General features: G+C 71.8%; 42 protein-coding genes. 22 read left to right on the top strand and 20 right to left on the bottom strand.

All coding sequences use genetic code 11. The features are described 5' to 3' along the window. Positions 1-139: 139 nt before the first annotated feature. Positions 140-994: an aldo/keto reductase gene (locus tag ACYVK3_RS21355; RefSeq protein WP_460499370.1), complete on the top strand. Its 855-nt coding sequence runs from the start codon at positions 140-142 to the stop codon at positions 992-994. 3 nt (positions 995-997) lie between these two features. On the opposite strand, the gene ACYVK3_RS21350 is transcribed toward ACYVK3_RS21355, so the two are convergent. Continuing rightward, complete coding sequence (locus tag ACYVK3_RS21350; protein ID WP_460499369.1) at positions 998-1,327, bottom strand: hypothetical protein; 330 nt, start codon at positions 1,325-1,327, stop codon at positions 998-1,000. 58 nt (positions 1,328-1,385) lie between these two features. Continuing rightward, positions 1,386-2,087, bottom strand: coding sequence for an aspartate/glutamate racemase family protein (locus ACYVK3_RS21345; protein ID WP_460499368.1), 702 nt, complete (start codon positions 2,085-2,087; stop codon positions 1,386-1,388). A 194-nt stretch (positions 2,088-2,281) separates the two neighbouring features. Between ACYVK3_RS21345 and ACYVK3_RS21340 the strand changes: the two genes are divergently transcribed. The 3 genes from ACYVK3_RS21340 to ACYVK3_RS21330 are packed head-to-tail and all read left to right on the top strand — an operon-like array spanning position 2,282 to position 6,290. Continuing rightward, on the top strand, positions 2,282-4,273 hold the full coding sequence (locus ACYVK3_RS21340; RefSeq protein WP_460499367.1) for a serine hydrolase domain-containing protein: 1,992 nt from the start codon (positions 2,282-2,284) through the stop codon (positions 4,271-4,273). A gap of 47 nt (positions 4,274-4,320) precedes the next feature. Next, the gene (locus tag ACYVK3_RS21335) at positions 4,321-5,637 is read left to right on the top strand and encodes a sensor histidine kinase (protein WP_460499366.1); all 1,317 of its coding nucleotides are present in this window, start codon (positions 4,321-4,323) and stop codon (positions 5,635-5,637) included. Further along, on the top strand, positions 5,634-6,290 hold the full coding sequence (locus tag ACYVK3_RS21330; RefSeq protein WP_460499365.1) for a transcriptional regulator: 657 nt from the start codon (positions 5,634-5,636) through the stop codon (positions 6,288-6,290). Before ACYVK3_RS21335 ends, ACYVK3_RS21330 begins: the two co-directional genes overlap by 4 nt. A gap of 15 nt (positions 6,291-6,305) precedes the next feature. On the opposite strand, the gene ACYVK3_RS21325 is transcribed toward ACYVK3_RS21330, so the two are convergent. Together ACYVK3_RS21325 and ACYVK3_RS21320 are read right to left on the bottom strand one after the other, a co-directional pair. After that, positions 6,306-6,998, bottom strand: a complete 693-nt coding sequence (locus tag ACYVK3_RS21325) for a DNA alkylation repair protein (RefSeq protein WP_460499364.1) — start codon at positions 6,996-6,998, stop codon at positions 6,306-6,308. A 36-nt stretch (positions 6,999-7,034) separates the two neighbouring features. Further along, the gene (locus ACYVK3_RS21320; RefSeq protein ID WP_460499363.1) at positions 7,035-7,976 is read right to left on the bottom strand and encodes a LysR family transcriptional regulator; all 942 of its coding nucleotides are present in this window, start codon (positions 7,974-7,976) and stop codon (positions 7,035-7,037) included. Positions 7,977-8,092: 116 nt separating this feature from the next. On the opposite strand from ACYVK3_RS21320, the gene ACYVK3_RS21315 reads away from it, so the two are divergent. Then, positions 8,093-9,502 (top strand): MFS transporter, encoded by a 1,410-nt coding sequence (locus ACYVK3_RS21315; protein WP_460499362.1) that lies wholly within the window; start codon positions 8,093-8,095, stop codon positions 9,500-9,502. Positions 9,503-9,527: 25 nt separating this feature from the next. Here ACYVK3_RS21315 and ACYVK3_RS21310 read toward each other — a convergent pair whose 3' ends face one another. The 3 genes from ACYVK3_RS21310 to ACYVK3_RS21300 are packed head-to-tail and all read right to left on the bottom strand — an operon-like array spanning position 9,528 to position 12,418. Further along, positions 9,528-9,971 carry an SRPBCC family protein gene (locus ACYVK3_RS21310; RefSeq protein ID WP_460499373.1) on the bottom strand — a complete coding sequence of 148 codons (444 nt, stop codon included), beginning with the start codon at positions 9,969-9,971 and terminating at the stop codon, positions 9,528-9,530. 51 nt (positions 9,972-10,022) lie between these two features. After that, the gene (locus tag ACYVK3_RS21305) at positions 10,023-11,630 is read right to left on the bottom strand and encodes a phytoene desaturase family protein (RefSeq protein WP_460499372.1); all 1,608 of its coding nucleotides are present in this window, start codon (positions 11,628-11,630) and stop codon (positions 10,023-10,025) included. Between the two features lie 14 nt (positions 11,631-11,644). Continuing rightward, the gene (locus ACYVK3_RS21300; RefSeq protein ID WP_460499361.1) at positions 11,645-12,418 is read right to left on the bottom strand and encodes a class I SAM-dependent methyltransferase; all 774 of its coding nucleotides are present in this window, start codon (positions 12,416-12,418) and stop codon (positions 11,645-11,647) included. Between the two features lie 26 nt (positions 12,419-12,444). On the opposite strand from ACYVK3_RS21300, the gene ACYVK3_RS21295 reads away from it, so the two are divergent. The 8 genes from ACYVK3_RS21295 (at position 12,445) to ACYVK3_RS21260 (ending at position 20,895) form a co-directional block, all read left to right on the top strand. After that, complete coding sequence (locus ACYVK3_RS21295) at positions 12,445-13,281, top strand: UbiA family prenyltransferase (RefSeq protein WP_460499360.1); 837 nt, start codon at positions 12,445-12,447, stop codon at positions 13,279-13,281. Between the two features lie 111 nt (positions 13,282-13,392). Beyond that, entirely contained in the window at positions 13,393-14,598 is a 1,206-nt protein-coding gene (locus ACYVK3_RS21290; protein ID WP_460499359.1) for an acyl-CoA dehydrogenase family protein, read from the top strand. Beyond that, positions 14,595-15,665 (top strand): type III polyketide synthase, encoded by a 1,071-nt coding sequence (locus tag ACYVK3_RS21285; protein ID WP_460499358.1) that lies wholly within the window; start codon positions 14,595-14,597, stop codon positions 15,663-15,665. Before ACYVK3_RS21290 ends, ACYVK3_RS21285 begins: the two co-directional genes overlap by 4 nt. Positions 15,666-15,679: 14 nt before the next feature. Further along, complete coding sequence (locus ACYVK3_RS21280) at positions 15,680-18,145, top strand: molybdopterin oxidoreductase family protein (protein WP_460499357.1); 2,466 nt, start codon at positions 15,680-15,682, stop codon at positions 18,143-18,145. After that, positions 18,142-18,627 carry a hypothetical protein gene (locus tag ACYVK3_RS21275; protein ID WP_460499356.1) on the top strand — a complete coding sequence of 162 codons (486 nt, stop codon included), beginning with the start codon at positions 18,142-18,144 and terminating at the stop codon, positions 18,625-18,627. Before ACYVK3_RS21280 ends, ACYVK3_RS21275 begins: the two co-directional genes overlap by 4 nt. Positions 18,628-18,756: 129 nt before the next feature. Next, positions 18,757-19,452: a YqeB family protein gene (locus tag ACYVK3_RS21270; RefSeq protein ID WP_460499355.1), complete on the top strand. Its 696-nt coding sequence runs from the start codon at positions 18,757-18,759 to the stop codon at positions 19,450-19,452. 94 nt (positions 19,453-19,546) lie between these two features. Beyond that, on the top strand, positions 19,547-20,056 hold the full coding sequence (locus tag ACYVK3_RS21265) for a SigE family RNA polymerase sigma factor (protein WP_460499354.1): 510 nt from the start codon (positions 19,547-19,549) through the stop codon (positions 20,054-20,056). Then, a complete protein-coding gene (locus ACYVK3_RS21260) occupies positions 20,053-20,895 on the top strand; it encodes a hypothetical protein (RefSeq protein WP_460499353.1) in 843 nt (280 codons plus the stop codon). The genes ACYVK3_RS21265 and ACYVK3_RS21260 overlap by 4 nt, the downstream gene beginning before the upstream one ends. Here ACYVK3_RS21260 and ACYVK3_RS21255 read toward each other — a convergent pair. Both ACYVK3_RS21255 and ACYVK3_RS21250 read right to left on the bottom strand, forming a co-directional pair. Further along, entirely contained in the window at positions 20,878-21,885 is a 1,008-nt protein-coding gene (locus ACYVK3_RS21255; RefSeq protein WP_460499352.1) for a cytochrome d ubiquinol oxidase subunit II, read from the bottom strand. The two genes, ACYVK3_RS21260 and ACYVK3_RS21255, sit on opposite strands and share 18 nt — an antisense overlap. Further along, the gene (locus ACYVK3_RS21250; RefSeq protein ID WP_460499351.1) at positions 21,882-23,303 is read right to left on the bottom strand and encodes a cytochrome ubiquinol oxidase subunit I; all 1,422 of its coding nucleotides are present in this window, start codon (positions 23,301-23,303) and stop codon (positions 21,882-21,884) included. The genes ACYVK3_RS21255 and ACYVK3_RS21250 overlap by 4 nt, the downstream gene beginning before the upstream one ends. 152 nt (positions 23,304-23,455) lie before the next feature. Here ACYVK3_RS21250 and ACYVK3_RS21245 point away from each other — a divergent pair, with 152 nt between their 5' ends. The 3 genes from ACYVK3_RS21245 to ACYVK3_RS21235 are packed head-to-tail and all read left to right on the top strand — an operon-like array spanning position 23,456 to position 25,159. Next, entirely contained in the window at positions 23,456-24,112 is a 657-nt protein-coding gene (locus ACYVK3_RS21245) for an SRPBCC family protein (RefSeq protein WP_460499350.1), read from the top strand. Further along, positions 24,112-24,492, top strand: coding sequence for an ArsR/SmtB family transcription factor (locus ACYVK3_RS21240; protein WP_460499349.1), 381 nt, complete (start codon positions 24,112-24,114; stop codon positions 24,490-24,492). The genes ACYVK3_RS21245 and ACYVK3_RS21240 overlap by 1 nt, the downstream gene beginning before the upstream one ends. Positions 24,493-24,502: 10 nt before the next feature. After that, on the top strand, positions 24,503-25,159 hold the full coding sequence (locus ACYVK3_RS21235; RefSeq protein ID WP_460499348.1) for a nucleoside/nucleotide kinase family protein: 657 nt from the start codon (positions 24,503-24,505) through the stop codon (positions 25,157-25,159). A 182-nt stretch (positions 25,160-25,341) separates the two neighbouring features. On the opposite strand, the gene ACYVK3_RS21230 is transcribed toward ACYVK3_RS21235, so the two are convergent. After that, positions 25,342-26,073 carry a class I SAM-dependent methyltransferase gene (locus ACYVK3_RS21230; protein WP_460499347.1) on the bottom strand — a complete coding sequence of 244 codons (732 nt, stop codon included), beginning with the start codon at positions 26,071-26,073 and terminating at the stop codon, positions 25,342-25,344. Beyond that, positions 26,070-26,774 (bottom strand): DUF998 domain-containing protein, encoded by a 705-nt coding sequence (locus ACYVK3_RS21225; RefSeq protein WP_460499346.1) that lies wholly within the window; start codon positions 26,772-26,774, stop codon positions 26,070-26,072. The genes ACYVK3_RS21230 and ACYVK3_RS21225 overlap by 4 nt, the downstream gene beginning before the upstream one ends. A 143-nt stretch (positions 26,775-26,917) precedes the next feature. On the opposite strand from ACYVK3_RS21225, the gene ACYVK3_RS21220 reads away from it, so the two are divergent. The 3 genes from ACYVK3_RS21220 (at position 26,918) to ACYVK3_RS21210 (ending at position 29,838) form a co-directional block, all read left to right on the top strand. Continuing rightward, on the top strand, positions 26,918-28,231 hold the full coding sequence (locus tag ACYVK3_RS21220) for a sensor histidine kinase (protein WP_460499345.1): 1,314 nt from the start codon (positions 26,918-26,920) through the stop codon (positions 28,229-28,231). Further along, the gene (locus tag ACYVK3_RS21215; RefSeq protein WP_460499344.1) at positions 28,228-28,899 is read left to right on the top strand and encodes a transcriptional regulator; all 672 of its coding nucleotides are present in this window, start codon (positions 28,228-28,230) and stop codon (positions 28,897-28,899) included. The genes ACYVK3_RS21220 and ACYVK3_RS21215 overlap by 4 nt, the downstream gene beginning before the upstream one ends. A gap of 114 nt (positions 28,900-29,013) precedes the next feature. Further along, complete coding sequence (locus ACYVK3_RS21210) at positions 29,014-29,838, top strand: Rossmann-fold NAD(P)-binding domain-containing protein (protein ID WP_460499343.1); 825 nt, start codon at positions 29,014-29,016, stop codon at positions 29,836-29,838. On the opposite strand, the gene ACYVK3_RS21205 is transcribed toward ACYVK3_RS21210, so the two are convergent. Continuing rightward, positions 29,835-30,002, bottom strand: a complete 168-nt coding sequence (locus tag ACYVK3_RS21205) for a hypothetical protein (protein ID WP_460499342.1) — start codon at positions 30,000-30,002, stop codon at positions 29,835-29,837. The two genes, ACYVK3_RS21210 and ACYVK3_RS21205, sit on opposite strands and share 4 nt — an antisense overlap. Before the next feature lie 214 nt (positions 30,003-30,216). Here ACYVK3_RS21205 and ACYVK3_RS21200 point away from each other — a divergent pair, with 214 nt between their 5' ends. Then, positions 30,217-31,401 (top strand): S1 family peptidase, encoded by a 1,185-nt coding sequence (locus ACYVK3_RS21200; protein WP_460499341.1) that lies wholly within the window; start codon positions 30,217-30,219, stop codon positions 31,399-31,401. Positions 31,402-31,486: 85 nt separating this feature from the next. On the opposite strand, the gene ACYVK3_RS21195 is transcribed toward ACYVK3_RS21200, so the two are convergent. From ACYVK3_RS21195 to ACYVK3_RS21170, 6 genes are all read right to left on the bottom strand, one after another. Continuing rightward, positions 31,487-32,242 (bottom strand): HoxN/HupN/NixA family nickel/cobalt transporter, encoded by a 756-nt coding sequence (locus ACYVK3_RS21195; RefSeq protein WP_460499340.1) that lies wholly within the window; start codon positions 32,240-32,242, stop codon positions 31,487-31,489. Further along, the gene (locus tag ACYVK3_RS21190; protein WP_460499339.1) at positions 32,239-32,931 is read right to left on the bottom strand and encodes a hypothetical protein; all 693 of its coding nucleotides are present in this window, start codon (positions 32,929-32,931) and stop codon (positions 32,239-32,241) included. Before ACYVK3_RS21190 ends, ACYVK3_RS21195 begins: the two co-directional genes overlap by 4 nt. After that, on the bottom strand, positions 32,922-36,347 hold the full coding sequence (locus tag ACYVK3_RS21185) for a lamin tail domain-containing metallophosphoesterase family protein (protein ID WP_460499338.1): 3,426 nt from the start codon (positions 36,345-36,347) through the stop codon (positions 32,922-32,924). Before ACYVK3_RS21185 ends, ACYVK3_RS21190 begins: the two co-directional genes overlap by 10 nt. Positions 36,348-36,469: 122 nt before the next feature. Continuing rightward, positions 36,470-37,585, bottom strand: a complete 1,116-nt coding sequence (locus ACYVK3_RS21180) for a winged helix DNA-binding domain-containing protein (RefSeq protein WP_460499337.1) — start codon at positions 37,583-37,585, stop codon at positions 36,470-36,472. Between the two features lie 34 nt (positions 37,586-37,619). After that, positions 37,620-39,170: a gamma-glutamyltransferase family protein gene (locus tag ACYVK3_RS21175; protein WP_460499336.1), complete on the bottom strand. Its 1,551-nt coding sequence runs from the start codon at positions 39,168-39,170 to the stop codon at positions 37,620-37,622. 36 nt (positions 39,171-39,206) lie between these two features. Further along, complete coding sequence (locus ACYVK3_RS21170) at positions 39,207-39,794, bottom strand: tetratricopeptide repeat protein (protein WP_460499371.1); 588 nt, start codon at positions 39,792-39,794, stop codon at positions 39,207-39,209. 371 nt (positions 39,795-40,165) lie between these two features. Here ACYVK3_RS21170 and ACYVK3_RS21165 point away from each other — a divergent pair, with 371 nt between their 5' ends. After that, positions 40,166-41,221, top strand: a complete 1,056-nt coding sequence (locus ACYVK3_RS21165) for a hypothetical protein (RefSeq protein ID WP_460499335.1) — start codon at positions 40,166-40,168, stop codon at positions 41,219-41,221. A 182-nt stretch (positions 41,222-41,403) separates the two neighbouring features. Here the strand turns inward: ACYVK3_RS21165 and ACYVK3_RS21160 are convergent, their stop codons facing one another. Both ACYVK3_RS21160 and ACYVK3_RS21155 read right to left on the bottom strand, forming a co-directional pair. Further along, on the bottom strand, positions 41,404-41,685 hold the full coding sequence (locus ACYVK3_RS21160; protein ID WP_460499334.1) for a DUF1905 domain-containing protein: 282 nt from the start codon (positions 41,683-41,685) through the stop codon (positions 41,404-41,406). A gap of 24 nt (positions 41,686-41,709) precedes the next feature. Further along, a complete protein-coding gene (locus tag ACYVK3_RS21155; RefSeq protein ID WP_460499333.1) occupies positions 41,710-42,087 on the bottom strand; it encodes a DUF1761 family protein in 378 nt (125 codons plus the stop codon). Between the two features lie 79 nt (positions 42,088-42,166). On the opposite strand from ACYVK3_RS21155, the gene ACYVK3_RS21150 reads away from it, so the two are divergent. After that, positions 42,167-42,793 (top strand): TetR/AcrR family transcriptional regulator, encoded by a 627-nt coding sequence (locus ACYVK3_RS21150; RefSeq protein WP_460499332.1) that lies wholly within the window; start codon positions 42,167-42,169, stop codon positions 42,791-42,793. Positions 42,794-42,882: the final 89 nt, after the last annotated feature.

The following is a 42,882-nucleotide window of genomic DNA, read 5'->3' as shown; positions in this document are numbered from 1 at the left end:
GCCTCGACCGCGTTCAGGCAGGGCACTACAACCAGCACCAATGGTTAAAAGACAAGCTTAGGATGGCACAGGCAAGCTCTTTCGCCGCGGCGCTCCGCCGAGCGACGCGGGGTTCCATCGAATCTCAAGGAGGACGCCCATGCAGCAGCGCACCATCGGCGATCGCAGCGTCTCGGCGGTCGGCCTCGGCGGCATGCCGATGTCCATCGAAGGCCGGCCCGACACGGACCGCTCGATCGCGACGATCCACGCGGCGCTCGACGCCGGCGTGACCCTGATCGACACCGCCGACGCCTACCACCGCGACGCCGGCGAGGTCGGACACAACGAGGAGCTCATCGCCCGGGCGCTGCGCGGGCGCGGCGCCGACGAGGTGCTCGTCGCGACCAAGGGCGGCCACCTGCGCCCCGGCGACGGCAGCTGGACCCGCGACGGCCGCCCCGAGTACCTCAAGGAGGCCGCGAAGGCCTCGGCGAATCGGCTCGGCGTCGAAGCGATCGGCCTGTACCAGTTCCACCGCCCCGACCCGAACGTGCCGTACGCCGACTCGATCGGCGCGATCAAGGAACTGCTCGACGAGGGCGTGATCCTCATGGCCGGCGTCTCCAACGCCGACGTCGCGCAGATCGACGAGGCGAACGAGATCCTCGGCGGCCGGCTCGTATCGGTGCAGAACCAGTTCTCGCCGCGGTTCCGCTCCAGCCGAGACGAACTCGAGCACTGCGCGAAACTCGGGATCGCGTTCCTGCCGTGGAGCCCGCTCGGCGGCATCGCGAACGCGCCCGAGCTGGCCGAGCGGCACGCCGTCTTCCAGGAGGTCGCCGACGAGGCCGGCGTCAGCGTCTACCAGGTGACCCTCGCGTGGGAGCTCGCGCTCGCGCCGGTGGTCATCCCGATTCCCGGCGCCTCTCGGCCCGAGAGCATACGCGACTCGGCCGGCGCCGCCGAGGTCGAACTGACCGCCGAGCAGCTCGCCCGGCTGTCCGCGGCCTGACCCCTAGGCCGATTCCCGGCAGCGGCGCGCGACCTCGCCGAAGGCCTCCCTGCGCTGGTGGCCGCCGCCGTCGGTCACGGCCACGCCCCCGAAGCCGGCCTTGTCGAGGTCGAGGCTCGGGTCGTGGTGCTCGCGGCGCGGCGCCTCGGCCGCCCCGGCGACCGCGTCCAGTCGATCCAGCAGCTCGCGCCGGGGCCGGTCGGCGGCGTCGGGTCGTAGGTGGACGTCCAGGCCGGTGGCGAGCGCGGTGCGGGCGGCCTCGATCGGGCGCTCCGTGCCACCGCCGATGAGCATCGCCGTATCGCAGTGCAGGTGCCGCGCGATGGTCTCCATGTCACGGCCGACCCCGTCGGCGCCGGCTCGCCGAGCAGGTGGGAGATGCCGCGGACGCTCAGCAAGCGCCCGGGTCCAAGGCCAGGTCCACCAGGCGATCGGCGTGGAGCCGAGTGGAGTCGAAGACCGGGACCGGGCTGTCGGCGGCGTTCACGAGCAGCGTGATCTCGGTGCAGCCGAAGATGATCCCCTCGCAGCCGCCCTCGGCCAGGCCCGCCATGACTCGCCGGTACGTCTCGCGGGACGGCTCGCGGACGACGCCGTGCACCAGCTCGCCGTAGATGACCTCGTGCACCGCCGCGCGGTCCCCGACGGCCGGGACGCGCACCTCGATGCCGTGCGCGGCCATCCGGTCGGCGTAGAAGCCCATCTCCATGGTGAACCGGGTAGCCAGCAGTCCGACCGTCCGCAGGCCCGCCGCCGCGATCCTTGAGGCCGTGGCGTCGATCAGGTGCACGAACGGGACGGTGATCGCGTCCTCGATCGCGTCGGCCACCAGATGCATCGTATTGGTGCACAAGCCGATCAGCTCCGCGCCGCCGCGCTCGAGCCCGGCGGCGGCCGAGGCCAGTCGCTTCCCGGCGGCCTCCCAGTCCCCCGCCCGCTGCATCGCCTCGATCTCGGCGAAATCGACCGTGGCCATGAGGCTCACCGCATTGTGCTGTCCGCCGAGCCGGGCCTTCACCTCGGTGTTGATGAGGCGGTAGTACTCGGCGGAGGACTCCCAGGACATCCCGCCGATCAAGCCGATCGTCTGCATCTTCCAATCCTGCTACAGCGGCCGGCGGCGGCGCGTTGGCCCTCCCGGAGCGGCACCGCCTCCCCCAAAGGTCGCAAGCGGATTTCCGACTCGCGCCAGTCGCGGCGGGGCCGCTCCCCGGACGAGGATTGAACCGTTCGAACAGCAGGGCCCACGCACATCCACCGAAGACCGAGCAAGGCATTGGAGCGAACATGCCCGCCAACGACACCGCCGCCACGCGGCGACGGCCCAGCGGCCCCGCGACGAGGATCGCCGCCGCGCTCGCCGCGGCCGCCCTCGCCGCGACGACCGCCGCATGCGGACAGGGCGACCTTCCCGACACCGAAGCCGCGAACACCTCGTCCGCCACGGCCGAGGAACTGACCGAGACCAACGTCGACGCCTGGCTCGACGACATGCTGCCCGCCGAGCTCGAACAGCGGGGCATCGCCGGGGCCACGGTCGCCGTCGTCCACGACGGCGCCATCGTCACCGCCCGCGGCTACGGCCACGCCGACACCGGCGAAGGCGTCGCGGTCGACCCCGAGCAGACGCTGTTCCGCCCCGGCTCGGTGTCCAAACTGTTCACCGCCACCGCGGTGATGCAACTGGTCGAGCAAGGCGTGCTGGAGCTGGACACCGACATCGAGCAGTACATCGACTTCACACTGCCCAGGGAGTTCGACGCCGACATCACCCTGCGCCACCTCCTGACCCACACCGCCGGTTTCGAGGAGCGCCTCCACGGGATGATCGGCACCGGCGACGAACCCGTCGACCTGCGCGAGGCCATGACGACCGACCCGCCCGAGCAGGTGTACGAGCCCGGGACGACGCCCGCGTACTCCAACTTCGGCAACGGGCTCGCCGGATACATCGTCGAACGCGCCGGCGGCATGCCGTTCGAGGACTACATTCAGCGCAACGTGCTCGAGCCGATCGGCATGACCTCCTCGACGTTCCACCAACCGCTGCCCGACGACCTCGCCGAGCGGATGTCGAGCGCCTACGATCTCGCTTCGGGACCCGCGCGGCCCTTCGAGATGATCAGCCCCCCGCCGGCCGGCTCGCTCAGCGCCACCGCCACCGACATGGCGCAGTTCATGCTCGCGCACCTCGGCGATCTACCCGAGCAGTACTCCCTGCTCAGCGAGGAGACGCTCGAGCTCATGCACGCCCCGGCGCTCACCGAGGACACCCTCGGCGACCTCGCCGACGCCCCGCGCATGACGCTCGGCTTCTTCGACGAGAGCCGCAACGGGCACCGCGTCATCGGCCACGGCGGCGACACCAACTACTTCCACTCGCACCTCCAGATCTACCCCGACGACGGGGCCGGCATCTTCGTCTCGCTCAACAGCAACGGCCACGACGCCCGCGGCACCCTCGAACTGCGCTCCGCGCTGACGGACGCCTTCGCCGACCGCTACTTCCCGGCCGACGGCGATGCGCCCGAGCCCGTCGACGAGGAGACCATGCGAGCGAACGCCGAGGCGGTGGCCGGCACGTACACCAGCTCGCGCGGCTTCCACAGCACCTTCCTGTCCACCGTCGAGCTCCTGCAGCCGGTCGAGGTCAGCGCCCTCGACGACGGCCGCCTGCTGTTCGAACCGGACCCGGGCACCGGCTCACCGGCCGTCTACGAGCAGATCGGCGACACGCTCTGGCAGGAGGTCGGCGGCCAGCGCACGGTGGCCACGCGCGTCCAAGACGGCGAGGTCACCGGCATCGTCCACGACGGCGCGTTCACGCTGCTGCCGGTCGACACCGACCGGCGGATCGGCCTGCCGGTCCTCATCGCCTCCGCGGCGGTGCTCGTCATCGGTCTGCTCGCCTGGCCGATCGCGGCGATCGTCCGCCGCGTCCGGCGCCGTCCCGCCCCTGAGCGCGACGGGCGCCTCCCGCGGATCCTGGTCCGCGTCGCGGCCCTCGGCGCGGTGCTCGCCCTCGCCGGATGGGTGTTCACGGTCCTGACGATCATGTCGCTCCAGGACGTCCCCGCCGCGGCCATCCGGACCGTGCAGGTGCTCCAGCTCATCGGCGTGGCCGGCATCGTCCCGGCGGCGTTCGTGGTGGTCCGCGACTTCCGGCGCAAGGCCGGCTGGCGGGCCTGGGTCCCGAGCGTGCTGATGCTGCTGGCGCTGTCGGGCATCATGAACTTCGCCGTCGAGTTCCAACTGCTGTCGCCGAACATCTCGTACTGACCGGTGCGGCCGTCGCCCGAACCTGAGACTGAGTGAGGATGATCCACATGACCGAACGTCTCAGCGACCGCGCGGCGGCCCCACCGAGTCTCGGGGCGAGGCTCGACCGGCTCGTGGGCCGCCTCGGCGTCACCGGGCGGTTCGGGCGCGACGCCGTCCTGGCGGTGGCGGTGTCGCTGGCCACGCTCGCGCTGTTCGCGGTCATGGGCCGCGCGATCCTCGCCGAGCCCTTTCCGGAGGTGACGGCCGGGCAGGTCCAGGCGGTCGCCGTGATCGCCGGCGCCCAGTCACTCCTGCTGTGTCTGCGGCGCGTCCGGCCCTGGCTGTGCCTGGCGCTGGTCGTGGCCTCGCAGACACCCATCATCGCCATCACACCCGAGATCAACGCCCGCGCCTTCGCGCCGCTGATCGCGGCCTACACGGTCGGGACGCTCACCACCGGCCGCCTCGCCGCCGCCGCGGCGGCCGGCGCGGTCGTCGTCGAAGTGGGCGCCGCCGCCGCCGTGATGTGGGCGCAGGACGGCTCGCCGGGGATGGTCGCGAACCATCTGGGTTCGAGCGCGGCGGTGTACGTCGCAGCGGTGTTCGTGGGGCTGCATGTGGCGGCGAGGCGCCGGTACGTGGCGGCGGAGCGCGAGCGGGCCGCGCAGGCGATCGCCTCGCAGCGGGACCGTGCCAGGGCGGCGGTCGCCGCCGAGCGCACCCGCATCGCCCGCGAACTCCACGACGTCGCGGCGCACCACCTGTCGGGCATGGTCATCCAGGCGGCGGCGGTGGAGCGGCTCATCGACCGGGACAGCGAATCGGCGAAGTCCGGGGCCGCGTGGATCCGATCGCAGGGCAAGGCGACCTTGGCGAATCTGCGGCAGGTCGTGGGCCTGCTGCGCGAGCACGACGGCCCCGGCGAGGACGGCAATGCCCCGGTCCCGGGGCTCGCCGCGATCGAGGCGCTCGTGGAGGACGCGCGGCGCCTGGGTGCCGAGGTGGGCCTCGAGCGGGAGGGCACGCCGTTCCGGCTGCCGCCGATCGCCGACATCTCGCTGTACCGGATCGCCCAGCAGTCGTTGACGAACGCGCGTCAGCACGCGCCCGGGGCGCCGGTGAAGGTCCGGCTCGCTTACGGCGAGCGGGACGTCGAGCTCGAGATCGTCAACGGTCCGTCCGTTCAGGACGATACGGTGGGCGTCGGGAGCGGCGGGGCCGGGCTGGTCGGCATGCGCGAGCGCGCCGAGCTCATCGGGGCCGAGCTCGCGCTCGGCCCGACCGACGACGGCGGCTGGCGGGCGGCGCTGCGGCTGCCCGTGCGCGGCGCCGACCGGGACAGGCCAGGCGACAGCGACTTCGAGACGGGGGTTCGGGCATGATCAAGGTGCTGCTGGTGGACGACCAGGCGGTGGTCCGTGCCGGGTTCCGGGTGCTGTTGGAGGAGGCCGGGGACATCGAGGTCGTCGGCGAGGCGTCGAACGGGCCGGCGGCGGTGGCCCAGGCGGCGCGGCTGCGGCCGGACGTGGTGTGCATGGACGTGCGCATGCCCGGCGGCGACGGGCTCGAGGCGACGCGAAAGATCACGGCCGAGGGCGCCGACGCGCCTCCGGCGGTCCTGGTGATCACCACGTTCGATCTCGACGACTACGTGTTCGGGGCGCTCGAGGCGGGCGCGAGCGGGTTCATCCTCAAGGACGCCGAGCCGGCCGACCTCATCGACGCGATCAGGAAGCTCGCCGACGGGGAAGGCCTGGTCGACCAGTCGGTCACGCGGCGGGTGATCGCCGAGTTCGCGCGCCGCCGGCGCCGGGCCGAGCCCGAGCCCGGCGCGGCCGAGACGCTGACCGCGCGGGAGAGCGAGATCGTGCTGCTGCTGGCCCGGGGGATGTCGAACGCCGAGATCGCGCGCGAGTTGTACGTGGAGACGAGCACCGTCAAGTCGCATCTCGGGCGGGCGATGGCGAAGATCGGTGCGCGGGACCGGGTGCAGACGGTGGTGTGGGCCTACCGCAACGGGCTCGTCGCGGACTGAGCGGCCGCGGGCGGCTCAGTCCCGCCGCCGCAGTTCGTCTCGCAGCTGCGGCGGCAGCCGCTCGGTGGCGTACCGCAGCGTGACCGCCGGGACGGTCTCGGCGTGTTCGCGCAGGAAGGCGACGAGCCGGCCCCGGTCGACCCGGCCGATCTCGCGGAGCGCGGTGCCGACCGAGGTGTGGATCATCTTGTCGGGGTCGTCGAGGAGGATCTCGGCGAGGCGCAGGGCGTCGTCGAGGTCGCTGTGGCGGATGAACCAGAAGGCCGCCGTGATGGCGGTGCGCCGCTTCCAGACGTCGCTTGAGCGGGCGAGCTCGTAGAGCGGATCGCGCGGCTTGTCGAGCAGGTACCAGCCGACCACGCGCGGGGCGGCGCGGTCGACGAAGTCCCAGCTGTCGATGCGGCCGTGCCGGCTCATGTAGAGCTCGTAGAGCCCGCGGCGCTCCTCGTCGGTGACGCGCTTGCCGCGGGCCTTGAAGTCGAGGATGCTGACCGCGCCCATCCGCGCCTCGTAGTACGGCTCGTCGAACAGCTTCGCGACCTCGTCCAGCGGCATGTCGGTGAACCGCTTCGCGGTGTCGAAGGTGTGCTTCATCCGCACGCCGATGACGTCGGCGCCGCCCCGGTAGTGCCTGCTGATCTTCGCCCGCTCGTCGTCGGACTGGAAGGGCCGGAGCGTCGTGAGGAACGACCGTGCGGTCAGGTCCATGGTCGTTGCTCCCTTCGTCTCGGTTCGACGCGAGCGTCAGACGCGCGCGAAGTCAAGGCCGGCCATCGGCGATCCGTCCGGCGCCGCCTCCCGTCCCCGCGCCTCGGCGGCGACGTGCTCGGCGAAGGCCCGCACGGCGACGGTGTCCTCTCCGGACCGCCAAGCGAGACCATATCGGACGGGCGGGGCGTCGGCCACCGGAACATAGACGACGCCGGGCCTGGGCTGGTAGGCGGCGGTGTGCGCCCCGGTCAGCAGCACGCCCTTGCCGCCGGCGACGAGCATGAGGGCCTCCACCAGGCTCGCGACGAGCGGGCCCGTGCCGATCGCCCGACCGGCGGGCGTGCGCCCTGGCGCCTGGATCTCGCGGCGGTAGTCGGGGATGTCGCCCTCGATCTCGAGCATGTCCGTGCCCGCCAGGTCTTCCAAGGTGAGGCGGGGCCGGGCCGCGAGCGGGTGGTCGTCGGCGATGGCGAGCACGCGCGGCTCGCTCAGGAGCGTGGGGCCCTTGCCGAGGTCGTCCTCGCGCACCGGCAGCTCCATGAACTGCACGTCGTAGTGGCGCTCGCGCAGCCGGGTGAACGGGTGGCCGAACGCCATCTCGCAGATCTCGACGGTCAGCTCGGGATGCTCGGCCCGCAGCTTCTCGACCGCGCGCATGGCGATCTCGCCGGTCAGCGCCGCCGAGAAGCCGACGCTGAGCGTCCCGCCGATGCCGCGGGCGGCGGCCGCGGCGCGGGCGAGCGCGTCCGCGATGGCCCGGTGGTGCGGCTCGACGTCCTCGCGGAGGCGCCGGCCCAGCTCGGTGAGGGCGACACTGCGACTGGTGCGCTCGAACAGCGGGGCGCCGAGGCGCCGCTCCAGTCGCTGGACGAGCTGACTGACCCGGGCCCGCGACAGCCGCATCCGCTCGGCCGTGCGGCCGAAGTGCAGCTCTTCGGCCAGGATCAGGAAGCACTCCAGTTCGTCGCGTTCCATCGCTCTCCTCCCCATCGGTAAGTCTGACTGAATGAACGTTGCGTCCTTCGCCGTTGTTCCCCGTCCGAGGCCGATCGATGATTGCCGGGCCAGGGAAACCACCGCCAAGGAGTGCCATGAAAACCCGTGAATGGGGTGTGCTGCTCGTCCTCTCAGGAGCGATCTTCCTGGAGGGCATCGACGTGGCCATGCTCAACATCGCCCTGCCCTCGATCCGCTCGGACCTGGGCCTGTCCACCGGCCTGCTTCAGTGGGTCGTCAGTGCCTACGTGCTCGGCTACGGCGGCTTCATGCTGCTGGGCGGCAGGGCCGCCGACCTGCTGGGGCGGCGCCGGGTGTTCGTGGCCGCGCTCGTGGTGTTCGTGCTCTTCTCCGGGCTCGGCGGATTCGCCCAGGACGGGGCGACGCTCATCGCCGCCCGCTTCGTGACCGGGCTCGCCGCCGCGTTCATGACGCCCGCGGGACTGTCGATCATCACCACCACCTTCGACGAGGGGCCGGGGCGCGACCGCGCCCTGATGATCTACGGCGGCATCGGCGCCGGCGGCTACACGCTCGGCCTGGCCATCGGCGGGCTGCTCACCGCCGTCGACTGGCGCTGGGTGTTCTTCATGCCGGTCGGCCTCGCGCTGGTCCTGCTCATCGCCGCGCTCGCGGTCGTCCCGCGCTCGGCGCGCCCCGCACGGGACGGACGGCGCTTCGACCTGCTCGGCAGCGTCACCGTGACGGCCGCGGTCGTCCTGCTCGTCTTCGCGGTCGAACGCGCCGCCCACGTCGGCGCCGGCTGGACGGGGCTCGCACTCGCGGCGAGCCTGGCGCTCATCGGCGCGTTCGTCGCCGTCGAACGCCGCGCCGCCGCGCCGATCGTGCGCCTCGGGATCCTCCGCTCCGGCCCGCTCGTGCGCGCCAACCTCATCGGGGTCCTGTTCATGGCCGGGTTCTTCGGCTTCCAGTTCCTCGTGGTGCTCTATCTCCAAGAGCTGCGCGGCTGGTCGACGGTCGAGACCAGTCTGGCGATGCTCGTGATGGGCCTGGACGCGCTCATCGCGCCGACGCTCACGCCGAGGCTGGCACGGCGCTTCGGCAACGTCCCGGTCCTCATGGTGGGCCTGCTCTTCGCCGCGTTGTCGTTCGGGCTGTTCCTGCCGGTCGGCGCGGACTGGTCGTATGCGGCGATGCTCCCGAGCCTGGTGTTCCTGGCGCTGGCGTTCGCCTTCGCGTACGGCCCGCTGACGATCTTCGCCACCAACGGGATCAAGGAGGAGGAGCAGGGGCTGGCCGGGGGGCTGCTGTACACGTCGTTCCAGTTCGGCGCGGCGCTCGGCCTCGCGGGCGTCGCCGCCGTCAACGTCGCCGCCACCGCCTCGGACGCACCGGGCGCGATGCTCGACGGCTACCGTGCCGCACTGCTGGTGCCGTTCGGCGCGGCGGTCGTCGCCGTGGTCATCGGCGCGCTCAACCTGCGGCGCGGGCACCGCGGCACTGAGCAGGACGAAGCGCCCGCCGCGCTCGCGGGCGTCGCCTGATGCGCGCTCGATCGGCCGCCCCCTTTCAGGACCGCTCGGCCATGCGCTGCAGGCGGCGCAGCGATTCGCGGTTGCGCGGAGCCAGGAGCCTGGCCTGGAAAGCCACGGGCAGGAGCATCGGCGGGCCTCCGGTCGCGAGCTCGGTCATCACGACCCGCGTCTCGGAGGGCCCCTCCTCGAACAGCTCGAGTCGGATGCGCGCCTGGCCCATCGGCCAGAGCCGCGCGTCGAGCACCAGCAGGCGCGGCGGTTCGCACGCGACGGCCTCGGTGGAGTCCTCGATCGCCAGCGGCCAGAGTCCGACGCTGTGGTGGATCGTGGCGCCCACGGACGGCCAGTGTTCGTCGACGTTCCTGATGTGCGAGGCGCCGACCACCCAGCCCGCGTAGTTCCAGCCGTCGGACAGCACCTCGAAGACCCGCTCGCGCGGCACCGACATCGTGGCGGCGACGCTGGGACCCGATTCCATTCTCACGCGGCGCAAGTACCCGGTGGCCGGTGTCTCAAACGCCGGTCCGGCTCAGTCGTCGTAGAGCCGCCGGTGGAGGGCGTCGATGAGGCCCCGGTAGGGCCGCCCGCCCCGCCCGTCGCGGGCCAGGGCCGCCCTGGCGGCGTTCGCGCCCGGCGCGCCGTGCACGGCACCGCCGGGGTGGGCCGAGGCGCCGGCGAGGTAGAGCCGGTCCAGGACGGTGTCCGCCCTGGCCAGTCCCGGCACCGGCCGGAACACGAGCTGCTGGTGGATCGCCGAGGTACCGCCGTTGATGGCGCCCTCGTCGAGGTTCGCGTCCATGGCGTGGAGGTCGCCGGGGCCGCTGACGGCCCGTCCGGCGATGCGGTCGCCGAAGCCCGGCGCGTGCTGCTCGATCACCTGCTCGAGCCGGTCGGCGCATCGGCGGGCGCGGTCGGTCGTCCACTCCTGCCCGCGCGGCAGCCGGGTGTAGGCCCACGCGGATTCGGTCCCCGGCGGGGAGCGCGTGGGGTCGGCGGTGGTCATCTGGCCCATGAGCATGAACGGGTTGCGCGGCACCGTCCCGTTCGCCAGCTCGGTGCTGACCGTGGCCAGGCCGTCGAGGTCGCCGCCGAGGTGGACGGTGCCGGCCGAGCGGGCGTCGGCCGCGTTCCACGGGATCGGCGCGTCGAGCGCCCATTCGACCTTGAGCGTCGCCTGGTCCCATTCGAAGGCGTCCAGGTCCTCGGCCAGTCGGCGCGGCAGGTGCTCGCGGCCGACGAGGTCCCCGTACAGGCTCGGGGCGTCGACGTCGGCGAGCACGGCCCGGCGGGCCCTGATCGCCTCGCCGTCGCCGTCGAGGACGCCGACGGCGATCCCGCGCGCGTGGAGCACCTTCGCGACCGGCCTGCCGCAGTCGATGCGCCCGCCGTACGACTCCAGGCGCGCCACGAGCGCGTCGATGAGCCGGGCGGCGCCGCCTTCGGGCACGGGAAACCCGAGGTCCTGGCCGAGCATGGACAGCAGCCAGCCGAACAGGCCGCTGCCGGCCTGGTCGGGGCCGAGTCCACTGTGCATCGCGTTGCCGGCCAGCAGCGCCCACGCGCCCTCGCCGGCGAAGCGCTCCGCGCCAAGGCGTCGCACCGGCAGCGTCAGGGTGCGGGCGAACCGCAGCGCCGGTCCCGGCCCGAGTTCGCGCAGCAGCCGCGAGGCGGCCCGCACCGGCGGGAACGGGCGGAGCATCGCCTCCAGCAGCGGCTCGCGGACGCGCAGCCAGAACGCGTACTCGCGGTGCCAGGCCTCCCCGTCGCCGGGCGCGAACGCTTCGAGCGACCGCGCGGTGCGCTCCAGGTCGGTCGACAGCAGCGCGGCCCGGCCGTCGGGCAGGAGGTGCGCGAGCACCTCCGGCGCGCGTCGCCACCGCAGCCCGTAGCCCTCGAGTCCGAGGCCGCGGATGGCCGGGGACGCCGCCGCCAGCGGGTAGAAGGCGCTCCCCAGGTCGCTGTGGAAGCCGGGGGCGGCGGCCTCGGCGGTGCGCACGGCACCGCCGGGCGTGTCGGCGGACTCCAGGACGAGCACGTCCCAGCCCTCCTGCGCGAGCAGGTTCGCCGCGACCAATCCGTTCGGTCCCGCGCCGATCACCACCGCGTCGACGGTCGCAGCCGGGTCCCCCACCGCCATCATCGGCACCTCCTTCACCGCGGCGAATACCCGCGCGAGCCGGAATGATGCGGCGCAGGCGCTCGCGCGGAGCGGCCCCACGCCTGGAACAGCACCGCCGTCGTCGGCACCGGCACCATGCGGACCGAGGCGCGGCGGCCGAGCGCCCACGGCACCACATCGGCCAGCGACGGCCGGATGCCGCGCAGGGTCAGCGCGACGCCGTGCCGGGCGCACTCGTCGACGAGCTCGCCGCGGTCGACCAGGAGCGCCGGATCGTGCACGCCGCGCGTCGCGATGCGCGGGACGCGCTCGGCGAGGCCGATCGCGATCCACCGGCACAGCGCCGTGTCCGCCAGCGTGTCGATCACCAGCAGCCCACCCGGACGCAGCAGGCGGCACGCCTCCGCGACCGCGCGCGGCAGGTCCGGGACGTGCTCGAGGATCTCCCCCGCGACGACGACATCGGCGCAGCCGCCTGCCAGCGGCACGGCGAGCACGTCGCCGAGCACGCCGTGCACCCCGTGCTCGCCCGCCTGGCGCAGCGCGCTCGGCGAGCGGTCCACCCCGACGTGCCGGTAGCCCTTGCCCTCCAGGTGCGGGGCGAGCAGGCCCGCGCCGCAGCCGAGATCCACCAGGACCGCGTCCGGCCGCGACGCCGCGGGGATGAGCCGCGCGCGGGCGGCGGCGAGCCAGTGCAGCGCCGCGAACGTGCCCCTGGGCCGCCACCACTGGTCGGCGAGCCGCTCGTAGAGCGCCGGATCGTTGGGGGCTGAACGTCCTCGCGAGCGTGCCTTCGGACCGCGCATCCCACCAGGGTGGCACACTGGCGGCCGTGAAGCACCTTCCCGCGGTGACTTGGGCGCTGGTCCGAGCCGGCCACCCGCTCCCCGCGGTGGCCGTCACGGCGGTCGCCGCGGGCCTCGCGCTGAGCACCGACCGCCCGGCGTGGGCGACCGCGACCGTGGTCGCGGCCGTGTTCGCCGGCCAGATGTCCGTCGGCTGGCTCAACGACCTCCTCGACGCTCCCCTGGACGCCCAGGTCGGGCGCGTCGACAAGCCGTTGGCGGCCGGCGAGCTCGAACCGAGGCTCGTGCGCGGCGCCTTCGTCGGCGCCGCCTCGGGCGCGGTGGTCCTCTCGCTCGCGTCCGGGCTGCCCGCCGCCGGCGCGCACACCGCCGCCCTGCTCTCGGCGTGGGCCTACGACCGCGGCGTCAAGGCCACGGCGTTCTCCGTGGTGCCCTATGCGGTGTCGTTCGGACTGCTCCCCGCGTTCGTGTCCCTCGGCCTGCCCGGAGCGCCCTGGCCGCCGGCATGGCTCATGACGGCCGCGGCGTGCCTGGGGTCCGCGGCGCACTTCGTCAACGTGCTCCCCGACCTCGCCGACGACGCCGCCACCGGAGTGCGCGGCCTGCCGCACCGCTTGGGCGGCTCGGCGAGCCGGATCATCGCCGCCGTCCTCGTCCTGTCCGCATCGGCCCTGCTCGTGCTCGGACCCGAGGGTCCGCCGGATCCCGTCGCACTGGCCGCGGTGCCGCTCGCGGCGGCCGTGCTCGCCGTCGGTCTGCTGCGGGGCCGCAGGCCCCGTTCGCACGCCGCGTTCCGCGCCGTGATGCTCGTGGCCCTCATCGATGTGGCGCTCTTGCTCCAAACCGGAGTTTCGACCGGCTAAGGTCGATGGACGGGGTTTGCAGCACCGGACGCGGGGCACTCGTGAGCGGACGGCGCGCCGCCGCGCCCTGCCCGCTGCCGGGCTCCCGCCGCATCCGAGGAGTGAGCGCTCGTGACAGTAACCGAATCCCTCACCGAAGCACCGCAGGAAAGCCCAGGCGCGCTCGCGCTGGCACAAGGACTCGCTCCACGGCTCGCCGAACGCGCGGGCCTCCACGACGAGCGGGGCCTGTTCCCCGCCGACGATTTCGCCGAGCTGCGCGAAGCCGGACTGCTCGGCCTCATGGCGCCGGAGCGACTCGGCGGTTCCGGCGCGACGTTCGCCGAATACTCCAAGGTGGCCTTCGAGCTCGCGCGCGGCGCGGGGTCCACGGCCCTGATCTTCAACATGCACGCCTCGGTGACCGGCGCGCTCGCACACACCTCCGACGAACTCGTCAGGCAGCTCGGCGCCCCCGAAAGCTCCTTCGAAGCCCGCGACAAGGCCCTGGCCGCCGCCGTGGACGGCGCCCTGTACGGGGTCGCGATGAGCGAACGCGGCACCGGATCGCGCCTGTCGCAGACCTCCACCGTCTACCACCGGACCGACGACGGCTTCCGCATCACCGGCGGCAAGGCGTTCGTGTCCGGCGCGGGCCACGTCGACGCCTACCTCGTCACCGCCCGCGACCCCGAGGCCGACGAGCCGCTCGTGTCCTACTTCCTCGTCCCCGCCGGCGAGGGCGTCAAGGTGGAGCAGACCTGGGACTCCCTCGGCATGCGCGCCACCGGGAGCCATGACGTCCACTTCGACGTCGAGGTCGGCCCCGACGCGCTGCTCGGCGGGATCGAGGGCATGGCGCTGCTGCTCGCCGAGGTGATGCCGCAATGGCTCGTCGCCTCCTACTCGGCCGTGTACGCCGGGGTCGCGCGGGCCGCGGTGGACGCCGCCGCCGACCACGTCCGCCGCCGTGACCTCGGAGGGCTCGCGCCGCTGCGGGCCCGCCTCGGCCGCGCCGACGCCGCCGTGTCCGCCGCCGAACTCGTCGTCGCCGAGACCGCCGCCCGGATCGACGCGCAGCCCGGCGAGCCCGAGACCAACCGCTGGGTGTGGCGCGCCAAGCTGCTCGCCGGCGACACCGCCTTCGAAGTGGCGTCCTCGCTGCTGGAGGCCGCCGGCGCCTCCGCCACCCGGCGCGGCCACCCGCTCGAGCGGCTCTACCGCGACGCCCGCTGCGGCGCGCTGCAACCGGCCACCTCCGACGTCTGCGCCGACTGGCTCGGCGTGGCCGCGATCGGCGACGATCCCGACCACGACACCGAGGTGCCGCGGTGGTGAGCGCACGGATCGCCGGGCTCGGCACGGCGCTGCCGCCCTCATACGACCAGACAACACTGTGGACGGACTTTTTCGAGGGCCACTTCGCCGGCAGCCGCGCCGCCGCGCGCATCTTCGCCGGCGCGGGCGTCAGCCGCCGCCACTCGGCCACCGACCCGGCGGACTTCCCCGCCGCCGCCGACTGGCCCACCGCCGAGCGCATGCGCCGCTACGGGGAGCTGGCGCCGCCGCTGGGGCACCGGGCGGTCGTCGACGCGCTGGCCGCCGCCGAGCTCGGCCCCGAGGAGATCGGCCTGCTGACCGTCGTCACCTGCACCGGCTACGGCACGCCCGGCCCGGACGTGCGGCTGGCGGCCTCGCTGCCGCTCGGCCCGGACGCGCAGCGCCTGGTCGTCGGGCACGTCGGCTGCCACGCGGCGCTGCCGGCGCTCGGCACCGTGTCCGACTACGTCGCCTCGCGCGGGCGGCCCGCGGTGCTGCTGTGCCTCGAACTCACCTCGCTGCACGTCCAGCCGCCCACGGTCGACCCCGAACAGGTCGTCACGCACGCCCTGTTCGGCGACGCCGCCGCCGCTCTGGTGCTGCGCCCCGACAGCGCTCGGATGCCCGGGCTGCGGGTCGTGGACGTCGCGGCCCGCACCGACACCGCCAGAAGCGGCCACATGACCTGGGACGTCACCGACTTCGGCTTCCGCATGGGCCTGTCCGCCGAGGTGCCCGACGCGCTCGCCGAGCACGTCGGCCCGATGGTCAAGGAGCTGCTGGCCCGCAACGGACTCGACGTCCCCGACGTGGGGGCCTGGGCCGTGCATCCGGGCGGCCCGCGCATCGTCGACGCCGTCGAGGACGGTCTCGGGCTCGGCCCGGACGCGCTCGCGGCGTCGCGGGCGGTGCTCGACCAGTACGGCAACTGCTCCTCGGCCACGATCCTGCTGGTGCTGCGCGAGCTGCTCGAGGGCGGCGCCCCGCCCGGGCCGCTCGTGGCGGTGGCGTTCGGACCGGGCCTGAGCCTGTACGCGGCCCTGTTGGAGACCTCGGACGAGGCGCGGAGCGTTTGCGCGCCATGAAGCCGGGTAGGCGAGTGGCCATGGTCGATCGCATCGCAGAACCGTGGGGGACGCGCACGCCCTACGGGCCCGGGGATCCCTGGCCGCCCCGCCTCGACTGCTACCTCGAGGACGGACTGGACGAAGCCGACGTGGACGCCTGGGTGCAGTCGTCGACGATCCTGCACTCGAACGGGGACGGGCTCGACATCGCCGTCAAGGACGGCCGCATCGTCGGAGTGCGGGGCCGCGTCGAGGACCGGGTCAACCACGGTCGGCTCGGCCCCAAGGATCTCTTCGGCTGGCAGGCCAACGGCTCCGACGACCGCCTGACGCGGCCGCTGATCCGACGCGACGGGCGGCTCGTGGAGACCGACTGGGACACCGCGATGGAAGCGGTCGCGAACCGGACCAAGGAGCTGCTCGACGAGCGGGGCCCCAGCTCGGTCGGCTTCTACACCTCGGGGCAGCTGTTCCTCGAGGAGTACTACACACTCGCGGTGCTCGGCCACGGCGGCATCGGCACCAACCACATGGACGGCAACACGCGATTGTGCACGGCCACGGCCGCCGCCGCGCTCAAGGAGACCTTCGCCTGCGACGGCCAGCCCGGCTCCTACGCCGACATCGACCACGCCGACGTCATCGCGCTCTACGGCCACAACATGGCCGAGACCCAGACCGTGCTGTGGTCACGAGTCCTCGACCGCCTCGCCGGGCACGAGCCGCCGAAGATCGTCTGCGTCGACCCGCGCATGACCCCGGTCGCCGCCGCCGCGGACGTGCACCTCGCGCCGCGCCCCGGCACCAACGTCATGCTCATGAACGCGCTGCTGCACGAGATCATCGAGCACGACTGGATCGACCGCGACTACATCGACGAGCACACCGTCGGCTTCGCCGAGCTCGCGAAGCAGGTCGCCGACGCCGACGCGGACACCGCCGCGCGCGTCTGCGACGTGGACGCCGACCGCATCCGCGAGGCGGCCCGCGTCATCGGCGGCGCCCAGCGCCTGATGTCCACGGTGCTCCAGGGCTTCTACCAGTCCCACCAGGCCACGGCCGCGGCGGTGCAGGTCAACAACATCCACCTCGTCCGCGGCAAGCTCGGGACGCCGGGGAACGGCATCCTCCAGATGAACGGCCAGCCCACCGCCCAGAACACGCGCGAGTGCGGCGCCGACGGCGACCTGCCCGGCTTCCGGAACTGGTCCAACGAGGCGCAGGTGCAGGACCTGGCACGGGTCTGGAACATCGACCCGATGCGGATACCGCACTACAGCTCCCCCACGCACCTGATGAAGATCATGCGCTACGTCGAGGACGGCTCGATCCGCTTCCTCTACGTCAGCGGCACCAATCCGGCCGTGTCGCTGCCGGAGCTGCGCCGCATCCGCGAGATCCTCGCCCAGGAAGGGCTGTTCCTGGTGGTGCAGGACCTCTTCCTCACCGAGACCGCCCAACTGGCCGACGTGGTCCTGCCGGCCGCCACCTGGGCCGAGAAGACCGGCACCTTCACCAACACCGACCGCACCGTGCACCTCTCGGAGAAGGCCGTCGAACCGCCCGGGCAGGCCCGCCCGGACCTGGACATCTTCCTCGACTACGCCCGCCGGCTCGACCTGCGCGACAAGGACGGCGAGCCGCTGATCAAATGGAGCGGCCCCGAGGAGGCGTTCGAGGCGTGGAAGGCGTGCACGGCGGGACGGCCGTGCGACTACACCGGCCTGACCTACGACAAGCTGCGCGGCGCCAGCGGCATCCAGTGGCCCTGCAACGAGGACCACCCGGACGGCACCGAGCGCCTCTACGGCGACGGGAAGTTCTGGAGCGACCCGCAGTACTGCGAGAGCTACGGGCGCGACATGGTCACCGGCGCGCCGCTGGAGCCCGACGAGTACAAGTCGATGAACCCCAACGGCAAGGCGGTCATCAAGGCGGCCCGGTACCTGCCGCCGCACGAGCGGCCCGACGAGGACCACCCGTTCACGTTGACGACCGGGCGCACGCTCTACCACTTCCACACGCGCACCAAGACCGGCCGCGCGCCGCAGTTGCGGGACGCCGCGCCGGAAGTGTGGGTGGAGGTCTCGAAGGAGGACGCGCGGAAGGCCGGCTGGAGCGAGGGCGACCTGATGCGCATCACCACGCCCCGCGGCGGCGTCGAGGCCCGCCTGCGGATCAGCGGCATCCGGCCCGGCGTGGTGTTCCTGCCGTTCCATTACGGCTACTGGGACACCACCGGGCACGCACCGGACGACGGGCACGGGCGCGCGGCGAACGAGCTGACCATCACCGACTGGGACCCCGCCTCGAAGCAGCCGCTGTTCAAGACCGCCGCCGCGAGCGTCGAACGCGTCGAGGCCGGCGACGGGACGGCCTCTTCGGCGCCGACCACCACCGGCTCCGCGCCCGTGACCGACAGCGTCGAACCCACGCGGGGCGGCGAGGCGGCGATGGCGAGCGAAGTCCTCGACGGCAACCGCGGAGGTGGGCGATGAAGCGTCTGTCCTGGGCACTCAAGGAACTGCACGAGGCCGAGAACGACCTGGCCGGTGAGCTGCTCGCCGTCTCCGACCGCCACCAGGTCGACCACGAGCTGTTCTACCTCGGCCGCGACCTCGCCCGCTGGTCCCAGCGGCACGTTCGCGAGCTCGCCGCCACGGCCCGCGACTACGACCTCGACCTCGATCCCGAGCCGAAGGACGACGCCTCGGTCCTGGCCACGATGCGGCAGAAGGGCGCCGAGCTGCTCGGCCGCCACCACGACCCGGCGATCCTCGTCCTGGTGGACCTGCGCCGGATCCACCGCATGGCCGCCGGAGTGTCCCTGGACTGGGAGATCATCGCCCAGACCGCCCAGGCGAAGCAGGACAGGGAGCTGCTGGGGCTCACCAAGACCTGCCACCCCGAGACGCTGCGCCAGCTCCGGTGGGCGAACGCCGCGCTGAAGGAGAACGCCCCGCAGATCATGGCCGCCTGACGAGTCCGGAACCTTCGAACGCGGCCCGGGATCGCCCCCGGGTACTAGTACCGGAGTACGGCATTTCGGGCACGCGCGCGCCATCGATACAGTGACGCCTCTGCACCCGACCAGAGGAACAGGAGCGTCATGCAGGCGGACAGCGGCGACCGGACCGTGGTGGCCAACCCCAAGTGGCTCACACCGGCCTTCCTCTTCGGACTCCCTCTCATCGGCGCCGCCGCCGGATGGGGACTGAACCTCCTGGCCGACTGGATCGTGAGTCTGCCCGTGTTCCCCTTCCAGGGGCCGATCGAACTGTTCACCGAGCTCTCCGACATCGTCCGCCTCACCGTGGCCCTGTCGCTCGGTGCCGTCGCGGGGCTGATCCTCGCGTTGACCGCCCTCCACGACCAGCTCACCGTGACCGTCGACCGGCGCCGCCTCGAAATCGAACGCGGCGACTACCAGCGCGGCGTCGACGCCTCCGAGGTCGCATCGGTGTTCGTAGCGGACAAGCGCCTCGTCGTACTCGGGCACCGCCGCCGGGAACTGGCCCGCGTCGAGTTCGACCTCGACCGCGACAAGCTCGCGGCGGCGCTGCGCGAGCACGGATACCGCTGGCGGCCCGAGGGCGACCCGTACAAGGACGAGTACCGGCGGTGGGTGCCCGACGCCGAAGACCTGCCGGTCGGAGCGAACCCCCTGTTCAAGGCCCGGCAGGAGGCCCTGGAGAAGTCCAAGGGCGACGACCTCGAGGAGCTGCGCGCCGAACTCGCCAAGCTCGACATCGTGGTGCGCGACAAGGACAAGAAGCAGTACTGGCGCCGCTCCGACCCCGCGTGACGCCGCTCGTCGCCCACCGCTGAGCGAGCGGCGTGCAACCCCGCGAGGGCCCCACTCCGTAGAAACGGTGACGGAGTACCGACGAAAGGCCCTCATGACGCCCCAGCAGGAAGCCGAATTCCGCGAATACGTGGAGGCCCGCCGCGGCGCACTGCTGCGCACGGCCTTCCTCATCTGCGGCGACTGGCATGCCGCCGAGGACGCCGTGCAGACCTCGTTGATCAAGCTGTACGGCAGATGGACGCGGACCCGGCAGTTGACCGCCGACGCCTACACCCGCCGGATCATCGCCAACACCCTGATCGACGAGTCGCGGCGCGGCTGGTTCCGACGGGAGCACTCGTACGCCGAGCCGCCCGACGACGCGGTCGATCCGGGCACGCCCGAGGACCGCCTGACCGCCGCCTCCGCCCTCGCCAAGCTGCCGCCCAGGCAGCGCGCGACGCTCGTCCTCCGATTCTGGGAGGACCTTTCGGTCGAGGAGACCGCGCGCATCCTGCGCTGCTCGACCGGCACCGTCAAGAGCCAGACCGCGCGGGGGCTGCAGACGCTGCGCGGCCTGTACGAGAACACCGATCTCACAGGCCAAGGAGCCCGATCATGAACCCACACGAGATGCGCGAGCTGTTCGAGGACACGCTCGCCGAATCCCAGCCCGTCGCCGGGGCCGGCACCGACGACATCGTCACCGCCGGGCAGCGCCGACTGCGGCGGCGGCGCACCGCCCAGGCCGGATCCGGGGCGCTCGCCGCGGTCGCCGTGGTGGCGGCGCTCGCGCTCGCGCCTTCGGCGTTCTCCGGCCAGGGCCGGCCCGACGCGGCCGCTCCGGGCGAGAGCGAGTCGCCCGCCGACGTCTGCGCGGCCCCGACCGAGGAACCGACCGGGGAACAGGAGCGGACCGCGGCGATGTACGACGCGGCGCTCATGGCGTACGTCGCCTCGATCGGCGGGGAGGTCGACGCCCTGTGCGCCGAGAGCCGGTCCGACGGCGACGGCTTCCACTACGACCCGCAATTCGGCCGGTACCGGTTCGCCGAGACGGCGGTCTTCCCCGCCTCAGGCGAGCAAGTAATGCTCAATGTGGACGTGCACGGTCCCGCCGACGGCGACGCCCAGGCGCGTCTGGAGGACCTCTCCGCCTGTGCGGCGCTCGACCTGACGTGCACCTGGGACGCGGTCCCGGAGGGGACGCTGCTGCTCGTCGAGGAGTACCGCACGATCGCCTTCGACGAGGACGAGCAGTTCGAGGGCGAGCGCGTGCCGGTCAGGGGCGCGCTGCTGGCCCGCGATGACGGCACCATCGTCCACGTGCAGCTGGGCGCCGAGGGCGGCCCCGGCACCGTGAGCACGACGCCGGAGCAGCTCGGCGAACTCGCCGCCGCCATCCCCGTCGACGAGGACGCCGCGGACGGTGCACTCGATCGCTTAGCCCGGGCGGCCTGACCAGTCCTTCGACTGGGTCAGGCGGAACAGGTAGAACAAGGACGGACCGACGATGACCGCGGCGAGGGCCACGGCCACCAGCAGGCCCTGGAGGGTCGCCGGTGCGCCGGCGCCCTCGCCGATCGTCACCTCGTCGACCAGGAGCCACGGGTACTGGCCCAGGCCCCAGCCGGAGACCACTGAGGACACGGCGAGCACGGCGGTGAACCGGGCCGGGCCGTAGCGCCGCCGCAGCACCAGCAGCAGGGTCGCGGCGCCGCCGAGGGCCGACAGGACGATCAGCGGGGCGGCGCGGCCGGTGAGGCCCTCGCTCAGGGTCGCCGCGTCCCGTCGCAGGGGCACGAGCGCCGCGAACACGACCACGCCGGTGACCGCTCCGATCAGCAGCGTCCTGATCCGCAGCTGTTCGGACAGTTCGCGCTGGCCGGCGCGTTCGGCGTCGGCGGTCAGGAACGATCCGGCGAGGAACGCGCAGGTGCCCACGGCGATGACGCCGCCGAACAGCGAGGTCGGGTTGATCCAGGACGACCACAGGTCTCCGTAGCCCTCGGCGGGGACGCGGCCGGAGGCGAGGGCGCCGGCGACGGTGCCGAAGAAGAACGGCGTGAGCACCGACGAGATCGCGAAGACCGCGCCGAACACTCGCGCCTGCCCCAGCGTCTCGGCGTACTTGCGGAACGCGAAGCTCGCGCCGCGCAGCACGATGCCGATCAGCGCCAGCAGCAGCGGCACTCCCAGCGTCGTCATCGCCGCGGCGAACGACTCGGGAAAGGCGGTCCACCACGTGACGAGCACGTAGATCAGCCAGACGTGGTTGGCCTCCCAGACCGGCCCGATGCTGTGGTCGATGAGGGTGCGCAACCGCGCGCCGCGGCGGGCCCCTCCGGCGGTGAGGTCGAAGAAGCCGGAGCCGAAGTCGGCGCCGCCGAGCACGGCGTAGGCGACCACGCCCAGGAACATCGCGGCGGCGACGACCAATTCGAGCGTCATTTCGCCTCCTCGATCGACTGCCGCTCGGGACCGTACGGGCTCGGGAGATCGCTCGCGCCTTCGCGCCAGCGCCGGGCCATCGACCGCAGGATCATCACCGCCGCGACCGTCATGGCGCCGTAGCCGAGAGCCGAGCCGCCCAGCACCCACCACAGTCGTTCGGTGTAGTCGGCGACCGCCTCGGGCGTGCGCATGACGCCGTAGACGATCCACGGCTGCCTGCCGACCTCGGTGGCGATCCAGCCGGCCTCGAGTGCGATCACCGCCAAAGGCCCGGCGACGGCGGCGAAGCGCAGGAACCAGCGGTGGTCGAGCAGCTCGGTGCCGCGCCATCTCATGACCCAGTACAGCAGGACGGCGAGCATGAGGAGCACGCCGATGCCGATCATGGTCTGGAACGCCCAGTGGGTGATGTTGACCGGGGGCTGGTCGGCGGCGGGGATCGTGTCGAGGCCGGGGACGGGTTCGGTGAACGAGCCCTGCGCGATGAGCGAGCCGAGGTAGGGGATCTCCAGGGCGCCTTTGACCTCGCCGTCGACGAGGACGCCGCCGATGCGCAGCGGGGAGGGGCCGTCGCTGGTGGTCTCGGCGAGTTCGAACGCGGCGAGCTTGGCGGGCTGGCGCTCGTCGAGGCCTTCGCCGAGGAAGTGTCCGACGAAGGGCTGGACGAGCGCGGCGGCGGTGGCGAAGACGAACGGGATCATGAAGCCGATCCGGTGGTGCCGGTCGCGGCGTCCGCGGAGCATGCCGACGGCGTAGACGCCGGCGATGGAGAAGCCGACCACCATGTAGGCGGCCACCCACATGTGCCCGAATTGGATGAACGCGTGGGAGTTGAACAGGACGGCCCACGGCTGGACGTCGGTGACCTCGCCGTCGACGATGTTGAAGCCGGTCGGTGCGTTCATCCAGGCGTTGACCGCGATGACGCAGTAGGCGCCGAGGATGCCCGTGACCGCCATGGGGAGCGCCATGAGCACGTGCCGCTTCGGGGGTATGCGGCCCCAGCCGTAGAGGTAGATGCCGAGGAAGATCGCCTCGATGAAGAAGGCGAGCCCTTCGAAGGCGAAGGGGAGGCCGAGGACGTCGCCGAAGGTGCCCATCAGGCCGGGCCACAGCAGACCCATCTCGAAACTGAGGACGGTGCCGGAGACGGCGCCGATGGCGAACAGGACGGCCGAGATCTTGGCCCAGCGTTTGGCGAGGCCGAGCGCGACGGGGTCGTCGCGGAGGATGCCGCGCAGGTGCATCACGAAGATCATGGCGGGGAAGGCGACGCCGAAACAGGCGAGGATGATGTGCCATCCCAGCGAGAGCGCCATCTGCTGGCGCGCTGGGAGCAGTCCCGCGGGCTCGGCGGCGGCGAGCGCCGTCGGGCCCACTTCGGACATCTGGGCGAGGACCTCATGGACCGACATGTCTTGAACCTACGTCTGAACACGTTCAAAATCTCGACTTTGTGAAAGCTTTCACGTGCGGCTTCCCGCGCGCTCCGACACACCGCTCCCGCCACTTGACATCACCCTCGCCGCGCTCGTAATATAAGTCGAAACTTATACAAGGAGGCAACATGGCAACGATCCCCGATCCCGTCACGAGCGCACGGCTCGTCACCCGCGAGATCCGCAACGGCGAACGCGACGGCAAACCGACCAAGATCGCCGTCGCGCGCCGCGAGTACCGGGCCGACCGGAGCGACGTCTGGGACGCGCTCACCAACGCCGAGCGGCTCCCGCGCTGGTTCCTGCCGGTGAGCGGCGAGCTGTCCGCCGGCGGCCACTACCAGTTCGAGGGCAACGCCGGCGGCACCGTCGAACGCTGCACCGAACCGGAGAGCTTCACCGCGACCTGGGAGTTCGGCGGCCAGGTCTCGTGGATCGAGGTCAGCCTCAGCGAGACCGGCACCGGCACGCGGCTCGAACTCGTCCACGAGGCCCACGTCGACCCCGACCTGTGGGAGCAGTTCGGCCCCGGCGCGGTCGGCCTCGGCTGGGACGGCGCTCTGCTCGGCCTCGGCCTGCACCTCGAAAGCGGCGCGAGCCCCGAAGCGAACGAACTCGAGACCTGGACCGTCAGCCCCGAAGGCGTCGCCTTCCACAGGGAGGCCGGCCAGGACTGGGCGCGGGCCGCGATCGACGCCGGCGACGAGCCCGACAAGGCCCGGGCCGCCGCCGAAGGCGCGATCGCGTTCTATACGACGCCGCCGGAGCAGGCCCAGGAGGGCTGATGAGCGGCGCCGTGTTCGAGGCCCTCGGCGATCCGGTGCGGCGCCGGGTCCTCGAACTCCTCCGCGACGGCGAGCAGCCGGCCGGGGCGGTCGCCGGTGCCCTGCATGCGCGCTTCGGGATCTCCCAGCCGGCCGCTTCGCAGCACCTCAAGGTCTTGCGCGAGGCCGGGCTGGTCACCGTGCGCGCCGAGGGCACCCGCCGCTACTACGCCGTCGACCACACCGGGCTCGCTCTCGCCCAGGAGTGGCTCGCGAGCTTCGCCGACGCCTTCGCCCAGCCCCTCGACGCCCTGGAGACCGAGCTCGCGCGAGGCAAGCGCGAGCGCCGCCTGGCGGCCGAGCGGACGACCCCCGATGTGGAGCGGCGCAAGCTCGGATAGGTTCGGCTGCGTGGAACGACGCGAGGAACTGCTGAACCGGGTCCGGGCGCTCGCCTCGGACGGCGGACGGGTCCTGATCGGCATCACCGGCTGCCCCGGCGCCGGCAAATCGACCGCCGCCGCATGGCTGGCCCGGTCGCTCGACCCCGAAGGCAGGCGCGCGGTGTGGGTGCCGATGGACGGCTTCCACCTCGCGCAGGCCGAGCTGGACCGGCTCGGCCGCGCGCACCGCAAGGGCGCGATCGACACCTTCGACGGCGACGGCTACCGGAACCTGCTGTACCGCATCGGCGCCGAGCGGGGCCGGACCGTCTACGCCCCCGAATTCGACCGCCGCATCGAGGAGCCCGTCGCCGGGTCCATCCCGGTCCACCCCGAGACCGAAGTGGTCGTCACCGAAGGCAACTACCTCCTCGACCTCGACGATCCGTGGCCCCAGGTGCGCGCGGCACTGACGGAGGTCTGGTACTGCCAGGTCGACGAACCGACGCGGCTGGAGCGGCTGACGGCCCGGCACCTCCGGTTCGGGAAGTCGCCCGAGCAGACGCGGGCCTGGATCGCGGCCGTCGACGAGCCGAACGCCCGGCGCATCCGCGAGGTCCGCGACCGCGCCGACCTCGCCTTCGACTTCGACTCACTCGGCATCGGAGCGACCGCGCCGACGTGATCGCGGACACGTTCCCGCTTTCCTGTCACACAGGGGCCTGACGCTGTACTTCATCGGCGCGCTCATCACCGTCATCCGGGCCCGCTCGTACGCCCACCTCCCCGCGCCCCTGATGTACCTGGCGCCGGTGGTCGCCGCGTTCGTCCTCGGCCTCGGCGTCTGCACACCCGGTCGACCGGCCGTCAAGCCGTCTGGAAGAAGATCATCGGGTTGCGGTCCCCGACATGGACGGGGTCACGCAGGCCCAGCTCGCGGCGGACCCGGTCGAGCTGCCGGTGCACCACCGGCTGCCGCGCCGGAGCCGCCGTGAAGTACTCCAGGTGACGGCGCCGCAGCCACTTGAGCACCACCGACGCCTCCCCCAACGGGAGCGGACTTCGGTGGCGGAACACGTCGCGGACGCTCACCGGCGTGCCCGGCGCCAGCGCCGCCACCAGGCGCGGCAGGTACCACCGCGCGAAGCGCCCCGAACGCGACCCGCCCAGGTACAGGTAGTCGATCCGGCGCGGCAGCGCTTCGGCGCGCTCGCGCACGTCACCCGCCTCCAGGCTCCAGCGGCCCTCGGCGAGCTCGCCCGGCACGTCCTCACCGGCACGGCCGCTCGGGTCGAAGGAGTGGAGCCGCCCGTGCCCGTTGTCGCGCAGTGCCCGCAGCAGCCACGACGCCGACCACCCGTCGTCGCGGCCGATCTGCACCACCGTCGAGGGCGCCAGCGCACGCACCCGCAGGTACGACAGCTCGGCCTCCATGTCGTCCAGGCGCGGTCGCATGCCCGGCCGCCGCTCGCGCAGCGCGGCCTGCTCGGCGCGAACGCGCCGCAGGTCCGCGGCGTAGATCTCGTAGCGTTCGACGTGGATCGAGATCGCGTCGATCGCGGCCGACAGCCGCTCGTAGTCGCGCAACGGGTTGCTCATGACTTCGACGCTATGAGTTCGCCGGCTCGGTGAGCATCACTCCGCGGAGCCATTCCGGCCCTCGCTCTTCGGGGTGAGGCCGCCGGCGAGGAGTTGGCGATGAGCAGCGCGATCAGCGCCGAGAGCACCACCAGCAGCACCCGCTGCGGGACGCCCCGCCACTCGCCGCCGTCGGCGAGCGCCGGCAGGAACGTGTTGACCGTGGTCGTCAGGAACGTCAGCGACGCCAGTGCGGTCACCGACGCCGCGGCCCGCCGGATCGCCGGAGCGGTGCCGGCCCGGCGCATCCCCACGGCGCACAGTCCGGCGACGACGGTGAGCAGCACGAACGCGGCCCCGGCGGTGTAGCGGTGGATCTGGGCGCCGAAGGTGAGACCGGACTCGGGCGTGCCGCTGCGGAAGACCGCCGCCAGCACCAGCATCACCGCCGTGGCGCCCAGCAGCCGGCGGATGAAGCCGTCTCGCGGCAGCCCGACGCCCCGACCGGCCAGGATCGCGCAGGCCAGCGCCAGGCTCACCACGCCGGTCGGGAAGAGGACGTTGCCGGGGAAGGTCAGCGCGTACATCGACACCGGCGTGCTCACCGGGTCCACCACGTCGGACATGACCAGGTGCAGCAGCGCGAAGCTGGCGACGCTGAGGACGAGGCCGATGGTCGCGGCCGCTTCGGCTGCGCGCGTATGGAACAGCGATCGATTCATCGGCCGAACGCTAAATTCTCCGAGGCCGTGCGCCCTCAATCCGCGGTGCGGGATCGGCTCTCACACCCCAGAGCGAGTCGACACGGCCGGAACCGTACTGGAGGGTGAGGCGGGCCTGGTGCGCGACGACATAGCGTGGAGCGATGCAGACCGAAGAGCGGCGATCCTCGCGACCGGTGCGCCGGGTCATCTCCTATCTGATCAGCACCGGCCCGGTCGGCGACGGCTCGTGGCGCTGGAAGTTCACGACGGTGCTGGCGCTCATCGGCCCCGGTTCGGTCCCCTTGGCGCTGTTGCTGTTCGCGAACCAGAGCGAGATGCTGCTCGTCACCTACCACATGGACTGGGGTCCCGTCCTCGGAGCGATGACCGGCGCGGCGGTGATCGTCGCTCGGTTCCGGCCGGTGGTGGCGGCGCTGCTCGTCATGGGCGTGCTCCTCAGCACCGCTCTCGGCAGCGGCGACTTCGGATACGAGCCCTGGCCCATGACGGTGCCGAGCATCTTCGCCTACCTGGTCGTCCAGTTCGCGTTGGCGAGAGACTGCCGGGTGTGGGTCTCGATCGGCGCGTGGCTGGCCTATGTGGCCGCGGGGACCTGGGCGCTCTGGGCGGTGAACGCCCGAATCCTCCACATCGTCAAGGTCTTCCCGTTCGACGCGAACCCCGCGAGCGAGAACCTCTCGCTGGTGGCCTTGTACGGCGCCCTGGCCTTCCTGGCCGGTCTGTCGGTGCGGATCTGGCGGCATGGTCGATCGCGGGTCGCCGAGGAGGAGCAGGTCGCGTCGGCCGAGCGCGGTCGTCGGCGGATGCTGGAGGAACGCACGCGCATCGCCCGTGAGCTGCACGACATCGTGGCGCACCACATGTCGGTGATCGCGGTGCAGGCCTCGACGGCGGAGTACCGGCTCCAAGGGCTCGACGACGCCGCGCGGGCCGAATTCCAGTCGATCAGCGAGCAGGCGCGCGAGTCGCTGACGGAGATGCGGCGGCTCTTGGCGGTGCTGCGCAATGAGGACGAGGCGGGCCTGCGCGAGCCGCAGCCCGGTCCCGAAGGGATCGGGGGCCTGGTGGAGGCGGTGGACCGGTCGGGTACGCCGACGACGCTGACGACGGTCGACCTCCCCGGTGGACTGCCGGAGACGGTGGCGCTCACGGTGTACCGGGTGGTGCAGGAGGCGCTGAGCAACGTCGTGCGCCACGCTGCCGGGGCGGCGACCGAGGTGGAGGTTCGCGGCGAGGACGGTTCGGTGGTGGTTACCGTGGTCAATGCCCCACCGCCCGACGGCGGAGCGCCGCCGGAGCCGGACGGCGCCGGCCTCGGCCTGGTGGGGATGCGCGAGCGGGTCGTCCTCGAGGGCGGCACGCTCGATGCGGGGCCCACCGCTCGGGGCGGGTTCCGCGTCCGCGCCGTCCTGCCCGCCACCGCCCGACCGACAGCACAGGAGCCGACTTCGTGACGATCAAGGTCCTCATCGCCGACGACCAGGCGATGGTGCGCGCGGGATTCGCGGCGCTGCTCAACGCCCAGGACGACATCGATGTGGTCGGGGACGCCGCCGACGGCGTGGAGGCCATCGGCGAGGCGGCGCGCTGCCGGCCGGACGTGGTCCTCATGGACGTCCGCATGCCCAAGTTGGACGGTCTGGGAGCGGCGAGGCACCTGCTCTCGCTGCCCGAGGAGCGCCGACCCCGCGTGCTCATGTTGACGACCTTCGACATCGACGACTACGTGTACGAGGCGCTTCGCATGGGCGCCAGCGGCTTCCTGCTCAAGGACGCCCCGCCCGACGACCTGATCGCGGCCGTCCGGGTGGTGGCCGGGGGCGAGGCGCTGCTGGCCCCGTCGGTGACGCGGCGGCTCATCGAGGAGTTCTTCAGCTCGCGGCCGACCGAGCTGGTGCGGTCGTCCAGGCTCGATTCGCTGACGGCCCGCGAGGAGGAGGTGCTGCGGCTCATCGCGCGGGGCATGTCGAACTCGGAGATCGCGGCGCACCTGTTCGTCTCGGAGCAGACGGTGAAGACGCACGTGGGCAAGGTCTTCGCGAAGCTGGGCCTGCGCGACCGCGCCCAGGCGGTCATCTGCGCCTACGAGTCGGGACTGGTCCAGGCGGGCGACCCGAGCTGAGCTCGTGAAACGAGCATGCTCGAGCTCAGGGGAGAGTGGAACGGAAGGGATGATTCTGTTCTGCTATTATAGGAATATAGCGTTCCGTTCCATACTTTCTCGCGAGGAGTCCCCATGACCTTCCTGATCACCGGAGCCACCGGCACCGTCGGCCGCAACGTCATCGCGCAGCTCATCGAGCTCGAGCCGGGCGCCAAGATCCGCGCGCTCACCCGCAACGCCGAGGCCGAGCTCCCCGACGGCGTCGAGATCACGGTCGGCGACCTCGCCGAGCCGGAGACCCTCGACGGCGTCTTCGACGGCGTCGAGGCCGCGCACCTCATCAACTTCGCCGGCGAGCAGTACGCGCCGCTCCCCCACGCCGGCCGCATCGTCGAGCTCGCCGAAGCCGCGGGCGTCCGCCGCGTCACCGTCCTCGGCGGTCGCGCCGAAGGCGCGCTCGAACAGGCCTTGGCCGGCAGCGCCGTCGAGACGACACTCCTGCACCCGGTCGAGTTCATGTCGAACACGCTCATGTGGTGGGCGGCGGCGATCCGCGCCGAGGGCCGCATCCGCGAGCCGTTCGGCGACCGCGTCAGCGCGATGATCCACCCTGCCGACATCGGCGCGGTCGCCGCGAAGGTGCTGCTCGAAGGCGGACACGACGGCAAGGAGTACGTGCTCACCGGCCCCGAGGCCGTCACGATCACCGACAAGGTCCGCATGCTCGGCGAGGCGATCGGACGCGAGCTGGCGTTCGTCGAGCTCACCGTCGACCAGGCGCGCGAGAAGTGGGCCTCGGAGGGCATGGGCGAGGACATGATCGCCTTCCTGGTCGAGGCCCTCGGCAACACGCCGGAGGAGGGCAAGACCGTGGTGTCCACGGTGGAGGACATCACCGGTCGAGCGCCGCGCGGCTTCGCGCAGTGGGCCGCCGAGCACGCCGACGCGTTCCGCTAGGACGCCGCAGCGCCCCGCTCCGAACAAGCGGCGGGGCGCTGCTCGCTGCTTCGTCGAAGGCCGTCGCACGGCTTGACGGCGATCTCCCAGAACGGTCGATGACCGGAAACCGACTCGAGCCGTTCTACCAGGCGGGCGGCCATGGCCTCATTGGTGTCGCTCATGCACTGCCGCCCCGAGCGCATCACCAGTACGCCCCACTATGCCCGTAAATCTCGTGAATAACACTGCTGTTCATATATGCGCAACAATATGAAACCTGTATGGATATTCACTGAATTATTGCCATCTTCTCGTTTGCACGTTTTCCCACTAACCTCCTCGTATGGCGCCACTCACATGTGACCGCCATGACATCTACTCCCCGGTAGTTGTCACATGCCCTCACCCGAAAGGCATAGAGAGACGAAACTCAAACGAGTGCTGGCGGCCACCGCCGCAAGCGCCCTCGCCACCTCCTTCGCGTTCGCCATGACCTCGTCGTCGGCCTCGGCCGACCCGCTCGAGATCAAAGCCGAGGATGCACGGGCCGACCTGCTGGGCAACGTCAGCCCCGCCATGATCGACGCGATGTCCGAGACCTTCGACATCACCCCGACCGAGGCCTACGACCGTCTCGCCGTCGAGGCCGTCGCCGCCGAACTCCTCGCCGAAGTCCCCCAGGAGTTCGACGAGACCTACGCCGGCCTGTGGGTCAGCGAGGACGCCGAGGAGATCATGGTCGCCACCACCTCCCGCGCCGACGCCGACGACCTCGCCGCCGAAGGCGCCACCCCGGTGCTCGTCGAGCACGACCTCGCCGACCTCGAGGCGGCCGTGGCCGACCTCGACGCCGTCCAGTCGGACGGGGTCTACGGCTACTACGTCGACGTGGAGAGCAACGCGATCGTCATCGAGGCCGCCGACGCCGACGCCGCGACCCACCTGGCAGAGGCCGCGGGCGTCGACGCCGACATGGTCTCCGTCGACACCACCGCCGAAGCGCCCGAGACGTACTTCGTGCGCGGCGGCGACGCCTACAACATCAACAACTCCTCGCGCTGCTCGGTCGGCTTCGCCGTCCGCCAGGGCAGCACGCCCGGCTTCGTCACCGCGGGCCACTGCGGCCGCACCGGCGCCAGCGTCACCGGCGGCGAGGCCGCTCCCGGCACGTTCCGCAACTCGGTCTTCCCCGGCAACGACGCCGCTTGGGTGGCCGTGGGCAGCGGCGAGACCCTGTACAACATCGTCAACATGTACTCGGGCTCGCGTTACGTCTACAACTCCAACCAGGCGGCTCCCGGCTCGTCGATCTGCAGGTCCGGTTCGACCACCGGCTGGCACTGCGGCACCGTGCAGGCGTTCAACCAGACCGTGAACTACTCCCAGGGATCCGTCCGCGGCCTGACCCGCACCAGCGTGTGCGCCGAACCCGGTGACTCGGGCGGCTCGTTCATCGCCGGCAACAGCGCTCAGGGCATGACCTCGGGCGGCTCGGGCAACTGCCGCACGGGAGGCACGACCTACTTCCAGCCCATCAACCCGGTGCTCAACGCCTGGAACCTGACGCTCGTCACCAGTTAGCGCCAGCCGTCTCTTATCCTCCACAGAACAGCGAGGGGCCTCCCGACAGTCACCGGGAGGCCCCTCGTGGTGTTCCAGGGCCGTGTCACGCGCCGACGAGCGCGGCCACCGCCGTCACCGACAGCACGCAGCCGCCGCACACGATGGCGGCGGCGCCGAACAGCGGTGCCCAGGCGCCGAGCCTCGCCAGCGCCCGATGCCCTGCCGCCCTGCGGCCCAGCCAGTCCCGTCCCGCGATGACCATGAGGCCGACGGCCAGGACGGTCGCGGCCAGCCCGAGCCCGAAGCCGACGACCATCGCCACCGCCAACGGCGCACGGCCGGTGAGCAGGCCCGACACCAGCAGCAGGAACGCCGCCGGCGACGGCACGAGCGCGCCGACCGAGGCGACGGCGACCAGACCGCTCCACGACCACGGTCCCGCCCCTTCCGGCGGGCCGTGGTGATGGTGGTGGGGGGCGTGGCCGTGAGCCCTGCGGTGCCTGAAGGCCCGCCATTGGCGGCGGCACACGACCGCGCCGAGACCGAGCACGAGCACGGCGACGAGCAACCGCCCCCAGTCGGCGAGCGAGTCGATCGACGCCGCCTGGCCCTCGGCGGTCCACCACCACAGCAGCCCCAAGACCAGCACCGAGACGGTGTGCAGGGCGGCGATGACGACCGCGAGCGCCACGGCCTGGAGCCGGCGGCCCCGCTCGGCGACGAGGTAGGCGGCCACGAGCGTCTTGCCGTGTCCCGGTCGGACGGCGTGCGCGGCCCCGACGAGGACCGCGATACCGACCGCGATGGGCCACAAGGCGTCGTCGAAGGCGCCCAGGAGCCGCGCGTCGATGCCGGTCATGACGGCGATCCGGCCGCCGTGCGGCGCAGTCGCCTCAGCACGACGACGGCGGCGGCGGCCGAGGCCGCGATCGCCACGGCCAGCGCCACCGGGGCGAACCAGTCGCGCCCCTCCTCGGCGGCGGTGGCGTCGAAGCGCCATTCGGCGACCGGATCGCCGACGGTGTACAGGTGCTGTTCCGGTGCGGCGCCGTCGGCGAACGCGACCGTCCGGTACGCCGGGTCGGCGTCGGTGAGCATCGTGACCTCGACTTCGACCGCGGTGACCGGTTCGGGGCAGGCGAAGACGAGCTCGGCTCCCTCGTCGACGAGCGCGGCCAGGTCGACCTCGGCCGGACACTCGCGCCCGTCCTGGCCGACCCGGATGTGCTCGGCGAGGTAGTCGGCGACGGCCCGGGAGCCGGTGAGCAGCTCGGCGTCGGTCTCCCCCACCGGTGCGGGTTCGGCGTCGGCGCCGAGGTCGAAGACGTACTCACGCTGGTCGGGGATCGCGCCGGTGACGGAGCCGAGGACCACCAGGTCGTCCGGCGGCGCCGTCCACAGTGCCTTGACCCGTGAGCCGTCGGCGGTCAGCCGCACCGTCTGGGGGTCGCCGAGCGGGTGCGCGGCGGCCGGTGCCGCGCCCACCGCGCCGGCGGTGGCCAGCGCGGTGAGCCCGAGCAGCACTCGGACGGTGGCGGTCAGTCGCATTCGCGTCCGCCGCGGCCGGTGGTGGAGACGATCGCGGCGGCCGAGCGGGCGGTGCGCCCGTCGGCGGCGGCGTTCGCGATCCACAGGTAGTCGCCGCACCACGCCAGGCCGGTCCAGTCGACCGTCGCGGTCTCGCCGTCGGCGGCGCCGGCCGTGCCGATCTCGACGGCGGCGGTGTGCGGCGCTATGAGCTCGGTGGCGATCCGCTTGTCGTAGCCGGTGTTCAGATCGACCTCGATGGTGAATTCGTCGGTCGCGTCGTCGTACTCCTCCACCACGTCGTCCGGCTTGTACTCCCAGGCGTTGTGCTCCTCGCGCAGCGGCGAGTAGGTGTTGACGGCCATGAGTCCGGCGTCGACGTCGACCTGGAGGAGGCGCATGAACCCGGCGTTGAACCGACCCTCGTCCTCGAAGCCCTGGTAGTTCGCCATCATCTCGACGACGACGCGGCCGTCGACGCCGCCGACGTCGCGCTTGATGTTGAGGGCGACGCCGTGGTGGTGCCCGGCGAGGACCATGAACACGTTCTCGTTCGGCAGGACGATCTCGTTCCAGTACCGGTCGGCCATGGACGTCCACCGGTAGTTGTCCGGGGTGGACAGCGAGCCGTCCGGGTGCAGGTACTCGTGGGTCGCGAAGACGACGTTGTGGTCGGGGTGGGCGCCCAGGACCTGGTTGGCCCAGTCGATCGCGTCCTCGCCGGCGAAGTAGCCGAGGTAGAGGAACAGGAACTCGGCGCCGTCGGCCTCGATGACGTCGTAGTGGTTCTGGGAGTCGTCGGGCCGCCAGGCGCCGCCGTACCAGTCCTCGTCCTCGAAGCGCTCGGCCGGGAAGTGCTCGTTGTACAGCTCGCCTTCGCGGCCCCACTTGTTGTCGTGGTTGCCGGGCGTGACGCCGTAGGGCTGCCCGGCCCGTTCGAGGACGGCCATGGTGTCGGAGGCGAACTCGTACTCGTCGACGGCCCGCTCGGAGGAGTGGGTGCCGTTGAGCCAGTTCTGGATGAGGTCGCCGGTGTGGGCGGTGTACTCGATGCCGCGGGCGTCGGCGTTGGTGGCGATCCAGCGGGTCATCTCGGCGTAGGACTCGCGGTAGCCCTCGCTGAGGAACTGGGTGTCGGTGACGTAGCCGAAGGACACGTCGTACTCGGCGGGGTCCTTGAACGCGAGGTTCGGTTCGGCCGCGTCGTCGGAGAAGGCCGCGGCGGTGGCCGGTCCGTCCTGGACGAGGATGTCGACGTTGCGCCCGCGCAAGTGGTTCGACGCCTCGACGGCGCCGGTGAGGGTGATCTGGCCGCCGGTCATCCCGCCGTCGGCGGCGATGAGGTCCCACTGGCCGGACCGGTGGTTCCACGCGTACATCTGGAGTTCGTTGGTGCCGGTGGAAGCGCCGCTCCAGGTGAACTGGAAGTCCTCGCGCTGGGTGGCGCCGAGGTTCAGCTCGTAGCGCTGGAACGGGAAGGACGCGGTCGATTCGGTGACGAGCTCGCCGCCGCCTTCGAGGACGCCGAGGTCGGCCTCGTCCTCGCCGTCGACGCGGCGGCTGGACGGCGGGGCCTGGTCGGTGGCGCCGGTGTAGACGCGCGAGGCCCGCTCGTTGACGGCGATGGTCGGCGCGCCGGTGAAGGCGAGATCGCTCGCCCCGCCGGTGGTGTGGTCGGCGGTGGCGCTCAACGCGGCCGTCCGGCCTTCGACCTCGGCCCCGGTCTCGGGCGCGAGCGGCCGGCCGGCCGGGTCGACCTCGACCGGTTCGAGCTCGGCGTCGGTGAAGTCGGTCGGGTGGCGCAGGTCGTCGGGCAGGGACCCCGGGCTGCGTTCGGCGGTGACGAAGTCGTCGGCGTTGTAGGCGGTCTCGTCGAGGCGCTGGAACGTCTCGCCGTCTTCGAACGCGACGGCGTTGAACAGCGACAGGCCCTGGGTGCAGGGGCTGTAACTGGCGTTGTAGACGCCGACGCTGTCGGCGAGTCGGCCGCGGTCGTCGAGGACCATGAGGCCGAAGCCGCCGGCGGCGAGGCCGACGTCGTAAGACGCGTCCCAGTCGTCGCGGTCGTGGTAGCCGGAGCCGGTGTGGACGGACAGGTAGGTCTCGCCGGGTTCGAGGACGACGTCGCCGATCACCGGGATCTGGAGGGTGGGGTTGCGGCGCCCGTCCTCCTGGCAGCGGTAGACCTGCCATCCGCTGAGATCGGCGGGCTCATCGCCGAAGTTGGCCAGTTCGAAGAACTCGTCGGCGCCGCCGTTCGGGCCGGCGTTGACCAGCTCACTCACCCTGATGCCCGAATCGACCGGCGCGGGGCCGGGGTCGTGGTCGGGTGCGGCCAGTTCGCCGATGGTGCGCTCGGCCCTGACGAAGTCGTCGGCGTTGTCACCGGTGTCGCCGGTGCGCTGCCAGGTCTGGTTCCAGCCGAAGTCGAGCCGGTTGGGCAGGGCCTCGCCCTGGATGCAGGCGCTGCCGGTGGGCGGCTGGTGGACGCCGTCGGTCTCGTAGACGCCGACGGCGTCGCGGATGCCGCCCTCGTCGTCGATGAGCATCGCGCCGAAGCCGACGTTCGCCAGGCTGGTCGAGTAGCGGGCGTGTGCGACGCCGGCGGGCACCGACACGGAGTTGTGGGCCGCGACGAACACCTCGCCGGGAGCGAGGACGGTGCCGGCGGGGATCGTCGCCTGGAGGCTGCCGGGCGTGGTCTGGCCCGCGCCCCAGCAGCGGTAGAAGCCCCATCCGCCGACGTCGACCGGGTCGTCGCCGAAGTTGGCGAATTCGACGAAGTCGTCCGAGGAGCCGCCCGGTCCGGCGTTGGTGAGCTCGGAGACGAGGACGTCGCTGGGCTGGACGCCGTCGTCGGGCTCGGTCGCGTTCGGTTCGCCGGGGGTGCGGACGGCCTTGATGAAGTCGTCGGCGTCGGTGCCAGAGTCATCGACGCGCTGCCAGCTCTGGTTCCTGATGCCGTTGAGGTCGTTGGGCAGCGGCTCGTCCCCGAGGGCGCATTCGCTGTCGACCGGGTCGGCGTAGACGGCGACCGAGTCGACGCGGTTGCGGTTCGCGTCTTCGAGCCAGACACCGAAGCCGGCGTTGGCCACGCTGACCTCGTAGTAGGCGTCCGCGTCGGTGACGGTGCCGCCCGCGTTGGCGAGCAGGAACGTCTCGCCGGGATCCAAGGTGACCGACCCGAGCGGCGGTATCTGCGGGTCGTAGGATCGCGAACCGCTGGCGGCGCAGCGGTAGACCTGCCATCCACTGAGGTCCGCGGTCTCGTCGCCGTAGTTGGTCAGCTCGATGACCTCGTCGGCGCTGCCGGCGGCGCCGTAGTTGCTCAACTCCGAGATCAGGACCTTCGGGCCGATTTGGGCTGCGGCCGAAGAGGAGACGGTCAGTACTGAGAGGACCAAGGCGAGGGTGGCCGCGATAGCGGTCGTGGGCACACGCCAATTCGGGCGATTCCGGGGGGAAGGAGTCATATCCCGGAGCTTGTCGGACGCACGTAAATCACGGATGAATCGTAGGGGACCTCCACACTGCTCGACCGTCAATTCTGTTACCGCGCCTATCCCCAGCGTGTCGTCGCACCGACCCAGGAGGCCACGCGATCGACGGCCGCGTGGAGATGCTCGCGGTCGGCCCGCTCCTCGTCCCACTGCACCGCCTCGACCACGAGATCACCGTTGGTGCGGCGCAAGGCGACCCGGCCGGGCAGATCGTCGCCGACGAAGATCGGGAGGCAGTAGTAGCCGAAGGTGCGCTTGGGCGCGGGGACGTAGATCTCGATCTTCCACTCGTGGCCCCACAGGCGTTGCATGCGCTCGCGCAGCCACACCAGTTGGTCGAACATGGAGACCGCGACGGGCCGGTCGGCGCCGGGGGCGCGCAGGCGCCTGGCCTCCGGGTCGATCCAGGCCCTCGTGCGCCAGCCTTCGACGGCGACCTGCTCGATCCCCATCTCGCTCAGGGTGCGCTGGGCGTCGGCGACCGAGATCCTGAAGTAGTCGGCGACGTCCTTGGTGGTGGCGACGCCGAGGTTGCGCAGGGCCGTGCCGGCCATGTAGCGCAGGCATTCCTCGTCGTCGGCGTCCCAGCGGTACTCGTCCGGGATCGCTCGCTCGGTGAGCTGGTAGACCCGCTTGAAGCCGATGCGGTGGGTGCAGGCGACCTCACCGAACCACAGCATCCGCTCGACGGCGTGCTTGTGATCGGTTCGCAGGTTCCAGCTGTCGCCCATGTTCGCGACCGGTCCGGCGCTCCCGCGATGCATGGCGCCGTTCGGGAAGTCGGAGACGGTGATCGCACCGCGCTCCTCCAGCAGCGCGAGGACGTCCTTGGCGGCCTCGGGGGCCAGCGCGGCCTCGGCGTCGTAGCGTTCGCGCCAGGCGCGGCGGCGGCGGGCCATGTACGGCCACGCCGAGACCGGCAGCAGCGACATCGCATGCGCCCAGTACTCGAAGGCGACGGCTTTGCGCCGCTTGTCGAGGCTGCGAGCGGCCTCGTCGACGTCGAGGCCGCGTGCCAGGAGGGCGAGTTCGTGCGCGCGGCGGACCGCGGAGATCGTGTCGAGCTGGATGCAGCCGAGCCGTTCGAGCACGGTCTTGTACCGGGTGGCCTTGGGCCGCAACTGGGCGGCCACGGCGATCCGGCGGGCTTCGGCGAGGCTGAGCGACTCGGGCACGGTTCGGTCCTTCCGACGGGGGTCTGGCCCGACGTTAATGCGAGGGTACGACAGTCGCGACCGTGCCGGTCTCCGCTCGCGGGTCGGCGGCACCTTCGGCGCGGCCGTCCTCGTCGAGCTCGATGAGGTGGGCGTGGCCGAAGGAGCTGCCCGCGGCGGCCGAGACGGTGGCGTGGCCGCGCTGCGACAGGCCGCGGTTCCATTCCTCGGGCGCGCCGGTCTCGAGCTCCACGTCGATGTCGTAGGCGCCGGTCCAGGTGCCGAAGCCGGTCTCGCCGGGGTGCAGGCGCCAGCGCGGCGCGGACACCGCGGCCTCCACGTCGTGTCCGCAGTGGAGGACGCGGGCGAGGAGCTGGGCGACGATCTGCGGCTGGGAGTCGCCGCCCATGGTGCCGGCGACGAGCCGCAGCGAGCCGTCTGGGCGGGTGACGAGGGCGGGCACGAGCGTGTGCGGAGGCCGCTTGCCGGGTGCGAGCTCGGCGGGGTGGCCGGGGGTGAGATTGAAGCCGGTGCCGCGGTTCTGGAGGCCGATGCCGGTGCGCGGCTCGAACAGGCGCGTCCCGAACCCGGCGGCGTTGGACTGGATGTAGGAGACGGCCGTGCCGTCGGCGTCGAGCACGGCCATGTAAGTGGTGCCGCCGGCCTGCTGATGGCTCGGGACGGCGGCGCGGGCGTCGGGGCTGACGCGGGCGGCGCGTTCGCCGGCGGCGGCGAGCAGGTCGGCGACGTCGGCGCCGTCGAAGAGCCGCTCAGGGCGGTCGTAGCCGGCGAGGCGGGAGGCCTCGACGAGATAGTGGGCCCACAGCGGATCGGCGGGGTCGGCGGGCAGGTCGAGGCGATCGGCGATGGCCAGCGACAGCAGCAGGAGATAGCCCTGGGAGTTCGGGGCGGCGGCCCAGACTCGGTGTTCGAACGCGTCGACGCTGAGCGGGTCCTGCCATTCGGCCTGCGAGGCGGCGAGGTCGGTCTCGGTGAACAGGCCCCGGCCCGCCTCGATGAGGCCCCCGCCGAATGCGCCGAGGTAGAAGCCGTCACGGCCGTCGCGGGCGATGGCGCGGAGCGCTTCGGCGGTGCGGGTTCTCGTGACCGTGTCGCCGGGTTCGAGGCCGACGAGGTCCTCGGCGCCTTCGACGCCGTCGAGGGTGGCGCCGGCGCGGGCGAGCATGGCCGCCGCCGGCCAGCCGCGCGCGGCCAGATCGATCGCGGGGGCGAGGAGCTCGCCGATCGACTTGGTGCCGAAGCGCCCGTGAAGGGCGAACCAGCCGTCGACGCACCCCGGCACGGTCGTGGAGCGAATGTCGCCGCGGAACGGCATGGCCTCGTGTCCCTCGGCGCGGAGCGACTCGGGGTCGGAGCCCGAGCCGGCGCGCCCGGAGGCGTTCAGGCTCGCGGGGACGGGCTCGCCGGGCCGGTGGACCAGCGCGAACAGGTCGCCGCCGAGGCCGCACAGGTGCGGGGCGACGACGGTCAGGGCGGCCCCGGCCGCGATGGCGGCGTCGACGGCGTTGCCGCCGGACGCGAGCACGTCGCGGCCGATGCGGCTGACATGCGGGTCGACCGAACACACGACACCCTGATTGACCACGGGACCTCCCAGCTCGGTTGTCATCCGCGCAGAAGCCTACCTTGCCGTGCGGCTAGCGGCACGGGTCAGGCGGTGATGCGGCTCGCCCGGCGGTCGACGTGGCCGAGGACGGTCAAGTGTTGCAGGGCGCTGGGATCGAGAAGCGGGACGGTCGCGAATCGGGCCGAGCACGATGACGCGGATGGTGGTCGAAGACGCGGCGGGCCGCGTATCGCACCCACGAATCGTCGGGCGCCGAGTCGAACGCCTTCTCGACCAGTCCACGGGTCCGGGCGGAGTCCCGTTCCTCGAACCGGATCCGGGGCTGCCGCATGCAATAGGCGCCGCGGTCCGGCGCGAGCCCGACGGCCTTCCACATAGCCGCGGAAGTGCCGCCTTTGCGGTCGAGGTCGAACCGGGCATTGTGGCGGGCACCCAGTGGGCGTCCGGGTCCTCCGGTGCGGCCTCGACGGCCCGCTCCCGGGCGCCCTCGGGACGCTCGGTCTTGTACAGGCACCAGGCGAGGAGCAGCCGGTGCACCGCTTCGTGCCCATAGCGAAGCGCGGCCCCCTCCAGCACCGTCGTGGCCTCAGTGAAACGACCGGCTTCGATATGCTCTCGGGCACGGGCCTCGGTGGCCTTCATGACGACCGCCGACCAGGTCCGGTCGACGGCTTTGCGAACACGTCCGTGCGCCACACCGTTTCGCATACCCGACTCCTGAGCACTCGGGGTGTATGGATTCGATGCCGGAAGCAATTGTCAGGTCCCGTCCCGGATGCCATTCCGGCGGCGGCTCGAATAGAGTGCTGGTGCTCACGACGGGTGATTTTGCGGCTAGACGGCCCTAGCATAGAGGCAGACCGCAGCCACCTGTACGGGAAAGTCTCTTGTACGGTGGAGGACAGTGGTGGGGACTAGAAGAAAGATCGGATCTTGTGATGGAAGAGCCAACACAGCCAGCAGAACCTGCCGGCCCGATCTCGTCGACTGTACGCCGCTGGCGTCGTCTGGCCGTGCGCCATGACCTGCAGTGGAGCGAGCTGCTGTTGATCGCGTTGAACCTTTACGGCTTGCGCGGAAACAACACCGAGGGGATGCGGCTGCGCATCCACTCCGAGAACGAAGAGTTCATGACGGTCTTGCCCGCCGACAGGGCCACGTCGCCGTTCAGTCTGCGCGCGCACGTCGACCCGTCCTCCCCGCAGCACGGGCTCAGCGAACTGTGCGTCGACGGCACACCGGTCGCCGAGATCATCGAGGCCGAGCCGGGCGACGAGGTGCGCGGATATCTGCGCGCCGACGGCACGGCGGCGACGCTGGCGCTGCAGAGCGGCACGGACGCGCAGGAACTCGTGAAGACCTACAGGGACCTCCTGCAGGCCTTGGCGTCCGACCTGGCCGACGACGGCACGCAGCACCAGATCAAAGAAGTGATGCTCACGGCGATCAACGAGCACGACGAGACCCTGGTCACCGAGAATCTGATCGCGGTGCGCGAGGCCATGATGGCCGAGGGCATGCCGGAGCACACCACGCTCGGCGTGCTCACACCGGCCCTGCACAGCGAAGCGGCGTTCGCGAAGCTGGCCGAGAAGGTGGGGCCGATCCTGCTCTTCCTGACCACCGAATCGTTCCAGGCTCACCTGGCGGATCCGGAGACGGACTCGACGCAGGCGGCCGCCGCGGCGGACCCGATCGGCCCGGCGGCGGCGCGGCAGTCCGAGCGCCTGGCGGAGATCCTCGCGGCCGCGCGGGCGGCCGGGCACCGGACCTCGTTCACTTACACCGTGGGGAGCGAACCGCTCGACGAGATGCGGGCGTGGCTGCTGCCCATGGCCGAGCAGACCACGATCTGGCCGTCGCTGACGATCCTCCCCGCCGAGACCCCCGTCGACGACTCCCAGCACATCGCGGCTCCCGACGAGCGACTCGACTTCGTCCTGGAGGCGCGGAGGCTCCTGGAGCAGATCTTCGCCCCGACGGAGCTCCGCCCCGAGCCCTGGCGCTCCTACCGCGGCCTGTGGTACCGCCAACACGCGGGCGAGCCCCTGGACGGCCCGTACGTCTAAGCCGAAAACACAGAAGGCCCCGCCATCGGCGGGGCCTTTTTGCCGGCCACACGCGGCCGGTGCGCGGCTGGCATAGTCTTCGCCATGCTCTTCCGGAGTGGTGGTGGGCGTGGTGCGTCACGGGCACCTGGGCAGCGTTCCGGCTCAGCATGGCGAACCGCCGCGCGGAGGCGAGGGATCGGTCAGTTCAGCCGCTCGGTGAGGCGCACCTCGACCACATCGCCGTCGCTCTTGCCGATCCGTTTGCGGATGGCCGCCGCGACGGGGAGCTTGTGCGTGCCATCGCCCAAGGCCATGAACGCACCACGGAAGGGGACACCGTCGATGGTGCCCGCCACTTTCACCAGCCCGCGCGTTCCGAATATGGCAGCCGAATCGGGCAGCTGTACGCAGGTCCATGTGTCACCGGTTCGGACCTTGCCGAGCGTGGCGGTGAACTGAATGTCGAGCGGTCCTGTGGGCATGATTCCCCCTTTGATTGACGTGGTTCAGGCGAGGAGACCGACGAGCGCACCGATCAGCGCCAGTTTCACGACCCAGTCGAGAGCATGGATCGCGGCGAGCGCAACGGGGACCCCCTCGTGTACGACGGCGCCCGCGAGGATGGCCGTCGGAAGCACCCCCAGTGCCAGCCCGAGCAGGATGCCGGCGCCGAGCCCTTCCCACCCGGCCGCCTGCATGAGACCGACGACGAGGCACGTGGCGACGAGGCTGCGGGCGATGACCGCGCCCATTTGGGCGGCGATGGGAACTCCCGGGCGTGGAGTGCTGTGGGCCTGCACGAAGGCGGCGACCGGCGGCACGGAGTACAGCACCGCGCTGAACGCGAACGAGGCGACTGTGGCGACAATGATGGCGAGCACCATGGCGAACCCCTAAGGTACTAGTTGGTACTTAAATACTCTAGCCCTAGTTTTCAGTCCGGTCAAGTACTAAAATCGAGACATGACCGACGTAGCTCGCCGGCGGGGTCGCCCGCCCGGCCGAACCGGAGCCGACCTGATCGCGACCGCGCGCGAAATGTTCCTCGAGCACGGCTATAGCGGAACGACCATGGACGAGGTCGCCGCGCGGGCACAGATCTCGAAGGCCTCGCTCTACCGCGAACACGCCTCCAAGGACGCGCTGTTCGCCGCGGTCGTCCGCGCCTGGGCGGAGGCCGGGCGTGACGCCATGCGCCCGCACCTGGAGCGGCTCGTGTCGGGTGACGACACCCGCGGTGACCTGATCGTCTTGGCCGAGGTCATGCGCGCGGGCATCCTCAGCCGAGACGTCCTGAACATGCGGCTTCTGGTCACCAGTGAGGCCAGGCGCCTCCCGCACGTCGCGGCAAGCTATCTCGAGAACAGCTGGGAGCGCAATATCCATGCCCTTGCCGACGCGCTTCAGGCGCTCGGCGAGCAAGGCCGGCTGAACGTGCGTGAACCGCTCATAGCGGCTGACCAGTTGACCTGGCTTGTAATCGGGTCACCGCTCAACCGGCAGCTGCTGACCGGCTCCGACGACGTCGAAGGACGCGCCGCTCCGGTCACGCACGCTGTGGACCTCTTTCTCGCCGGATACGGGCCGTGAGTACGCCGGTGCGTGATGTTCTGGTTCGGGTGTGTGTCCGGGTGGAACGACAGCAGCCCGCCGGCGGTGCCGGCGGGCTGCTGTACTCG

It is taken from the genome of Glycomyces tarimensis, from assembly GCF_054776215.1.
The sequence above is the reverse complement of the archived record's forward strand: the minus strand, read 5'-3'. Positions and strand labels throughout refer to the sequence as shown.

What these genes read in the sequence shown, in the direction of transcription:
- ACYVK3_RS21355 (WP_460499370.1), top strand. Translation starts at nt 140, where the DNA reads ATGCAGCAGCGCACCATCGGCGATCGCAGCGTCTCGGCGGTCGGCCTC.
- ACYVK3_RS21350 (WP_460499369.1), bottom strand. Translation starts at nt 1,327, where the DNA reads ATGGAGACCATCGCGCGGCACCTGCACTGCGATACGGCGATGCTCATC.
- ACYVK3_RS21345 (WP_460499368.1), bottom strand. Translation starts at nt 2,087, where the DNA reads ATGCAGACGATCGGCTTGATCGGCGGGATGTCCTGGGAGTCCTCCGCC.
- ACYVK3_RS21340 (WP_460499367.1), top strand. Translation starts at nt 2,282, where the DNA reads ATGCCCGCCAACGACACCGCCGCCACGCGGCGACGGCCCAGCGGCCCC.
- ACYVK3_RS21335 (WP_460499366.1), top strand. Translation starts at nt 4,321, where the DNA reads ATGACCGAACGTCTCAGCGACCGCGCGGCGGCCCCACCGAGTCTCGGG.
- ACYVK3_RS21330 (WP_460499365.1), top strand. Translation starts at nt 5,634, where the DNA reads ATGATCAAGGTGCTGCTGGTGGACGACCAGGCGGTGGTCCGTGCCGGG.
- ACYVK3_RS21325 (WP_460499364.1), bottom strand. Translation starts at nt 6,998, where the DNA reads ATGGACCTGACCGCACGGTCGTTCCTCACGACGCTCCGGCCCTTCCAG.
- ACYVK3_RS21320 (WP_460499363.1), bottom strand. Translation starts at nt 7,976, where the DNA reads ATGGAACGCGACGAACTGGAGTGCTTCCTGATCCTGGCCGAAGAGCTG.
- ACYVK3_RS21315 (WP_460499362.1), top strand. Translation starts at nt 8,093, where the DNA reads ATGAAAACCCGTGAATGGGGTGTGCTGCTCGTCCTCTCAGGAGCGATC.
- ACYVK3_RS21310 (WP_460499373.1), bottom strand. Translation starts at nt 9,971, where the DNA reads ATGGAATCGGGTCCCAGCGTCGCCGCCACGATGTCGGTGCCGCGCGAG.
- ACYVK3_RS21305 (WP_460499372.1), bottom strand. Translation starts at nt 11,630, where the DNA reads ATGGCGGTGGGGGACCCGGCTGCGACCGTCGACGCGGTGGTGATCGGC.
- ACYVK3_RS21300 (WP_460499361.1), bottom strand. Translation starts at nt 12,418, where the DNA reads ATGCGCGGTCCGAAGGCACGCTCGCGAGGACGTTCAGCCCCCAACGAT.
- ACYVK3_RS21275 (WP_460499356.1), top strand. Translation starts at nt 18,142, where the DNA reads ATGAAGCGTCTGTCCTGGGCACTCAAGGAACTGCACGAGGCCGAGAAC.
- ACYVK3_RS21270 (WP_460499355.1), top strand. Translation starts at nt 18,757, where the DNA reads ATGCAGGCGGACAGCGGCGACCGGACCGTGGTGGCCAACCCCAAGTGG.
- ACYVK3_RS21265 (WP_460499354.1), top strand. Translation starts at nt 19,547, where the DNA reads ATGACGCCCCAGCAGGAAGCCGAATTCCGCGAATACGTGGAGGCCCGC.
- ACYVK3_RS21260 (WP_460499353.1), top strand. Translation starts at nt 20,053, where the DNA reads ATGAACCCACACGAGATGCGCGAGCTGTTCGAGGACACGCTCGCCGAA.
- ACYVK3_RS21255 (WP_460499352.1), bottom strand. Translation starts at nt 21,885, where the DNA reads ATGACGCTCGAATTGGTCGTCGCCGCCGCGATGTTCCTGGGCGTGGTC.
- ACYVK3_RS21250 (WP_460499351.1), bottom strand. Translation starts at nt 23,303, where the DNA reads ATGTCGGTCCATGAGGTCCTCGCCCAGATGTCCGAAGTGGGCCCGACG.
- ACYVK3_RS21245 (WP_460499350.1), top strand. Translation starts at nt 23,456, where the DNA reads ATGGCAACGATCCCCGATCCCGTCACGAGCGCACGGCTCGTCACCCGC.
- ACYVK3_RS21240 (WP_460499349.1), top strand. Translation starts at nt 24,112, where the DNA reads ATGAGCGGCGCCGTGTTCGAGGCCCTCGGCGATCCGGTGCGGCGCCGG.
- ACYVK3_RS21230 (WP_460499347.1), bottom strand. Translation starts at nt 26,073, where the DNA reads ATGAGCAACCCGTTGCGCGACTACGAGCGGCTGTCGGCCGCGATCGAC.
- ACYVK3_RS21225 (WP_460499346.1), bottom strand. Translation starts at nt 26,774, where the DNA reads ATGAATCGATCGCTGTTCCATACGCGCGCAGCCGAAGCGGCCGCGACC.
- ACYVK3_RS21220 (WP_460499345.1), top strand. Translation starts at nt 26,918, where the DNA reads ATGCAGACCGAAGAGCGGCGATCCTCGCGACCGGTGCGCCGGGTCATC.
- ACYVK3_RS21210 (WP_460499343.1), top strand. Translation starts at nt 29,014, where the DNA reads ATGACCTTCCTGATCACCGGAGCCACCGGCACCGTCGGCCGCAACGTC.
- ACYVK3_RS21205 (WP_460499342.1), bottom strand. Translation starts at nt 30,002, where the DNA reads ATGAGCGACACCAATGAGGCCATGGCCGCCCGCCTGGTAGAACGGCTC.
- ACYVK3_RS21200 (WP_460499341.1), top strand. Translation starts at nt 30,217, where the DNA reads ATGCCCTCACCCGAAAGGCATAGAGAGACGAAACTCAAACGAGTGCTG.
- ACYVK3_RS21195 (WP_460499340.1), bottom strand. Translation starts at nt 32,242, where the DNA reads ATGACCGGCATCGACGCGCGGCTCCTGGGCGCCTTCGACGACGCCTTG.
- ACYVK3_RS21190 (WP_460499339.1), bottom strand. Translation starts at nt 32,931, where the DNA reads ATGCGACTGACCGCCACCGTCCGAGTGCTGCTCGGGCTCACCGCGCTG.
- ACYVK3_RS21170 (WP_460499371.1), bottom strand. Translation starts at nt 39,794, where the DNA reads ATGAAGGCCACCGAGGCCCGTGCCCGAGAGCATATCGAAGCCGGTCGT.
- ACYVK3_RS21160 (WP_460499334.1), bottom strand. Translation starts at nt 41,685, where the DNA reads ATGCCCACAGGACCGCTCGACATTCAGTTCACCGCCACGCTCGGCAAG.
- ACYVK3_RS21155 (WP_460499333.1), bottom strand. Translation starts at nt 42,087, where the DNA reads ATGGTGCTCGCCATCATTGTCGCCACAGTCGCCTCGTTCGCGTTCAGC.
- ACYVK3_RS21150 (WP_460499332.1), top strand. Translation starts at nt 42,167, where the DNA reads ATGACCGACGTAGCTCGCCGGCGGGGTCGCCCGCCCGGCCGAACCGGA.